The following is a 56,070-nucleotide window of genomic DNA, read 5'->3' on the forward strand; positions in this document are numbered from 1 at the left end:
CCAGTTGCGACACGATGCGCACGTCGTCGGTCGAAGCCCCGCTTTCCGACGCCCGCGCCGGACTCGCAAGGTTTTCTGCGCCGGCGGATGCGCGTAGGGCCGGCAGTTCGCTGACAGCACGCTGTGCGCCGTGAAGGCGCCGTCGCGACTCATCAGCGAGTGCACGCATCGCTTGCACGCCCGTGAAGTCCGCCGCCATCCACGCGTTCGCGCCAGTCGCAAACGTCGCGATTGCAATCAGACTTGCGGGCAGAAACCGGAACAGCAACGGACTTCGCCCACGCCACCTGCGCAGCGATGCGCTCAGCGCAAAAGAACCCGCTGCCCGATGCTGTTGCGCTCTTGCCCGATCGATCGGGCCGAGGCGGCCCGTAAGCGTCGTACTCATTTCAAACCTCGCATGTGAGCGCCTCGTTCCGTACGCGCTGCGGCAGGCGCAACATTGCGCACCGTCGGTTCACGCGTACCTTCCCATTCGAGGCGCGCCGAAAATTCGATTGCGCCACTCGCGTTTTGTCCGGCGCCGTGCATCGCTGCCGTCGCGCGGCGCTGGTCCTTGACCTCGGCGTCCTTCACACCGCGTATCGCGGCTAGACGTTTTACCCACGACGCCGGTGCCGCATGATCGTGCGCACTCGCAAGCAGTTCCGTCTCGTGCTCGCGCTGGCGCAGCTGCCGCAAACTCACCTTGTCATCGGACTCGCTGCTTAATGCGTCAAGCAGCGATAGCAGATGAACGAGCGGTTTCGAGTGCATCGCCGCGTGCTCCGCGCGCATACGCGCTTGCTCGGCGGCGCGCGCGAGACGCTTATGCTCGGCGAGCGGCGCCGACAGTTGCGCGAGCGAGCGCTCGAACGATGCACGCCCGGCATCGAGCCGCACACGTTCGACAGTCTGCCAGGCCGCCAGTATCAGCACTGCCACGCATCCGGCGGCGATCCCCGCGAAGACTTCGACGATACGGCGCCGCCGTTCGCGGCGCGCGGCGAGCTGCCGATGCGGCAGCAGATTGAATCCGCCTGTCCGCACCGGCCGCACACGCTGCGACGGCACAACGCCGGCACGCAACGCGAGCCGCTTCATTCGTACACGCCGCGCACGGCGAGTCCGAACGCCACCGCGGATGCGGGATCGTGCAGCAGATCGGTTTCGAACGGGACGGCGACCTGGCCCAGCAGCGTGCATTCGAACGGGAACACCATGCAGCCGAGTACGTCGCCGATATCGGCAAGCGACATCGAGACACCGTCGAGCAGATCGACATCGCCCGCCACGAACACCGTCGAAAGCCGGGCACCCTCGGCGAGGTCGCGCAGTGCATCGGCAAGACAGCCGTGCTCGGGCGACGGATAGTGCATCCAGGCCACGACCGTGTCGTCGGCAAGGCGCCAGCCATAGACGCCGTCGCCGCCGATCCAGAGGGCTGCGTACGCGTCGCCCGGCTCCAGTTCCTGCGTCGCCGAATAGCGCATCGCGCGTAGCGCCGCATGCGGTTCGCCGTCGATCGCGGTCAGCGTGATGCCGGCAATCGCCGCGCATTCGATGCGCGCCTCGACATGCTGCCTCGCGGTGGCGGCAATCGTGACTTCGCCGCCTCGCAGCGCCGACCTGTCGACATACCAGTCAACTGCGAGCGCGTGCCGCTCGACGCCGGCGATGCGTTCGATCTCTATCAGCACAGCGGGCTCGAGTGCGCTCAGCATGTCGCCTTCCGCGTATTCGGCGACCGGCCTGCGCGAGCGCGTGCGCCGCGTGGCCGGCGCGAGCTGTTGAAGCTGCTCGAGCGGCACGCTCGCCGTCAGCGTGGCCGAACCCGGAATCGCCATTGCACATCGCAGCGAAAGCAGGATGTGTTCGGACGGCATGCAGTCGAACACATCGAAGAGCGCCTGTGCGACCGCCGGCCGATCGACGATCTCGGCGCCCGCCATCGCACCGGACCGCACCGGCATCGACGCGACACAATCGATACGCAGCGGCCCATTGCCGCATATGCCCCGACTCAGCACGACGAGCCGCACCGTTTGCGGCCCCAGGTCGATGCCAGCCGCGAACCGGCGCACCGCCATTTCCAACGAAGTTTTCAACGCCATCTTGCCTCCCTTTCACCAACCCGCGGACAACCCATTCGAACGCGGACAACGGAGAGGATTGTGTCGAGACTGTTTCGTCTGTGAAATTCGGCCGAATGGCTAACGCGCGCACAACGACTGCCCGGTCGTGCGCTGAGGGACTACAGTGATGTCATTCCGCGACGCCGTTCGCAACGCCGTTTTCAGCGTCGCAGCGATCGCCGGATGCTCCGATGGGCCTCGCCGATGGGCGCCGCAATGTAAGGCCACCGAAAGCTGACGGTGCGCGCGGCTATAATCGCGGGACTGGTTTCTGGTGGTCATATGCAACAAACGTCGAATCCGTCTTCTTCGCCTGCGGCGCCTCGCAAACGCAAGCGTCCGTTGTGGCTCACGCTCATCTTCGGTTTCGTAGGCCTTATCTTCGCCGGCATCCTGTGTGTCGCGCTCGTGCTCGGCTATGCGCTCGTCGTCGCGACGCCGAATCTGCCTTCGCTCGAGGCGCTCACCGACTATCAACCGAAAGTGCCGCTGCGCATCTATACGGCCGACCACGTGCTGATCGGCGAGTTCGGCGAGGAGCGGCGCGACATCGTGCACATCCGCGATGTGCCGGACAACCTCAAGAAGGCCGTGCTCGCGATCGAGGACGCGCGCTTCTACGATCACGGCGGCGTCGATCTGACCGGCATCGCGCGCGCGGGCTTCGTCGCGCTGACGAATGGGCACGCCACACAGGGCGCGAGCACGATCACGATGCAGGTCGCGCGCAACTTTTTTCTGTCGAGCGAGAAGACCTATACGCGCAAGGTTTACGAGATGCTGCTCGCGTACAAGATCGAGTCGAAGCTCTCGAAAGATCAGATTCTCGAGGTGTACATGAATCAGATCTATCTCGGGCAGCGCGCGTACGGCTTCGCGAGCGCCGCGCGCGTGTATTTCGGCAAGGACCTCAAGGACCTTACGCTTGCCGAATGCGCGATGCTGGCGGGACTGCCGAAGGCGCCTTCCGCGTATAACCCGGTCGTCAATCCGAAACGCGCGAAGGTGCGTCAGGAGTACATCCTGCAGCGCATGCTCGAGTTGCACTACATCACGCAGCAGCAGTTCGACGATGCGGCGCGCCAGCCTTTGGTCGTGAAGGGCGCGGGCAAGGAATTCAGCGTGCACGCGGAGTACGTGGCCGAAATGGTCCGCCAGATGATGTACGCGCAGTACCGCGAAGAGGCCTACACGCGCGGGCTCAATGTGGTCACGACGATCGACTCGGCCGATCAGGACGTCGCCTATCGTGCGCTGCGCAAGGGTTTGATGGACTACGAACGCCGGCATGGCTATCGCGGCCCGGAAGCGTTCATCGATCTGCCGGCCGACGCCGACGATCGCGAACAGGCCATCGACGACGCGCTGCTCGAACATCCGGACAACGGCGACATCTACGCGGCGGTCGTCACCGCGGCGAACCCGAAGCAGGTGCAAGCCACATTGATCGGCGGCAACTCGGTGACGATCACCGCGAGCGGGCTCCGATACGCGGCCTCCGCCCTGAGCGCGCGTGCGCAGCCGAACCAGCGGATCCGGCCCGGCGCGATCGTGCGCGTGGTCAAGAACGACGACGGCGACTGGTCGATCACGCAGTTGCCGCAGGTCGAAGGCGCGTTTATCTCGATCGTGCCGCAGGACGGAGCGATCCGCGCGCTGATCGGCGGCTTCGATTTCAACAAGAACAAGTTCAACCACGTCACCCAGGCGTGGCGGCAGCCGGGTTCGAGCTTCAAGCCGTTCATCTATTCGGCGTCGCTCGAAAAGGGCCTCGGGCCCGCGACGGTGATCAATGACGCGCCGCTCTTTTTCAGCGCCGCCGAAACGGGCGGCCAGGCGTGGGAGCCAAAAAACTACGGCGGCGGCTTCGACGGTCCGATGACGATGCGCACCGCGCTGCAGAAGTCGAAGAACCTCGTGTCGATCCGCATCCTCAATCAAATCGGCACGAAGTACGCGCAGCGCTACATCACGCAATTCGGCTTCGACGCCGATCGCCATCCGGCGTATCTGCCGATGGCGCTCGGGGCGGGCCTCGTCACGCCGCTGCAGATGGCAGCCGCCTACTCGGTGTTCGCAAACGGCGGCTATCGCGTCAATCCGTATCTGATCGCGGAAGTGACCGACCAGCGCGGCGTCGTGGTTGCCCATGCGCAGCCGCTCGTCGCCGGGCAAAGCGCGCCGCATGCGATCGAACCGGGCAACGCGTATGTGATGAACAGCCTGCTGCAAAGCGTCGCACAACGAGGCACGGGTGCGAAATCGAACGTGCTGAAGCGCACCGACCTCGGGGGCAAAACCGGCACGACCAACGATTCACGCGACGCGTGGTTCGCCGGCTACCAGCACACGCTGACCGCCATCGCATGGATCGGCTACGACAACCCGCGCAGCCTCGGCGACAAGGAGACCGGCGGCGGGCTCGCGCTGCCGGTATGGATCGAATACATGGCGCGCGCGCTCAAAGGCGTGCCCGAGTACAAGATGCCGATGCCCAGCGGCGTCACGACGATCGGCGACGAGTTGTATCTCGACGCATTTACGCCGGGCAATGGCTTTATCGCGTCGGTCGGCGTCCCGCAAGCGCCCGCCGACGAGGTCGCAAGCGGAACCGAGGGCGCCGCGCCGCAGCAGGTCGGGGAGCAGGAGAAGCAGGACATCATGAACCTGTTTCGCGGGCACTAGCGGCACACTAGCGGCACACTAGCGGCACACTAGCGGCACACTAAGGGCACGCTAAGGCCACCCTCACGCGCCCTTACACAACCCGGCGAGAGCAAGGGCACGTACCGCGTGCCACCTGCGAAGCAACGCATGGGCAGAAGCAGGTCACGCAATGCAAGTCAAGCGGGGCAGATCAAGGCGCGATTTGCACCGGTTCGCCGGCTTGCTGCGTCGCGTAGTCGGAAAGCGCCGTAAAGAATTCGGTGCCGTTGCGCGTATCGCGCCATGCCCCGTCGACGAAGCGGAAGTGGTAACCGCCTGACTTCGCCGCGATCCAGATTTCCTGCATCGGCGGCTGCAGGTTCACGATGATCTTCGTGCCGTTCTCGAATTCGAGCGTCAGAACATTGCCGCTGCGCTCGAACTCGATATCGGCGTCGGTGTAGTCGAGTGCGCGCTCGACGGCGGCCAGCACAGCTTCTGCACGAGCCAGGTAATCACTATCGGACATGCTAAACTCCAGCGGATTCGTTACACAGGGACAGTCATGCGAGCCGTTTTCCGGATGAGCGCGATTGTAGCGGCTTTGTCCATTCTCGCAGCCGTCGTGCTTTCCGGCTGCGGGCAACGCGGCGCGCTCTATCTGCCTACCGTACCGCCGTTGCCGCCAAAGCCGCAGGAACAGACGCAACCGCCATCGCCAGACGAGGTGAAGCCGACGCCGGAAACGGCGTCGACGGACATGCCGGACACCACCGGCGAACCGTTGTCGCTGTCGCCTGACGAAGCAATGCAGATGCCCGCGAGCGGCACCACGGCGCCGCAGCCGCAGCGTCCCGCATCGGGTGCTGCGCAGGCGCAATAAGCCCCTCGCTTGCCGAGACTTCAAGACCTCACCAAGACCTTCGCATGACTCGATCAGCCTTCGCCTATGTCGACGGCGTGCTGCACGCCGAAGGCGTGTCGGCCGTGTCGCTTGCCGAGCGGTTCGGCACACCGCTCTATGTCTACTCGCGCGCGGCGCTGACCGCCGCATGGCAAGCGTATGCAGGCGCATGCGCGGGCCGCCGGGCAAGCGTGCATGTCGCCGTGAAAGCGAACAGCAATCTCGCGGTGCTCAACGTGTTCGCGCGCATGAACGCGGGCTTCGACATCGTGTCCGGGGGCGAGCTCGCGCGTGTGCTGGCTGCCGGCGGCAAGGCCGAAAATACCGTGTTTTCGGGCGTTGGAAAGACCGCTTCGGAAATGCGCGAGGCACTCGCGGCGGGCGTGAAGTGTTTCAACGTCGAGTCGATTTCCGAACTCGATCGCCTCAACGAAGTGGCGGGCGCGATGGGCAAGCGGGCGCCGGTGTCGCTGCGCGTGAATCCCGACGTCGACGCGAAAACGCATCCGTACATCTCGACGGGTCTGAAGGCGAACAAGTTCGGCGTCGCGTTCGACGACGCGCGCGAGACCTATCGTGCGGCCGCGGCGATGCGGCACCTCGAGGTGGTCGGCATCGATTGCCATATCGGTTCGCAGATCACGGAAGTCGCGCCGTATCTCGATGCGATCGACCGTCTGCTCGAGCTTGTCGAACAGATCGAAGCCGACGGTTCGACGATTCGCCATATCGACGTCGGCGGCGGCCTCGGCATCACCTACGACGATGAAACACCGCCCGATATCGGCGTGTTCGTCAGCACCGTGCTCGATCGCATCGACGCACGCGGGCACGGGCAACGCGAGGTGTATTTCGAGCCGGGGCGTTCGCTTGTCGGCAACGCCGGCATTCTGTTGACCCAGGTCGAATTCCTCAAGCCCGGCGTCGAAAAGAACTTTGTCATCGTCGACGCCGCGATGAACGACCTCGCGCGCCCCGCGATGTACGAGGCTTATCACGCGATCGAACCGGTCGTCGTACGTGATGCGCCCAAGCATGTTTACGACGTCGTGGGTCCGGTCTGCGAAAGCGGCGACTGGCTCGGCCGCGAACGCGAGCTGGCCGTGGAACCCGGCGATCTGCTCGCGATCCGCTCGGCAGGCGCGTACGGCTTCGTAATGAGCTCGAACTACAACACGCGCCCGCGCGCCGCTGAAGTGATGGTGGACGGCGACAAGGTGCACGTCGTTCGCGCGCGCGAAGAGGTCAGGCAATTGTTCGCGGGCGAATCGCTGCTGCCGGACTAACGTAGCAAGTTCTCGACAAGGCGCTGAACGCGGCAACACCGGCGATCAGCGCCGCACCGCATCTCACCGCACCGCATCTCGCTGCGCAGCATTTCGCCGCGCTACAAGGTCACGCACCCACACGATCAGCCGCCATCCAAGCAGCGCAATCACGATCGCGCCGTAGATTTTCGGCAAGATCAGATCGTGCTTGCCGGCCTTCATCCACCAGAAGTGCAGGATCGCGAGTGCAGCGATCACGTAGATCGCGCGATGCAGCACCTGCCAGCGGCGGCCGAGCCTGCGCACCATCGCTTTCGGCGACGTGACAGCAAGCGGAATCAGCAGCACGAACGCGGCAAATCCGACCGTGATGAACGGACGCTTGCCGATGTCCTTCAGAATCTCCGCGACGTCGAACCACTTATCGAACCAGAAGTACGTCGTAAAGTGCAGCGCGCCATAGAAGAACGCATAGAGCCCAAGCATGCGGCGAAACCGCAGCAACGGGTTGATGCCGGTCAGCTTGCGCAGCGGCGTGACGGCAAGCGTGATGCAGAGAAACACGAGCGTCCAGAGCCCGGTCGAGCGCGTGATGAACTCGATCGGATTCGCGCCCAGCTGACCGGTAAAGCCGAACAGCACGAGCCGTCCAAGCGGATAGAGACACGCGATAAATGCCGCGATCTTTGCCGGTACGACCCAGCGCGCGTTTCCCGCCGCGGCGCGCTTCTTTTTCGAGCCGGCTGCGCCGGCTTCGCTCGCGGCAGACATCGCTGCACGCGGCACATTGCGCCCGGACGATACCGTTTGCGTCTCGGTGACCATCTGCGTCTGCCTCCGCGCTCAAAAGTTCTTTTTCAGGTCCATGCCCTGATACATCGACGCGACGAATTCGCCGTAACCGTTGAACATCAGCGTCTTGCGCTTCGGCGTGAAGAAGCCGTCCTCGCCGATGCGGCGCTCGGTCGCCTGGCTCCAGCGCGGATGGTCGACGTTCGGGTTCACGTTCGAGTAAAAGCCATACTCGTTCGGCGCATAGGTGTTCCAGCTCGTCGGCGGCTGCTTGTCGACGAAGCGGATCTTGACCAGCGATTTGGCGCTCTTGAAGCCGTATTTCCACGGCACGACGATGCGCACCGGCGCGCCGTTCTGGTTCGGCAGCACCTGGCCGTACAGGCCCATGGTCAGCAGCGTGAGCGGATTCATCGCTTCGTCCATCCGCAGGCCTTCCGAATAAGGCCAATTGAGGATCGGGTCCGACAGTCCCGGCATCTGCGACGGATCGTCGAGCGTGATGAACTGCACGTACTTCGCGTTGCCGGTCGGCTGCGCGCGCTTGATCAGCTCCGCGAGCGGCACGCCGATCCACGGAATCACCATCGACCAGCCCTCGACGCAGCGATGCCGATACACGCGCTCTTCAAGCGGTGCGAGCTTCAGCAGTTCGTCGATGTCGTAGACCTTCGGGTTCTTGATCTCGCCTTCCACGCTGACCTTCCACGGCCGCGGCCGCAGCGTGCCGGCGTGATGCGCGGGGTCCGACTTGTCGGTGCCGAACTCGTAGAAATTGTTGTAAGTCGTGACGTCCTGAAACGGCGTCGGCTTGTCGACCACGACGAATTTCGGATTCGTGCGGGCCACGAGCTTCTGCGCGTTCGCATCGGGCGACGCGAACGCCGCATGCGCCTCCTCGTGAACGCCCGCGCCGATCAGTCCGCCCAACGCTGCGGCGCCCGCTGCCTGCAGCACGCGCCGCCTGTTCTCGAAGATCCGCTGCGGCGTGATCTCGCTGCGCGGAATGTCGTCGCCAGCCAGTCGCGACGTGTCGGTACGCTTGATCCACATATTGCTGCTCCTCGCGCGCCGCGTCGGGCGTGCCATTTCATCATCCGGTATACGGCGGAGGTTTCAGTCCAAAGTTTCGTCCGGAATTCCGCCATCTACTACTCCTGTTGTAGCAAACGAAAGGAATTCGGAAATCATCCCTCGCCACCATAAAAAAACCGCCGGTGCATCGCACGCGGCGGTTATTAGTCGGTTCGTGGGCACGGATATTACAGTTTTCCGTAACTATGCAGCCCGGAAAGGAACATATTGACGCCGAGGAACGCGAAGGTCGTGACGAGCAGGCCCGTCAGCGCCCACCAGGCGGCAACTGCGCCGCGCAGGCCTTTCATCAGGCGCATATGCAGCCACGCGGCGTAATTGAGCCAGACGATCAGCGCCCACGTCTCCTTCGGATCCCAGCTCCAGTAGCCGCCCCACGCTTGCGCGGCCCACAGCGCACCGAGAATCGTCGCGACCGTAAAGAACGCGAAGCCGACCGCGATCGACTTGTACATCACGTCGTCGAGCACATCGAGCGTGGGCAGGCGGTCGGAGAGCACGCCGCGCTCCTTCATCAGATAGGCGACGCCGACCATCGCCGACAGCGCAAAGCTGCCGTAACCGATAAAGTTCGCCGGCACGTGGATTTTCATCCACCAGCTCTGCAGTGCGGGCACGAGCGGCTGGATCTGCTGCGCATCGCGCGCGATTGAATACCACATGAGAAAGCCGACCGCCGCGCTGATCACGAGCAGCACGAACGCGCCGAGCGCACGCGTGTTGTAGTGCATTTCGTAATACAGATAGAAGAGCGCCGTAATCAGGCTGAACAGCACGAACACTTCATAGAGGTTCGAGATCGGAATATGGCCGACGTCGGCGCCGATCAGATACGACTCGTACCAGCGCACCATGAGGCCGGTGAAGCCCATCAGCACGGCCGCCCAGGTCATTTTGGAGCCGATCGCGGCACCCGAGGCGGAGCGCGACAGCAGGCCGATCCAGTAGAACAGCGTGGCGAACACGAAGAGCGCGCTCATCCAGAGGATGGCCGACTGGCTCGACAGGAAATACTTGAGGAAGAACGCGTGATCGGCGCGCGACAGGTCGCCGTGGTAAATGCCGATGGCCGCCAGCGAGAGCGCCGCGATGGCGATCATGAGCGGCCGCACGGGCTTCCAGCGCCAGCCGAGCACGACGAACACCGGCACCGCGCAGACCAGCACCAGTTTGTCGTAGTAGTTCATGAACGCGTGGTAGCGCGAGAGCGCAAACCCCGCGCCGCCCATGAGCGCCAGCGCGAACAGCCAGTCGAATGGCGTCAGCCGCTTCAGGAAGGGACGATCGTCGAGCAGGCCGGAATGCGATGCGATTGCGCCAGCACGCCGCTGCTTGAGTGTGGAAGAGGAAACTTGGGTCAAGTCCATGATCTTACCGGGTCGAATCTTGTGGGCCGGGTTGTAAGCCACGCTCCGTTTAAGCCGGGTGGCTGCCACCGCCGGACGCAGCGGACGCTACCGATTCGTCGACCAGCCTGGCGCCAAGCGCCGTGCCGACCGCGTCGCGCGTCTCTTTGAACTCCTTGTCGAAGTCGAATGTCTTGCGAGCACTCGACATCGCCATCACGACGTTGACGCCATGATCCGAGTCTTTGAGCCAGAACCACAGCCGCCGTTCACGCACGTAGAACATCGAGAAGATGCCGAGCACGAGAAGCAGGCTGCCAAGATACACGACTTTTTTACCCGGCGCGCGCGTCAACTGAAATACCGAAGCTTGCACCTGCTTGAAGGAATCGAGCTGCAGAAAAACCGGCGATCCGTACAAAAAGCTGTCGGAAATTGCGTTGATGGAGTTCTGCACGAAACGGCTCGACGCGTCGCCGGGCTGTACCGGCGCCTCGCCCGCCTGCGCGCGCGCGATTTGCCAAACGTCCCACATCGAGCCCTCGAGCATGCGCAGCAACAAACCTGCCGCCTTTTCCTGCTCCGCTTTCGGCACTGAATGATCGATGAACATCGCGATGGCCTGGAAACCGCCGGGGCCGTGCGGCTGTGCGTTCGGCTGGGCGCTCGCCGGAGCGGCGAGACTGCTGTCGGCGCCTGCAAAGAGGGTCAGGACACGTGCTGCGCTTTCTTCGAGATGCTGCTGCAACTCCGGCTCCGCATTCGGCACCGAGCGCTGCGCAAAACGACGCGCGGCTTCAGCGCGCGTCGCCGGATTTTCGAGCGCCGCGCGCAGGTTCATCCATTCCTTGACCGTGCCGCCTTCGTCGGCCGGGATGCGCAGATAACGGAACGGATCGTCCGGATTCGTGCGCATGCCGGCGAGAAACACACGGTCGCCGCCGACCTCGACGGGCAGCATGTAGTTGTTGTACTCGCGCGCCTGACCGTTCTTGTCGCGCACCTTGTACTGCACCGACGGGCCGACGTTGTGGAGATCGACCGGCTTCGACGTCTTGGCGCCGGAACCGAGGCGCTCGTCGAAGGCCTGCTTCAGCGTTTCGTGCTGCGCGACGCCGCGCGCGTCCGTCTGGCCGTTGCCGTTCGTGATGTTTTCGACGTTGATCGCGCGGAAATCGGCGAATTCGACCGTTTGACCATCCGAGCCCGGAATCGCGTCCGTCAGCGGTGTCGAGTTGCCGATCGTGCCGTCGAACGGAACCGGTTTCGCGCTTGCGCCCGTCATCGGGAAGGCGGTCATCTTCATCTCGGAGCCGCCGTCCTGGAAGCTCGACTGATAGATCGACACGCCGTCGTACTCGAATGGCTTGTTCACTTCGACACGCGCGGGAATCTGCTTGCCGGTCTTGTGATCGATAACAACGATGTCGCTTGCGAAGAGCTTGGGCATCCCCGTCGAGTAGTAGTCGACGATGAACTTGTTCAGCTGGATCGAGAACGGCAGGTCCTGAATCAGCGAGCCGTTCGGCTGGTTCAGGATCGCGGTCGACACATGCTGCCCTTCGGGCACCCATGCATAACCGCGGAACGTCGGATTCGATTGCGACAGCCGATGCTCGGGCGGAATCTCGTTGATCACCGTGTTGCTGTTGATCGGCGTCTTGTCGAAAAGCCACATTTGCAGCCTGATCGGCAGATTGCTGTCGAGCAGGCCACCAATGCAGATGATGACGATCGCAAGGTGTGCCGAGATGTAGCCGAGCTTCGTCAGCGCGCCGCGCTTCGCGGCGATCAGCGTCGCCCCTTCGGACTCGCGCGTGACGAACCGGTAGCCGAGCCTGACGGACAGTTGCGTGAGCGTCGTAACGGCTTGCGCGCGCGTCTGCGTCACGGCGAACTCGCCTTTGTGGTGAAACGCGCGCAGGCTCGCTTCGCGTACCTTGTCCTTCCAGCTCTTCGTGTCGGCGAGCATCTTCGGCGCGTTGCGGATCACGCACAACGACACCGACGCGATCAGAAAGCCGAGGATCAGCATGAACCACCACGCGCTGTACACGGTGTAGAGGCTCAATGACCGGAAGATGTCCGCCCAGAACGGGCCGAACTGATTGACGTAATTCGGATACGGGTCGTCCTGTGTGAGGACCGTGCCGATGATGCTCGCGATCGCGAGAATCACCAGCATCGCGATTGCAAAGCGCATCGAACTGAGCAACTCGATGGCTTCGCGCGCGACTCGCTGGCGCGATTTCGACTGCAGACCCGATGTGGTAACGCTCATTCAAACTCCAACTGAACAGCAAAAAAGGGTGCAGGGCCATCGCATCGTGGCGACGCCCTCACCCTTTTCTTGTTTTTTTGCCGGCTGATGCGGCGTGTCGCCGCGGCTTCATGTACCGCTTCATTTACCGGTTCAAGTACCGTTTCGCTACACAACTGCAGCGCACCGCAAAACGGCCACGAGTTTCGGCTCGCCCCGCGGCTCGCCGCGCAACGCGACTTGCGCGCGGACGCTAGCTTAATGCAAACCGGCCATGTAATCAGCGACGGCCTTGATCTCGCTATCGGACAGACGCTGCGCAATCTGATGCATTGCCTCGTTGTTGTTGCGCGCGCCAGGCCCTTGCTGGAACGCCGTCAACTGCGCAACAAGGTAGTCGGACCACTGCCCCGATACGCGCGGATACTGCGACGGAATGCCCTGGCCTGTCGGCCCATGGCAGCTTGCGCAAGCCGGCACGCCCTTGTCCGCAATGCCGGCCCGATAAATCTTCTGCCCGAGCGGCACCGTGTTCTTGTTGTGCGCGTAACCGGGCTTCGGCGCTTGCGTCGCGAAATACGCCGCGACGTTCACCATGTCCTGATCCGACAACGCGCCTGCAATGCCTGCCATGATCGGATTGTTACGCGCGGGCTGTTTCGCGCCCGGTTGCGTTTTGAAATCCTTGAGCTGTTTGACGAGGTACTCGGGATGCTGCCCGGCGAGCTTCGGATACGCGCCGCCCGCGCTGTTGCCATCCGCACCGTGACACGAAGCGCAAACCTGCGCTGCGATTGCCTGCCCCCGATTCAAATCCGGCTTCGACTGATCCGCTGCTTTTGCCTGTACCGCCAAACCTGAAAGACCTGCTGCTGTGTGAAGCACCACCAGAATCCTGCCCAGTCGATTCATTCGCACACCCTGTTTCGTCTTGTGGGAATTAGAGGTTCTGCAAAATACGACGGCGACCGAATTACCTGATTGAATTACCTCGCAACCCCAGTCACGTATTGAGCGCGCGCCTGATAACACTTTGATCCACGCGACACTCCACAGGTTTTCAGTAAACCATCGTATTGTACAATAACTCGCTAATCGCCAAGACGCCAGTCGGGCTTGCCCCGGCGGCTATCGCGCCTGCTTCTGTAGCGCGTTTTGCGGTCTGCATTTGCATCCCGCTTCTGCGCGCAGTTTGTACGCCCAGTTTCTTCGCCCCTTTGCTGCGTCCCGTTCCCGGTCTCCTCCATGCCCTTTCTGCTCCACCAGGCTCGCTTTTTCACCACTGTCAATCATTTGCGCGATCTGCCGCCCTCCGCGCAGCCTGAGATCGCGTTTGCCGGGAGATCGAACGCGGGCAAATCCACGGCGATCAATGTGCTATGCAATCAGAAGAGGCTCGCGTTCGCGAGTAAAACGCCGGGACGCACGCAGCACATCAATTACTTTTCGGTGGGGCCGGCCGAGGAACCCGTTGCGCATCTGGTCGACCTGCCGGGCTATGGCTACGCCGAGGTGCCGGGTGCGGCAAAAGCCCATTGGGAAGCGTTGCTGTCGACTTACTTGCAAACGCGCGCGCAACTACGCGGGATGATCCTGATGATGGATTCCCGGCGACCGCTCACCGAACTCGACCGGCGGATGATCGAGTGGTTTGCCCCGACCGGCAAGCCCATTCATACGTTGCTGACCAAATGCGACAAATTGACGCGTCAGGAAAGCACCAACGCGTTACGCACGACAAAGAAGGGGTTCGCAGAGTATCGCGCGGCCGGCTATCAGGGCGAACTCTCGGCACAACTCTTTTCGGCGCTCAAGCGAACGGGTCTCGAGGAGGCCCATGAACTGATCGAAAGCTGGATTGCGCCTGATGCCGTGGACGATCCCGCAGCGAATCCGACGGGCGAAGCATGACGTAGCAGGCTTGAGCGACGGCGCTGCAGCGCGGGGCCGTGCCGTAATAGCGTGGTCGCCTGTCGATCACTGCGCTGCAGCGTTCTGCACACACTTTGGGAACCACGGCGCACAGCGCGCGAGTTCGGTCGAGCATAAAAAAACCCGCCGCATGTAGACGGCGGGCTAAACAGCCTAATCGAATAACGACAGGCACCCGCTCAGGGAGGAGAAGCGGGGAGGTTGGCGCAGCGCGCCTCGCTCGATCGGTATGATATACCATTGTCTCAAAAAGTTTCTGGCAGCCAGACGCCCTCCGTTTCACATTCGCACGAGTTTCGATATGAGTTTTTACCCGCATCACCGTCCGCGCCGCATGCGCCGCGACGAATTCTCGCGCCGCATGATGCGCGAGAACGTTCTCACCACTAATGACCTGATATATCCCGTGTTCGTCATCGAGGGCAACAATGTGCGGCAAGCGGTGCCGTCGATGCCCGGCGTCGAGCGCGTATCGGTCGATCTGTTGATGGGTGTGGCCGAGCAATGCGTCGAACTGGGCGTGCCCGTGTTGTCGCTGTTCCCGGTCATCGAACCGTCGCTGAAGACGCCGGATGGCCGCGAGGCCACGAATCCCGCCGGTCTGATTCCGCGTGCGGTGCGCGAGCTGAAGAAGCGCTTCCCCGAGCTCGGCGTGCTAACCGACGTTGCACTCGATCCTTACACGAGCCACGGCCAGGACGGCGTACTCGACGAGTCCGGTTACGTGATCAACGATGCGACGGTCGAGATCCTGAGCGAGCAGGCGAAGGCGCAGGCTGAAGCCGGCGTCGACATCGTCGCGCCATCGGACATGATGGACGGCCGCATCGGCGCGATTCGCGAGATGCTCGAGAGCGAAGAGCATATTCATACGCGGATCATGGCGTACTCGGCAAAATTCGCGTCGGCCTTTTATGGTCCGTTTCGCGATGCAGTCGGTTCCGCGGCGAATCTCGGCAAGAGCAACAAGATGACGTATCAGCTCGATCCGTCCAATTCAGACGAGGCGATGCGAGAGATCCGTGCCGACATCGACGAAGGCGCGGACATGGTGATGGTCAAGCCCGGCATGCCCTACCTCGATATCGTGCGCCGCGTACGCGACGAGTTTCATTTCCCGACGTACGTGTACCAGGTAAGCGGCGAGTATGCGATGTTGAAGGCAGCCGCGCAAAACGGCTGGCTCGACCATGACAAGGTGATGATGGAGTCGCTGCTCGCATTCAAGCGCGCCGGTGCGAACGGCGTGTTGACGTACTTCGCGCTCGATGCTGCGAGATTGCTTCGCGCTCGGAAGTGAGCGGCGATTGTTGAGGCTTTGTCGCGGATCGCGCGCGGCTGCCGAGGGCGGGCGCGCGTTGTCGATGCGATCGTGATGCGATCGGCGAAACATCACGGTTCGACCTGTCTCAGGTCAATGACGCGATGAAAGGCAGGACATTCTCGAGGATGCCCTGCCTTTTCTTTCGACATGGCGCACCGCGTTCTGGCGAAGGGGATTCGCCCGCAAGCCGCAACTGACGACGGCGACGGCGCCGCGTGGGACTCAAGACTGCGGCAATTGTTTCCCGGCTGCGACGCGGTCGAGGCTACGCAGAAACGTATCCGCCGATTCGTAGCCGACCACGCGCAACACTTCCTTCCCATCCCGATTGAAGAAGATGATGCCTGGCGGCCCGAAGAGATTAAAACGCTTCAACAGTGCCTGATCGTCGGCATCGTTTGCGGTGACGTCGGCACGCAGCAGCGTCAACTGCTTCAAGCGCGCACTGACGCGCGGGTCGCTGAACGTGAACTTCTCCATCTCCTTGCAGCTCACGCACCAATCCGCGTAGAAATCGAGCATCGCGGGCTGTGCGGCGGTCTTCACCATCTGGTCCAGCTGACCGGACGAACTGACTGGCGCGAACGCGAGGTCGCTTGGTGCCCTTGCGGCGTCACCCACTCCTTGCGCGCCCGCGCCCCCGGACGCACGGCTCGCAAGCAACGCGAGAGGCCGCAGCGGATCGGTCGAACCAGTCGCGATGCCAACCAGCAGCACTGCCGCCCAGATCGCGCACGCAGCGCCGATGCCGCGTCCGAGACCGCGCCAGAGTGCTTTGCCATTGCCCGAATGCCGCGGCGGCGAGAATAGCCCCAACGCCGCCGCTGCGATCAGTAGCCACAACACGCTCAACAGCATCTGTGCAGTACCGCCGAGCACGGGCCACACGATCCACAGTGCAGCCGCCAGCAGAACGACGCCGAAGAACACTTTCACACTGTCCATCCATGAGCCAGCGCGCGGCAAAATCGTGCCCGCGCCCAGACCGATGATAAGCAGCGGCACGCCGAGCCCGATTCCCATCGCGAACAGCGCGGCACCGCCGAGCGCGGCGTTGCCCGTGTGCGCGATAAACGCGAGCACCGCAAAGAGCGGTGCCGTCATGCAGGCGCCGACGACGAGCGCTGACAGCGCGCCCATCGCCGCGACGGCCGCAAACTTGCCGCCCGATCGCCGCTCCGACGCTTTCGACACCCCGCTTTGCCAACGCTGCGGCAACGCGATATCGACGCCGGCGATCAAGGTCAGCGCAAACGCCGTTAGCAGGACCGCGAACGCGCCGAGTACCCACGGGTTTTGCAGCCACGCGCCGAGGCTCTGCCCAACAAGGGCCGCCGCAATGCCGAGCGCCGTATAGACGAGCGCCATACCGATCACGTACGACACCGACAGGCCGAAGCCGCGCGCGCGCGTCACGCGCGCGCCCTCACCGATGATGATTGCGGAAAGAATCGGAATCATCGGGTAAGAACACGGCAGGAGGCTCAGCACCATACCGGCGACGAAGTACAAGCCGACGATGGCGAAGAACCCACCGCCTTGCAGCAACGATTGCGCGTAGTCCGCGCTCGTCGCGCGTTCGTACCAGCTCGTCGAGGCGGATGTGTCTATCGCGGATCTGGTCGCCTGCATGGCGCTCGTCGTCGCGCCGGCGCCTGCCGCCTGGAGCGCCGCGCCACTCACGTGATACACGCGCTCCATCGGTGGGTAGCAGATGCCCGCGTCGGCACAACCCTGTGACGTGACCGCGAGATCGAACGCTCCGTTTGCCTGCTTCACCGGAATGCGAATGGTCAGTTCGCCACGATAGGTTTCGACGTTCTTCTGGAAGGTCTCGTCGAACTTGACGTGACCGGCCGGCAGTTGCGGAGCACCGATCGTCGACGTGCCGTTACGAACCGCAAACGAAAAACGCTCGCGGTACATGTAGTACCCGTCCGCGATCTTGTAGTGGACGTCGACTTCGCCGGGCTGTTCAGTCGCGCTGAATTTGAATGCGACGGCAGGGTCGAGGAAATCGTCAGCGGCACGAGCCGCGCCGACCGAGAACAGCGTGATCAGCAGACACGTGAAAAGCAGTCTGGCAACACGTATGACACCGAGCAAAGGCGAATTGAGGCCGTTAAACATGGATGGGACGTTGAGTTTCCGCGTTGACCCACTGCCCATACGCGGCCGACGCGATCGCTTGCCACGAGAGGATTTCCGGGGTGTCGTAAGGATGATGCGACAGGATGAACTGCTCGAGTTCCTGCGCCCGGGCGATGCTGGTCTTGAACAGCAACTGGATTTCGTCGGCTGATTCGATCTTGCTCTGCCAGTGAAAGCTCGAACGCGTGGCGCCGAGTTGCGTTGCGCATGCGGCAAGCCGCGCGGCGAGGATCTCCGTCGTCAGCTTTTCGGCGATGGTCGTGTCGGGCACCGTGGTCATCATCAGGATCACGTTCATGATTTCCGACGCCTCCTTCACCGGACAAAACAGCGGTACAAAATTCGCTTCCGCTATCGTATCACCTTGCTCCATCGAGCTTTCGCGGCGAACCAGCGGGTAGACTCTTGCCGGTCACTTGTCAGTCGACCGGCAGGCAAAGCAAAGCGCCTGAGGCACAGAGGCCGAAGCCGAGAGTGGGAGCCGAAAGCAAAAAACCAGGCGCAAGGCCTGGTTTTCGTGTTTCTTCGTATCAGCCGACGACAGCGAGCTTATTCAGCTTCCGCGACGTTCTCGGCTTCAACCGGCTCCGGACGGTCGAGCAGTTCGACGAGCGCCATCGGTGCGTTATCGCCGACGCGGAAACCGAACTTCAGGATACGCAGATAGCCGCCCGGACGGTTCGCGAAGCGCGGACCGAGTACATCGAACAGCTTCGTGACCGAGTCACGATCGCGCAGACGGTTGAACGCCAGACGGCGGTTAGCCAGCGACGGCTTCTTGCCGAGCGTGATCAGCGGCTCGACGACTTTACGGAGTTCCTTCGCCTTCGGCAGCGTGGTCTTGATGACTTCGTGCTCGATCAGCGAATTGGACATGTTACGGAGCATTGCCAGACGGTGGCTGCTCGTGCGGTTCAGTTTCCGCAGGCCATGACGGTGACGCATTTCAATTTCCTTGATTCGAAGTTTTGATCCAGCTCTTCTATCGCACGTCGCTTCTCATGCCGATGAGAATGCGGTGTGCACGGGCCGGTAGAGAAAAACAGCAAGACGCGGATTTTAAAGGAAAATCCGCGTCTTCGCCAGTTGCGGTACTGCTGTCGTGCGCGCTGCTTGACCGCGCGCCACGACGAACTTGCCGATTTACTTGTCGAGACCAGCCGGCGGCCAGTTTTCGAGCTTCATACCGAGCGTCAAACCGCGCGAAGCGAGCACTTCCTTGATCTCGTTCAGCGACTTGCGACCGAGGTTCGGCGTCTTCAGCAGCTCGTTTTCGGTGCGCTGGATCAGATCGCCGATGTAGTAGATGTTCTCGGCCTTCAGGCAGTTTGCCGAACGAACGGTGAGCTCGAGATCATCGACCGGACGCAGCAGGATCGGATCGATCTGCGGTGCGCGCGACGGCGCTTCCGCCGCGGCTTCCGTACCTTCCAGTGCGGCAAACACCGACAGCTGGTCGACCAGAATACGCGCCGACTGACGAATCGCTTCCTCCGGCGAAATCACACCGTTGGTTTCGATGTTCATCACGAGCTTGTCGAGATCGGTACGCTGCTCGACGCGCGCGCTTTCGACTGCGTAGCTCACCCGGCGAACCGGCGAGAACGATGCGTCGAGCACGATACGGCCGATGATCTTCGCCGACTCTTCGCCGTAGCGACGCACGTTGCCCGGCACATAACCGCGGCCCTTCTCAACCTTGATCTGAACGTCGAGCTTGCCGCCCTTCGACAGATGCGCGATCACGTGATCAGGGTTGATCACTTCACAGTCGTGCGCGAGCTCGATATCGCCCGCGGTGACGACGCCTTCGCCTTCCTTGCGCAGCGTAACCGTCACTTCGTCACGGTTATGCAGCTTGAACACCACGCCCTTGAGGTTCAGCAACAGGTTGACCACGTCCTCCTGCACACCGTCCAGCGTCGAATACTCATGCACGACGCCTGCGATCGTCACTTCGGTCGGCGCATAGCCGATCATCGACGACAGCAATACGCGCCGAAGCGCGTTACCCAAGGTGTGGCCATAGCCGCGTTCGAACGGCTCCATGACCACCTTCGCGTGGCTTTCGCCCAACGATTCAACGGCGATAATCTTGGGTTTCAACAAACTGGTTTGCATAGGTTTTCCTTTTCAATACCCTCGGCTCGTTACACCGATAAGGCTGACCGGTAACAACCTGAAAATAAACAGCCGAGACACCCCCTTGCACAACGCAATCAGGGTACCCCGGCCGTTAATCCGATTAGCGCGAATACAATTCGACGATCAGGCTTTCGTTGATATCGCCAGCGATGTCGCTGCGTTCCGGCATCTGCTTGAACGTGCCCTCGAACTTTTTCGTGTCGACAGCGACCCAGCTCGGCAGACCACCTTGCTCAGCCAGCGACAGCGCTTCGAGAATGCGCGCCTGCTTCTTCGCCTGCTCACGCACCGCGACGACGTCGCCTGCCTTCACTTGCAGAGACGGGATGTTCGCGACCGTACCGTTGACGGTAATCGCCTTGTGGCCCACAAGCTGACGCGCTTCAGCGCGCGTCGAGCCGAAGCCCATACGATAGACGACGTTGTCCAGACGCGACTCGAGCAGTTGCAGCAGGTTCTCACCGGTGTTGCCCTTGCGACGGTCGGCTTCCGCGAAGTAACGGCGGAATTGGCGCTCGAGAATGCCGTAGATGCGCTTCACTTTTTGTTTTTCGCGCAGCTGCGTGCCGTAATCGGACGTGCGCGCACCCGATGTGCGGCCATGCTGGCCCGGCTTGCTGTCGAGCTTGCATTTGTCGGCGAGCGAACGGCGGGCGCTCTTCAGGAAGAGATCAGTGCCTTCACGGCGGGACAGCTTGGCTTTAGGGCCGATATAGCGTGCCACTTTGCGTTCCTTCTATGTTTGATCACGTGAACTCTCGTTCACGCTAGTCCGACCCCCTTGGGTCGAACGGTGGGCTTAGTCGATTCAATAAAACAAGTCGCCCGTCGCCACCGGTTCAACACCCGGCGGAAACAGGCGCAAGCAAAAAGTACGTCTTAGATACGACGACGCTTCGGCGGACGGCAACCGTTGTGCGGAACCGGGGTAACGTCCGAGATCGCCGTGATCTTGATGCCAAGGCCATGCAGCGCACGGACCGCCGACTCACGACCAGGACCCGGGCCCTTGATTCGCACTTCGAGGTTCTTGACGCCGTATTCCATCGCCACACGGCCCGCCGATTCCGCTGCAACCTGGGCTGCGAACGGGGTCGACTTACGCGAACCCTTGAAGCCCTGGCCACCCGACGTCGCCCAGGCAAGCGCGTTGCCCTGACGATCGGTGATCGTGATGATGGTGTTGTTGAACGACGCGTGAACGTGAACCACGCCCTCGGCGACGTTCTTCTTGACCTTCTTGCGAACGCGTTGCGCCGCGGTGTTGTTCGAAGCCTTAGCCATACGTTTTCCTGTAACTGTCAGTCTCGCTTACTTCTTCAGCGATTGCGCTGCGCGACGCGGACCCTTACGCGTGCGCGCATTGGTACGCGTACGCTGGCCGCGCAGGGGCAGGCCCTTGCGATGACGCACGCCGCGGTAGCAGCCGAGGTCCATCAGACGCTTGATGTTCATCGTCGTTTCGCGACGCAAATCGCCTTCGACGATGTACTTGCCGACTTCTTCACGCAGCTTTTCGAGGTCTGCGTCGTTCAGGTCCTTGACCTTCTTCGAAAATGCCACACCAGCGGCTTCGCAGATGATGCGCGAGCGCGTGCGGCCGATACCGTAGATAGCCGTCAGGCCAATTTCGGTATGCTGGTGGTTCGGGATATTCACCCCTGCGATACGAGCCATTGTTTTTCCTCAAACAAAAAGCGCAAGCAAAAGCGCGGCGTTCAGCCTTGACGCTGTTTGTGGCGCGGATCAGAGCTGCAAATCACGCGGACAACGCCCTTGCGCTTGATGATCTTGCAGTTGCGGCAGATGCGCTTAACCGATGCCATCACTTTCATGATATTACCCTTTTTTCAAATCACTTCGCCCGGAACACGATCCGCGCACGCGACAGATCGTAAGGCGTCAACTCAACTGTCACCTTGTCGCCCGGCAGGATCCGGATGTAGTGCATCCGCATCTTGCCGGAGATATGTCCCAATACGACATGGCCGTTCTCCAGCTTTACCCTGAAGGTAGCATTAGGCAGGTTCTCAATCACTTCGCCCTGCATCTGGATGACATCGTCTTTGGCCATAAGTCCTTTAGCGCATTGGGACGCCGCCGCCTTTGAAATTGGCTTTCTTCAGCAGCGATTCATACTGTTGCGACATTACGTACGACTGCACCTGCGCCATGAAATCCATGGTGACCACCACGATGATCAGTAGCGACGTTCCACCAAAATAAAACGGCACGTTCCAGCGCAGCACCAAAAATTCGGGCAGCAGGCAAACGAACACGATATAGATCGCTCCGGCCAACGTCAGACGCGTAAGAATCCGGTCGATATAGCGTGCCGTCTGGTCGCCCGGACGGATACCCGGGACGAATGCGCCACTCTTCTTCAGGTTGTCGGCCGTTTCCCTGCTGTTGAACACCAGCGCGGTGTAAAAGAAGCAGAAAAACACGATCGCCAACGCATACAGCAACACGTACACGGGCTGGCCTGGCTTCAGCGCTTCGGCAATGTTGTGCAGGGTGTCTGCAAACCAGCCGCCGTTGTTCGCGCCGGAACTGAACCAGCTCAGAATCGTCGCCGGAAACAGGATGATCGACGATGCAAAGATCGGCGGAATCACGCCCGACATATTCAACTTCAGCGGCAGATGCGACGACTGGCCACCGTAGATCTTGTTGCCAACCTGACGCTTCGCGTAGTTCACAAGGATCTTGCGCTGGCCGCGTTCGATGAACACCACCAGATACGTCACTGCTGCAATTAGCGCGACCACGATGATTGCCGAAATGATCGACATCGACCCGGTACGCACGAGCTCGAAGAGACCACCGATCGCATTCGGGAAACCCGCCGCGATGCCACCAAAAATGATGATCGAGATACCGTTGCCCAGACCACGCTCCGTGATCTGCTCGCCAAGCCACATCAGGAACATCGTTCCCGTTACCAGCGTCACAACTGTCGTTAACCGAAACACCATGCCCGGATCGAGCACGAGGCCTGGCTGATTCTCAAGCGCAACCGCGATGCCAAAGGCCTGGAACGTCGCAAGCAGAACGGTGAAGACTCGTGTGTACTGAGTGATCTTCCGCTGCCCGGCTTGACCTTCCTTCTTCAGCGCCTCCAGCTGCGGCGACACGATTGCCAGCAACTGCATGATGATCGACGCCGAGATGTACGGCATGATCCCCAGCGCAAACACCGTGAATCGCGACAACGCGCCACCCGAGAACATGTTGAACATGCCCAGGATGCCGCCTGCCTGGCTTTGAAACAGCTTCGCCAGTTGATCCGGGTCGATACCCGGCACCGGAATATGCGCGCCGATACGATAGACGACCAGCGCCAGCAGCAGGAACACTGCACGCCGACGGAGGTCGCCGAACTTCGCCGCGCCGCGACCGGGTTTTGCGAGACTCGGACTGTTAGCCAAGTACCTTCTCCGATGCAAATGCTAGTGACGGCAATCCGCTTGCTCGTTACTCGGCAAAAGAGCCACCCGCTGCTTCAATCGCAGCACGTGCACCCTTCGTCGCACCCAGACCCTTCACGACGATCTTGCGCTTCAACTCGCCCGTCGCAATGATCTTCGCGCTCTTCATAAGCTCGCCAACCAGACCGGCCTGCTTCAGTGCGAGCAGATCGATTTCGTCGACCGGCAACTTTTCCAGATCGCCCAGCCGCACTTCACCGACGAATTCCTTCGTCAGCGACTTGAAGCCGCGCTTCGGCAGACGACGCTGCAGAGGCATCTGACCGCCTTCGAAGCCGACCTTGTGGAAGCCGCCCGAACGCGATTTCTGACCCTTGTGACCACGACCTGCGGTCTTGCCGAGGCCGGAGCCGATACCGCGGCCGACGCGACGCTTTGCGTGCTTCGCGCCTTCTGCCGGTTTCAGGTTATTCAATTCCATTATCAACTCCTTGAGTACCCGATCAGCCGCTTAAGCGATGACCTTAACAAGGTACGAGACCTTGTTGATCATGCCGCGCACAGCCGGCGTGTCTTGCAGTTCGCTGACCGAGTTGAGTCGGCGCAGGCCCAAGCCGCGCACCGTTGCACGGTGCGATTCGCGGGTGCCGATCAGGCTCTTGACGAGCTGAACCTTCACAGTTTTTTCAGACATCGTGCCCACCTTTAGCCCAGAATTTCTTCGACGGACTTACCACGCTTCGCCGCGATATCCGCCGGCGTGGACTGCTTGCGCAGGCCGTCGAGCGTCGCACGAACGAGGTTGTACGGGTTCGTCGAACCGTGGCTCTTCGCCACGACGTTCTGCACACCCATCACGTCGAACACTGCACGCATCGGACCGCCGGCGATCACACCGGTACCGTCCTTCGCCGGAGCGAGCAGGACCGTCGATGCGCCGTGTTTTCCGTGTACTTCATGTTGCAGCGTGCCGTTCTTGAGCGGCACCTTGAACATGTTGCGGCGCGCCTGTTCCATCGCCTTCTGGACGGCAACCGGCACTTCCTTCGCCTTGCCTTTGCCCATACCGACGCGGCCATCACCATCGCCAACCACGGTCAGTGCGGCGAAGCCTAGAATCCGGCCACCCTTCACCACCTTGGTCACGCGATTGACCGAGATCATTTTTTCGCGAAGGCCGTCGTCGCGTTCGTCAGCCTGAACTTTCGCTTGCATCTTTGCCATGACGAATTCTTCCCTTAGAACTTGAGCCCGGCTTCGCGCGCGGCATCAGCCAGCGCTTTCACGCGGCCGTGGTAGCGGAAACCCGAGCGGTCGAAGGCGACGGATTCGATGCCGGCAGCCTTGGCCTTTTCAGCGATACGCTTGCCGATCAGGGTCGCAGCGGCAACGTTGCCGCCCTTACCCGACTGGTCGGCGAGCTGCGCACGCACTTCGGCTTCGAGCGTCGACGCGCTGGCGAGCACCTTGGTGCCGCACGGCGAGAACACTTGAGCATAGATATGCGTGTTCGTGCGGTGAACGGCCAGGCGCGCGACCTGCAGCTCAGCGATCTTGATACGCGTCTGACGAGCGCGGCGCAGGCGAGATTGAGTCTTATCCATGATTGCGCACCCTTACTTCTTCTTCGTTTCTTTGAGGATCACGACCTCGTCGGCATAGCGCACACCCTTGCCCTTATAGGGCTCGGGTGGACGGTAACCGCGCACTTCCGCGGCAACCTGGCCGACCTTCTGCTTGTCGATCCCCTTGATCACGATTTCGGTTTGCGACGGGGTTTCAGCCTTGATACCTTCCGGCATCTGGTGCACCACCGGGTGCGAGAAACCCAGCGACAGATTCAACTTGTCGCCTTGTGCTTGCGCACGATAACCAACGCCAACCAGCGTCAGCTTGCGCTCGAAACCCTTGGTCACGCCGTTCACCATGTTCGCCACCAGTGCGCGCATCGTGCCCGACATTGCGTTTGCCTCGCGGCTGTCGTCAATCGGCTCGAACTTCACCGTGCCGTTGTCGTTGACCACCTTCACGAGGCGATTCGCGTTTTGCGAGATTGTGCCCAGCGGACCCTTGACGGTAATACGCTCGCCGCTGATCGCCACTTCTGCGCCCTGCAGCGCAACCGGGCTTTTACCTACTCGAGACATGTTTCTCTCTCCTTTCGGCCTTAAGCGACGTAGCAGATGACTTCGCCGCCCACGCCCGTGGCGCGCGCCTTGCGATCCGTCATCACACCCTTGGGCGTCGACACGATTGCAACGCCGAGGCCGTTCATGACCTGCGGAATCTCATTGCGGCCGCGGTACACGCGCAGGCCAGGCTTCGACACGCGCTCGAGGCGTTCGATGACCGGACGGCCGGCGTAGTACTTCAGAGCAATATTCAGCTCCGTCTTCGCGCCCTCGGACTTCACTGCGAAGTCGTCGATATAGCCTTCGTCCTTCAGGACCTGCGCGATCGCAATCTTGACCTTCGACGAGGGCATCGTCACCGAAACTTTCTCGACCATCTGCGCATTGCGGATGCGAGTCAGCATATCGGCGATAGGATCACTCATGCTCATCTTATGTTTCTCCTATTACCAGCTCGCCTTGGTCAGGCCAGGGATCTCGCCACGGAACGCGATTTCACGAATCTTGTTACGAGCCAGCCCGAATTTACGGAACGTGCCACGCGGACGACCCGTGATCGCGCAACGGTTACGTTGACGCGTCGGGTTTGCATTGCGAGGCAGTTGTTGCAGATCCAGACGAGCGGCATAGCGCTCTTCGTCCGACTTGCTCGCGTCGTCGATGATCGCCTTTAGTTCTGCACGCTTCGCCGCGTACTTTGCTACGAGGCGAGCACGCTTCTTTTCACGTTCGATCAGTGCCAGTTTAGCCACGGTAACCTCAGTTTCTGAACGGGAACTTGAAGCTGGCGAGCAGTGCCTTTGCTTCGTCGTCGGTCTTCGCGGTGGTGGTGATGCTGATGTTCAGCCCACGCAGCGCGTCGATTTTGTCGTAGTCGATTTCGGGGAAAATGATCTGCTCTTTCACACCGATGTTGTAGTTGCCACGACCGTCGAATGCACGGCCCGACACGCCACGGAAGTCACGCACACGCGGGAGCGCAACCGTCACAAAACGGTCGAGAAATTCGTACATCGCCTGGCCACGCAACGTGACCATCGCACCAATCGGATAGCCCTGGCGAATCTTGAAGCCCGCGATTGCCTTGCGCGCTTTCGTGATCACCGGCTTCTGACCCGCGATCTTCGTCAGATCGCCGACGGCGTTCTCGATGATCTTCTTGTCAGCGACGGCTTCGCCAAGACCCATATTCAGCGTGATCTTGGTGATGCGCGGCACTTCCATGACGGACTTGTAGCCGAACTTCTCGATCAGGCCGGGGACAACCTTCTCTTTATAGAATTCTTGCAAACGTGCCATTTTTTACTCCGCAGCGTCAGGCGCCCAGCACAGCACCAGTCGTCTTCAGGAAACGGACCTTCTTGTCTCCCTCGACCTTGATGCCGACACGCGACGGCTTACCATTCGCGTCGACCAGAGCGACGTTCGAGACGTGGAGCGGCATTGCCTTCGCTTCCACACCACCCGTCGTACCCTTCATCGGGTTCGGCTTCACATGCTTCTTGGCGATATTGATACCCTCGACCGTCACACGCTCGTCTCCAACGGCCAGCACGACTCCGCGCTTGCCTTTGTCCTTACCGGTCGTGACGATGACTTCGTCGCCTTTGCGAATCTTGTTCATCTCGGCTCCTTACAGCACTTCCGGCGCGAGCGAAACGATCTTCATGAAACGTTCGCTACGCAGCTCACGCGTGACCGGCCCGAAAATACGGGTACCGATAGGCTCAAGCTTGGTATTCAAAAGCACGGCGGCGTTGCCGTCGAACTTGATCAGCGAGCCGTCTTGACGGCGAACGCCCTTGGCGGTGCGGACCACCACAGCGTTGTAGATTTCGCCTTTCTTCACGCGCCCGCGCGGCGTTGCCTCTTTGACGCTCACCTTGATGATGTCGCCGATGTTGGCATAACGACGCTTCGAGCCGCCGAGCACCTTGATGCACATGACTTCACGCGCACCCGTGTTGTCGGCCACTTCAAGCCGAGTTTCGGTCTGGATCATGATTTACTTTTCCCAACTTAATCCGATTGCACCACCATGGCACAGCCGGTCAGTCTTGGTCCCGTCAGCCGCGTGGCTGCTTGGGTTAGAACAGGCAGCGACGGCTAACGAAACCCGCCATCGCAAATCCGGTGAGTCATTTAGCGCAGGCTGCCGCCCGAACCATCTTCCCACCAGGGTTACCACTTACGATTTGCCCGCCAATCTGCTATTGCAATTGCCAACTGCAGGCAACAGCTGGGCTCCCACGAAGAGGGAAGACCGAGATTATATCAAATAATCTCGGTCTCGCAAGTACAACCTGCTGCGATTTCAACTACTTCAACGACCCGTTATGAGCCGCAGTTGCATCAGATGATGCGAGCAGCCTCGACGAGACGCGATACCGTCCAGGCTTTCGTCTTCGAAATCGGACGAGTTTCCTGGATTTCAACGAGGTCGCCCTCGTTATAGTTGTTCGCTTCGTCGTGAGCGTGATACTTCTTTGACCGTACGACGTACTTGCCGTAGATCGGGTGCTTGACGCGGTGCTCAACCAGCACGGTGACCGTCTTGTCCATCTTGTTGCTGACGACCTTGCCGACCAGCGTCCGCTTAAGCGAGGTTTTTACGCTATCGTTCATTTCTGGTTCGCCTTCTCAGTCAGGACGGTCCGCACACGTGCGATGTCGCGACGAACCTTCTTCAGCTGGCTCGTATTCGTGAGCTGCTGGGTCGCGAGCTGCATGCGCAGGCCGAATTGCGCCTTCAACAGGTCCGACAGCTCCTTGTTGAGCGCGGCCTTATCTTTCTGGTGAAGTTCGGATGCCTTCATCATCACTCCTTAGGCGCCAAGCTGGCGAACGATGAAGGTCGTCTTCAGCGGCAGCTTTGCTGCAGCCAGACGGAACGCTTCGCGTGCCAGTTCTTCGGTTACGCCGTCCATTTCATACAGCATCTTGCCCGGTTGAATCTCGGCGACGTAGTACTCCGGGTTACCCTTACCGTTACCCATACGTACTTCAGCCGGCTTTTGCGAGATCGGCTTGTCCGGGAAAATGCGGATCCAGATGCGGCCGCCGCGCTTGATGTGACGCGTCATTGCACGACGCGCCGCTTCGATCTGACGCGCGGTCAGGCGGCCGCGACCGATAGCTTTCAGGCCATACTCACCGAACGACACCGCGTTGCCGCGCGTCGCCACACCGGTGTTACGACCCTTCTGCTCTTTGCGATACTTCCTGCGTTTCGGTTGCAGCATGGTTATTCTCCAGTCTTGCCATCGCCGCCGGCAGCACCGCCAGCGCCGCCGGCGCCACCACGACGCGGGCCGCCACGGCGAGCACCTGCCGGACCACCGCCTTCACCGTCACGACGCGGACGGCGATCGCCACCCGGACGTGCGTTGCGGCGCGGACGCTTTTCCTCGGCGACTTCTTCCACCACCGGTGCATCGTTGCGGCCGAGCGTATCGCCCTTGTAGACCCACACCTTGACGCCGATGATGCCGTACGTCGTCTTCGCTTCCGACGTCGCGTAGTCGATGTCCGCACGCAGCGTATGCAGCGGCACGCGGCCTTCGCGATACCACTCCGTACGAGCGATTTCGATGCCGTTCAAACGGCCGGCGCTCATGATCTTGATGCCCTGGGCGCCAAGACGCATCGCGTTTTGCATCGCACGCTTCATCGCGCGACGGAACATGATCCGCCGCTCGAGCTGTTGTGTGATGGAATCGGCAATCAGTTGCGCGTCGGTTTCCGGCTTGCGAATTTCTTCGATGTTGACGTGAACCGGAACGCCCATGCGCTTCTGCAGTTCCGACTTCAACAGTTCGATGTCTTCGCCCTTCTTGCCGATCACGACACCCGGACGCGAGCTGTAAATGGTGATGCGCGCGTTCTTTGCAGGACGCTCGATCACGACGCGGCCGACGGACGCGTTCTTCAGCTTTTTCTTCAGGTATTCACGAACACCGATGTCTTCCTGCAACATCGCCGCGAAATTGTTGTTGTTCGCGTACCAACGCGACGCCCAATTGCGGCTGACGGCCAAACGGAAGCCAGTCGGATGAATTTTCTGTCCCATCGTATGACCCCTTAATTCCCGACCGTCACAGTGATGTGACAGGATTGCTTCTCAATGCGGTTGCCGCGGCCTTTCGCGCGCGCGGTGAAACGCTTGAGCGACGCAGCCTTGTCGACATAGATGCTCTTGATCTTGAGCTCGTCGATATCGGCGCCTTCGTTGTGCTCCGCATTCGCGATCGCCGACAGCACGACCTTCTTCACGATGCCAGCCGCCTTCTTCGGCGAGAACGTCAGAACGTTCAGCGCCTTGTCGACCGGCAAACCGCGGATCTGGTCAGCCACAAGGCGCGTTTTCTGCGCCGAGATGCGGGCACCGCGATGAATTGCTTTCACTTCCATCTTGATTGCCCCTTATTTCTTGGCCTTCTTGTCGGCCGCGTGACCCTTGAACGTACGGGTCAATGCGAACTCGCCAAGCTTGTGGCCGACCATGTTTTCCGTGACATACACCGGAACGTGTTGACGGCCGTTGTGAACAGCGATCGTCAGACCGATGAAGTCCGGCAGAATCGTCGAGCGACGCGACCAGGTTTTGATCGGCTTCTTGTCACGCGTAGCTGCAGCCGCCTCAACTTTCTTCAGCAAATGGGCGTCGCAGAACGGACCTTTTTTGATTGAACGTGCCATTGCCTACTCCTTAACGCTTGTGACGGCGCTGGACGATCATGCTCGTCGTGCGCTTGTTGCTGCGGGTGCGATAGCCCTTCGTCGGCGTACCCCACGGGCTCACCGGATGGCGACCTGCTGCCGTCTTGCCCTCGCCACCACCGTGCGGGTGATCGACCGGATTCATGGCAACGCCGCGCACCGTCGGACGGATACCGCGCCAGCGGTTCGCGCCGGCCTTACCGATTTGACGGAGGCTGTGCTCTTCATTGCCCACTTCACCGATCGTCGCGCGGCACTCGACGTGCACGCGGCGAATTTCACCCGAACGCAGACGGACCTGTGCGTAGACGCTCTCACGAGCCAGCAACATCGCCGACGTGCCAGCCGAACGCGCCATTTGCGCGCCCTTGCCCGGCAGCATTTCGATGCAGTGAATCGTCGTACCGACCGGAATGTTGCGGATCGGCAGCGTGTTGCCTGCGCGGATCGGCGCTTCGGAACCGGACATCAGCTGCTGGCCGACCGTCACGCCCTTCGGCGCAATGATGTAGCGGCGCTCGCCGTCTGCGTACAGCACCAACGCGATGTTCGCGCTGCGGTTCGGGTCGTACTCGATACGCTCGACCTTCGCCGGAATGCCGTCCTTCGTGCGACGGAAGTCGATGACACGGTAGTGATGCTTGTGGCCACCGCCTTGATGGCGCGTGGTGATGTGACCGTTGTTGTTACGGCCTGCCTTCGACTTTTGCACGTCGAGCAGCGGTGCGTAAGGCTTGCCTTTGTGCAATTCCTTGTTCACCACCTTGACCATCGCGCGGCGACCCGGCGAAGTCGGCTTAACTTTCACGATTGCCATGATTACTTGGCCTCCGCTTCAAAGTTGATTTCCTGGCCGGGCTTCAGGCAGACGTACGCTTTCTTCACGTCCTTGCGCTTGCCCATGAAGCGGCCAAAGCGCTTTGCCTTGCCCTTCTGAACCAGCACGTTGACGGAATCGACTTCCACCTTGAACAGCAGCTCGACAGCAGCCTTCACTTCCTGCTTCGTGGCATCCGGCGCAACTTCGAACACGACTTGCTCGTTCTTGTCGGCCACCAGCGTCGCCTTTTCGGAGATCACCGGCGCGAGCAGGACCTGCATCAAACGATGATCGTTTTTGCGAATCTCGCTCATGACAGCAACTCCTCGATCTGGGCGACCGCAGCCTTCGTGATCAGCACTTTCTTAAAGTAGATCAGCGACAGCGGGTCGGCATAGCGCGGCTCGACAACCGCCACGTGGGCGAGATTGCGCGACGCGAGGTACAGGTTCTCATCAACCGTGTCGGTAATAACGAGCACGGAATCGAGACCCATCGCCTTGAATTTCTGGGCCAACAGCTTGGTCTTCGGTGCTTCGAGCGTCAGCTCGTCGACCACCGAGATGCGGCCTTCGCGGGCCAACTGCGAGAAGATCGAGCAGAGACCTGCGCGATGCATCTTCTTGTTGACCTTGTGCGAGAAGTTTTCTTCCGGCGAATTCGGGAAGATACGACCACCGCCGCGCCACAACGGGCTCGACGTCATACCGGAACGAGCACGGCCCGTACCCTTTTGACGCCACGGCTTTTTCGTCGAGTGATGAACCTGTTCACGGTCCTTCTGCGCACGATTGCCGCTGCGAGCATTGGCCTGGTACGCAACCACGATCTGGTGGATCAGCGCTTCGTTGTAGTCACGGCCGAACACGACGTCCGACGCGGTAACTGCCGCACCTTCCTGACCATCGGCATTCAGGAGCTTAAGTTCCATTATTTCGCTCCTTTCTTCGCAGGCGTTTTCACAGCCGGCGTCACAAAGACCTTGCCGCCCTTCGCGCCCGGAACGGCGCCCTTGACGAGCAACAGCTTGCGGTCAGCGTCGATACGAGCGATTTCGAGGTTCTGCACCGTGACCGTTTCGTCACCGAGGTGACCGGTCATGCGCTTACCCGGGAACACGCGACCCGGGTCCTGCGCCATACCGATCGAGCCCGGCACATTGTGCGAACGCGAGTTACCGTGCGAAGCGCGGCCCGAAGCGAAGTTATAACGCTTGATGGTGCCGGCGTAGCCCTTACCGATCGACACGCCTTGCACGTCGACCTTCTGGCCCACTTCGAACAGATCCGGGCCAACGATCGCGCCGTTCGACAGCTCAGCTGCCTTGGCTGCATCGATGCGGAATTCTTTGAGGATTTCACCGGCTTGAACGCCGGCTTTGGCGAGATGACCTGCGAGCGGCTTCGTCACACGCGATGCACGGCGCGCGCCAAAAGCAACCTGAACAGCCGTGTAGCCGTCGGTTTCAACAGTCTTGATCTGCGTCACGCGGTTGTCGGACACGTCCAGCACGGTGACGGGAATTGAATCCCCTTCAGCCGTGAAGATACGGGTCATGCCAACCTTGCGACCTACGAGTCCAAGGCTCATCGTTTTCTCCATTCCCGACTGCGATTGGTCGGGGCTAATTTACAAAATGCCGCGTTTCTCAGCGCTTTACAGAGTGATCTGCCGGGCGCGAACCACCACGACTTTTTTGCGCAAATGCGCGAAAAGCCTTGCATTATAGCGAGGCCTTTCGTTTTCCGCAAGCAATCAAAGACTTAGCGGCACCCCTCGAACTGGGTGCCTTGCGAGGCTTATTGCAGCTTGATCTCGACGTCCACGCCAGCGGGCAGGTCGAGCTTCATCAGCGCGTCGACCGTCTTGTCCGTCGGGTCGACGATGTCCATCAGGCGCAAGTGCGTGCGAATCTCGAGCTGATCGCGCGACGTCTTGTTGACGTGCGGCGAGCGCAGGATGTCGAAACGCTGGATGCGGGTCGGCAGCGGCACCGGACCACGAACGATTGCGCCAGTCCGCTTCGCGGTATCGACGATTTCGGCCGCCGACTGGTCGATCAGGCGATAGTCGAAAGCTTTCAGACGAATGCGGATTTTCTGGTTCTGCATGACGATTCCTTAAAAAGAGCGAGGCGATGTTGCACCGCCAAATGGGTAAAAGAACGAGGGGCGAGGATTTCCGCGGGAGCGGGCGCCCTCACCCCGGGCACCATCTACTGCTTGCAGCAAGCCAGCGATTTTACTCGATGATCTTGGCGACGACACCTGCGCCGACGGTACGACCACCTTCACGGATCGCGAAGCGCAGACCTTCTTCCATCGCGATCGGCGCAATCAGCTTCACCGTGATCGACACGTTGTCGCCCGGCATCACCATTTCCTTGTCCTTCGGCAGCTCGATCGAGCCCGTCACGTCCGTCGTACGGAAGTAGAACTGCGGACGGTAGTTGTTGAAGAACGGCGTATGACGGCCGCCTTCGTCCTTGCTCAGCACATACACCTCAGCCGTGAAGTGCGTGTGCGGCGTGATCGAACCCGGCTTGGCCAGCACCTGACCACGCTCCACGTCTTCACGCTTCGTGCCGCGCAGCAGGATACCCACGTTGTCACCCGCCTGGCCCTGATCCAGCAGCTTGCGGAACATTTCCACGCCCGTGCACGTCGTCTTCGCCGTCGCCTTGATCCCGACGATCTCGATTTCCTCGCCGACCTTGATCACGCCACGCTCGACACGACCCGTCACCACCGTACCGCGGCCCGAGATCGAGAACACGTCTTCCACCGGCATCAGGAACGAACCATCCACCGCGCGCTCCGGCGTCGGGATGTACGTGTCCAGCGCGTCGGCCAGGTTCATGATCGCCACTTCGCCCAGCTCGCCCTTGTCGCCCTCGAGCGCCAGTTTCGCCGAACCCTTGATGATCGGCGTGTCGTCGCCCGGGAAGTCGTACTTCGAGAGCAGCTCGCGCACTTCCATTTCCACCAGCTCGAGCAACTCCGCGTCGTCCACCATGTCGCACTTGTTCAGGAACACGATGATGTACGGCACACCCACCTGACGCGCCAGCAGGATGTGCTCACGCGTTTGCGGCATCGGGCCGTCCGCCGCCGAGCACACCAGGATCGCGCCGTCCATCTGCGCCGCGCCCGTGATCATGTTCTTCACATAGTCCGCGTGACCCGGGCAGTCAACGTGGGCGTAGTGGCGGTTCGCCGTCTCGTACTCCACGTGCGCCGTGTTGATCGTGATGCCGCGCGCCTTTTCTTCCGGCGCTGCGTCGATCTGGTCGTACGCCTTCGCTTCTCCGCCGAACTTCGCGGTCAGCACCGTCGTGATCGCCGCCGTCAGCGTGGTCTTGCCGTGGTCAACGTGACCGATCGTGCCCACGTTCACGTGCGGCTTGGTCCGTTCGAATTTACCTTTAGCCATGTTTCTCTTCTTTCAAAAAAGTTGATCGGCGCTTGCGTTGCCGAATGATTACTTCGCCTTCGCGTTGATGATCGCTTCGGAGACGTTGCGCGGCGCTTCGGCGTAGTGCTTGAACTCCATCGTATACGTTGCGCGGCCCTGCGTGAGGGAGCGCAGCGACGTCGAGTAACCGAACATTTCCGACAGCGGCACTTCTGCGCGGACGATCTTGCCGCCGCCCACCATGTCTTCCATGCCCTGCACGATGCCGCGACGGCCCGACAGATCGCCCATCACGTTGCCCATGTAGTCTTCCGGCGTTTCCACTTCGACGGCCATCATCGGCTCGAGGATCACCGGGCTGGCTTTACGCATCGCTTCCTTGAACGCCATCGAGCCGGCCATGCGGAACGCGTTTTCGTTCGAGTCAACGTCGTGGTACGAACCGAACGTCAGGTGGACCTTCACGTCGACGACCGGGAAGCCAGCCAGAACACCGGCCTTCAGCGTTTCCTGAATGCCCTTGTCGACAGCCGGAATGTATTCGCGAGGAATCACGCCGCCCTTGATCTCGTCGAGGAATGTATAGCCCTTGCCCTGCTCGTTCGGCTCGAGCGTGATGACCGCGTGGCCGTACTGGCCGCGGCCGCCCGACTGCTTGACGAACTTGCCTTCGACGTCCGCCGCCGTGCTGCGGATCGTCTCGCGGTACGCCACCTGCGGCTTGCCGACGGTCGCTTCCACGCCGAATTCACGCCTCATCCGGTCAACCAGAATTTCGAGGTGCAGTTCGCCCATGCCCGAAATAATGGTCTGGCCCGACTCTTCGTCCGTTTGCACGCGGAACGACGGGTCTTCCTGCGCGAGGCGGTTCAGCGCCATGCCCATCTTTTCCTGGTCAGGCTTCGTCTTCGGCTCGACAGCCTGCGAAATCACCGGCTCCGGGAAAATCATGCGCTCGAGCACGATCGGGTTAGCCGGATCGCAGAGCGTGTCGCCCGTCGTCGCTTCCTTCAGGCCGACCGCAGCAGCGATATCGCCAGCGCGAACTTCCTTGATTTCTTCACGCTGGTTAGCGTGCATCTGCAGAATACGGCCGAGGCGCTCCTTCTTGCCTTTGGTCGAATTCAGCACGGTATCGCCCGAATTCACGACGCCCGAATAGACCCGGAAGAAGATCAGTTGACCAACGAACGGGTCGGTCATGATCTTGAACGCGAGCGACGAGAACTTCTCTTCGTCGGATGCCTTGCGCTCCGCGGCTTCGCCGCTTTCAAGCTCGCCCTTCACCGGCGGAATATCGACCGGCGACGGCAGGAAGTCGATCACGGCGTCGAGCATACGCTGCACGCCCTTGTTCTTGAACGCAGTACCGCACAGCATCGGCTGGATTTCGCACGCAATCGTGCGATCGCGCAGCGCCTTGACGATCTCGGCCTCACTCAGCTCTTCACCGCCGAGATACTTTTCCATCAGCTCTTCACTGGCTTCGGCAGCCGATTCGATCATCTTCTCGCGCCACTCGTTGCAGGTGTCGACGAGTTCAGCCGGGATATCGATGTAGTCGAACTTCGTACCTTGCGACGCTTCGTCCCAAATGATCGCTTTCATCTTCAGCAGATCGACGACGCCCTTGAAGCTTTCTTCCGAGCCGATTGGCACCACGACCGGGACCGGGTTGGCCTTCAGACGCGTCTTCAACTGGTCATAGACCTTGAAGAAGTTCGCGCCGGTACGGTCCATCTTGTTGACGAACGCGAGACGCGGCACCTTGTACTTGTTTGCCTGGCGCCACACCGTTTCCGACTGCGGCTGCACACCACCGACCGCGCAATAAACCATACATGCGCCGTCGAGCACGCGCATCGAGCGCTCGACTTCGATCGTGAAGTCGACGTGACCCGGGGTGTCGATGATGTTGATCCGGTGCTCCGGATAGTTGCCGCCCATGCCCTTCCAGAAAGCGGTCGTAGCAGCGGAGGTAATGGTGATGCCGCGCTCCTGCTCCTGCTCCATCCAGTCCATGGTGGCAGCGCCGTCGTGCACTTCACCAATTTTGTGGTTCACGCCGGTGTAGAACAGGATGCGCTCGGTCGTCGTCGTTTTGCCGGCGTCGATGTGAGCGCTAATACCGATGTTGCGGTAGCGCTCGATAGGTGTCTTGCGAGCCACTTTGATCCTCTATGGGAATGACGCGGCAGGGAGTGAAATACCCGCGCGCCCTAACACAAACGGGCGAGGCGCCTGTTTAGCGCACCCGCCCGGAATTTCTTTCCGTTATTGACTGCTAACCCGGGGTCGGGATGCTTAGAAACGGAAATGCGAGAACGCCTTGTTGGCTTCCGCCATCCGGTGCACTTCGTCGCGCTTCTTCATCGCGCCGCCGCGACCTTCAGCGGCTTCCGACAGTTCACCGGCCAGACGCAACGCCATCGATTTCTCGCTGCGCTTCTTCGCGGCCTCACGCAACCAGCGCATCGCCAATGCCATACGACGCGACGGACGCACTTCGACCGGAACCTGATAGTTCGCACCACCAACGCGCCGGCTCTTCACTTCAACCACCGGTTTCACGTTGTTGAGCGCTACCGTGAACACTTCCAGCGGGTCCTTGCCACCCTTGGTCTGGATCTGTTCAAAAGCGCCATACACGATGCGCTCGGCCACAGACTTCTTGCCCGAGAGCATCAGCACGTTCATGAATTTTGCAACATCAACGTTACCGAATTTCGGATCCGGCAACACTTCCCGCTTGGGGACTTCGCGACGACGCGGCATGTTTCTTCCTTTACCTTTTCAGTTGGAGCGACGCTTGTTGCGCCCGACTCCGCGGCCACCAACTAACCCGATTCATCTTTTACGACTTACCAGCCTGGTCGGGTGACCACTTACTCGACAGCACCGGCAATCCGGCACCACCGCCTATAACGCCTTTGCAGGCGACCTGAAACGACTCAACGACTGACCGGGGACTCTTGCTGCCTTACTTGCCGGCCTTGGCGCGCTTCGCACCGTACTTCGAACGAGCCTGCTTACGATCCTTGACGCCCTGGGTATCGAGCGAGCCACGAACCATGTGATAACGAACACCCGGCAAGTCCTTCACACGACCACCGCGGATCAGCACAACCGAGTGCTCCTGCAGGTTGTGACCTTCGCCGCCGATGTACGAGATGACTTCGAAACCGTTCGTCAGGCGCACCTTTGCGACCTTACGCAGTGCCGAGTTCGGCTTCTTCGGCGTCGTGGTGTACACACGGGTGCACACGCCGCGACGCTGGGGGCAGTCCTGCAAGGCCGGGCTCTTGCTTTTCGTCGTTTCCGACGTGCGGCCTTTGCGAACCAGTTGATTGATGGTTGGCATTGTTTATTCCTGAAATTGGACAAAATCGACGCATCTGTTTCCGGGCAAAGCGAAAACGACTGCGCATCGAACTCCGGTTCGGTGACAAACGTGGCGACATCGACACGCACTCAAATAATGCAAGTGCTCGCACCGACACCCCAAGAACCGGAACCTAGCATAATATTCCGAAAATACTAAGAGAGTCAACAAGTTGCGCATTATTGTGCCTGTCCTGCCGACGGCGAAGCACCACGCTCAGTCGGCGGCCACGACTTCCAGAAGGTCGGGCCCAAATCGATCCAGCTTGCGCGCCCCCATGCCGGGAATCTGGCGTAAATCCTCGAGCGATTCCGGCTCGCTGCGGGCGATTTCGGCCAACGTTGCATCGTGAAAAATGACGTACGCGGGCACGCCGTCGCTTTTTGCCGTCTCGGAACGCCACGCGCGCAGCCGGTCCCAACGAGCGCGCTCACGTGCGCTCATGCCGACGGTTGGGTCCGCGCGTTCGCTCGTGCGCCCCGATGCCTGCCGCGAGCGCGTTGGCTTCACGTAGCGCCGCATTGTCACTTTCTGCTCGCCCTTGAGCACGGCCTTGCTTGCTTCGGTTAGCACGAGCGCTCCGAAGCCGTCGTGATCGACCGTCAAGAATCCGAATGCGACAAGCTGCCGGAACACGGCGCGCCATTCGTGCTCGGACAGCTCCGAACCAATTCCGAAGGTACTCAGCCTGTCGTGGCCGCGCTGCAGGATCTTTTCATTGCGGTTGCCGCGCAGGACATCGATCAGATGCCCCGCACCGAAATTGAAACCGCTTGCGCGCTGCGCGCGAAACGCGCACGACAGCGCCATTTGCGACTCGCGCGTCGCGTCCCACGATGCCGGCGGCTCGAGACAGGTGTCGCAATTTCCGCACGGCTCGCTCGACTCGCCGAAATAGGCGAGCAGTCGCACCCGTCGGCACGTTGCTGTTTCGCACAGGCCAAGCAGCGCGTCGAGCTTTCCGGTCTGAACTCGCTTATGCGCATCGTCGGCGTCCGACTCGTCGATCATCTTGCGCTGCTGGACGACGTCGCCGAGGCCGTAGACCATCCACGCATTCGCCGGCATCCCATCGCGGCCTGCGCGGCCCGTTTCCTGATAGTAGCCTTCAACGCTTTTCGGCAAATCGAGGTGCGCGACAAATCGAACGTCGGGCTTGTCGATGCCCATACCGAACGCGATCGTCGCGCAGATCACGACACCCTCCTCGCGCTGGAAAATTTCCTGATGCCGCTGCCGGATCTCGAACTCCATTCCGGCGTGATATGGCAGCGCGCGCACGCCCTGCCCTTGGAGCCATTCCGCGGTTTCCTCGACCTTGCGCCGCGACAGGCAATAGACAACGCCGGCGTCAGTCGTGCCATCGGGCCTCGTGTGCTCGGCACGAATAAAGTCGAGCAGCTGCGCGCGAGCATTGTCCTTTTCGACGATCCGATATCGGATATTTGGCCTGTCGAAACTCGAAACGAAGACGCGTGCGTCGTCGAGGGCAAGCCGATGAATGATCTCGTCACGCGTGATTGCATCCGCAGTCGCAGTCAGCGCGATGCGCGGCACCGACGGGAATCGCTCGTGCAGCACCGACAACTGGATGTACTCCGGGCGGAAATCGTGCCCCCATTGCGACACGCAGTGCGCTTCGTCGATTGCGAACAGTCCGATGTGCGCGCGCTCGAGCAACTCGAGAAAGCGCGGCGTCATCAATCGTTCGGGCGCGACATAGAGCAGGTCGATGTCCCCTTGCCGCAGCGCGCGCTCGATCGCGGCTGCCTCCGCACCAGACAAGGTCGAATTCAGATAGGCAGCCCGCACGCCGACCTCGGTTAGCGCGGCGACCTGATCCTGCATCAGCGCAATCAGCGGCGATACGACGATGCCCGCACCGAGACCCTTTTCTCGGCGCACGAGCGATGGAATCTGATAGCACAGCGACTTGCCCCCGCCGGTTGGCATCAGCACGAGGCAGTCTCCGCCATCCGCCACATGCTCGACTATTTCGGCCTGTTGCCCCCTGAACGCGGGGTAGCCGAAGACATCATTAAGAATTTCGAGCGAACGGGACATGAACGATTGAGGATGACGGTAAGAAGCAGCAGACAAAAAAGACAACGAGGAACCCCAGCGACGAATTTTACCAACGCATTGGCGCCGTGCCCGCGTTTTGAGTGCCGCGTTAGCCACATGGCCAAGGTGTGAGAGGCGCGCCTGCGCGATACACTCGTGATCAGGCTCACATCTGTCTGGAGAGTGCATGCAAGTGGCACGAAGCGCGACCCGGAAGTCGCCGCAAATTTATCTGGCCGGCTTCGACGTGTTTCGGCCCGATGCGGCCGCGCACGGAGAGCAGCTCAAAGCGCTGTGTATCGAGCGAGGCCTCACCGGCCTCTATCCAAGCGACGGCGGCCTGCCCGCCGGCCTCGACGCGCAGGTCGCCGCTCGATGGATATGCGACGCCAATCTTGCCTTGATCCGCGCTGCAGATGCAGTGATGGCGAATCTGAACGACTTTCGCGGTGCGGGAGAGCCCGATGCGGGTACGGCGTTCGAGGTGGGCTTCGCGATTGCGCTGGGCAAGCGCGTCTGGGGCTATCGATCGGACGGGCGGCCGCTCGTTGCGCGCGCAGCCGTCCGCATGGACGCCGAGACTGCATTTTGCTCGCGCGGCTTTGTTGTCGAGGACTTCGGTCTTCCGCTCAACCTGATGCTCGCTTGCACGGTCGAACTGGTAATCGGCGACGCGGCCGGCTGTCTCGATGCGATAAGCGAAGCATTGGGAACCGCTCCGAGGTAGTGGAAATCGGCCAACTCCGGATCAGGGCGGGTTCCGTTCGACCACCTCGACGACCGGGCGCCGGCCGTTGATCGTGAGACTCGAAAACGCCTGTCTTGTGCGCTCGATTTGATATTCCCCGATGCCAATTCCATCTGGGTCCTTTACCTCATTTAGCTTCTGGTACAAGGGCCCGTTGACCGTCACAAGCACCTTCCCTCGTTTAACGTCGACGCTTTCGATCGCTTCGCAGCCGCCGAAATGCCGGATCGATTCTCCGTTTAGCCGGTATCCCGTTTCACGCAGGCTGGCACGCTCCGGATCAGAAAGCCCCTCAGCGATCGGGCTACTCAATATGCTGTCGACGGTCGCCTTGATTAGTCTCTGACGGGCCGCGCCAGCATTGAGATTGCGGATTGAATCAGGGCTGAATTGTCGAGCGACATTCGACAGAATGGACGTATCAATATCGCCTGGCTCGTGCGCCGTTCCGGCTTCTCGCAGGCCGGACAAAATCGTACGCACATCAGAAACATTTTTAGTATCGAGCTTGCCGAGTGCACCGAGCGCGCTGCCGATCGGACCGTGGTCGCCGAGCTTCCAGTACATGGCCCGGAATGCCGGAGATCGCTGGAGCGGGCTCAAACGGTCCGCAGCCATATCGAGGTTGTCCGCGAAACGAATAATGGCGAACGGGTTTTTGGTGAGCTCCTGGTCGGTGTAGCGTAGTCCCACTTTAACTTCGTTACCTTTATCGAGCGACGCTGGTCGCCCTGTGTACTCCGGCCTAGTTTTATCTGCGGTCACACTGGCTGATTGACCGGGCGGCTGACTCTTAAGAACGCTCTCGATCTGTTTCTTCAAATCGTCAGCGTGGTCACCGCGAACTTCTATTGCTGAGACCCGATGAGGACGACGCGATGCAACGGAATAGTGATGCAACAGCTTCTTCAAAGCGTCGACATCGGAAACCAGCAACGACCCCCTGTCGGTTTTGACATTGATGGGATAAGGCCCGGCATCAACGTCCGCGGAGTGCAGTTGAATCGCTTTTCTCATATCCGAAAGCACTTCGTTTGCATGGCCCTTTTCGCGCACGATCAGACGGTTCAATTCATCCGCCACACTGTCGAACCTCGACGCACCGGACAGTCCATGCGTCGCCTTCGGCCGGCCATCGAGATCCGGATAGCCGACGTCATGCCAATGCGCCAGAACCTGGAATAGGAGCCGTGCCGTTGCTGGAGGGACGTTGTATTTGCTCGCAGCTTTGTCCGCTATTTCCGGATATGCCTTCACGATCTTATCGGTATACGCAGCCACTCGCTCCGAGTGATCGAACCCGTGCGAAACATACTGCTGCGGATTGCCCATCTGCTGATCGAGCGCAGGCTTGCCCAGCCGCTTCACCATGCCGCGCAAGATGCCGGCTACATGCTGATCCGACAGTTGCCCCGTGTTTTGCAGGTGGCTCACATAAGGTTCGACCAGGCGCTGCCCGACGAGGTGCGATCGTTCGGGCGGCAAGCCTGAACCCGTTCGCGAGAACGTATGCATGTTTTCGCGGCCGACCTCATTTCGCAATTCGCTAAACATTTCAGTCTTGCGAACTGCCGCCAGATTGCCTTGCGTGGGACGGGTAAGGTTGTCGTCCATCGGTCGAGAGCGATACGGCTCCGGATCAGGTACGCGGTGAAATGTCGACATGAAACTGCCAGGCATAGAATCGGCCCTCCAATGCGAGTGACGTGAGCGGACATATTCGTTGAATGTCCTCGTGGAACCTCTGCAGGCTCCGGCGGCATCAACGCTTGCAGATTGCGCGCTCGACGCTCGCGCCCCGAAATACCTGAGCTAACTTCAGAAGGTGATTTGCAGCTTTCTTGACGCTGCGCAAATAGCACGAGAAATGTTGGAACTCGCGTTCGCATGCGCGAAAAAAAAGCCGCTCAGTCGCGATGACTGAGCGGCTTTTGCCAACTCAAGTACGAAGCTCAGGGCAGAGCGGCTTGCGCCGCCCGCCGTCACCCGCAGCTTACTCGTTGGTGTGCGGCGCCTGCTGCTCGGCAGCCGGCGTTTCCGGCGTACCGAACTCGAAGGCCTCTTCGGCTGCGATCTGGTCGAAACGTTCGCGGTCCGACATCTCCTTGCTCTTGCGTGCCTTGTGGAACGCGAGACCCGTACCAGCCGGAATCAGACGGCCGACGATCACGTTTTCCTTCAGGCCGCGCAGATCGTCGCGCTTGCCCATAATCGCCGCCTCGGTCAGCACGCGAGTCGTTTCCTGGAACGACGCCGCGGAGATAAACGAGTCGGTCGAGAGCGACGCCTTCGTGATACCGAGCAGCACGTTCTCGTACGTTGCCGGACGCTTGTCTTCCGCGTTCATACGGTCGTTTTCGTCGAGCATGTCCGACCGCTCGACCTGTTCGCCCGGGATGAAACGCGTATCGCCGTTGTCGGAGATCTGCACGCGGCGCAGCATCTGACGCACGATTACTTCGATGTGCTTGTCGTTGATCTTCACGCCCTGCAGACGGTACACGTCCTGCACTTCGTCCACGATGTAACGCGACAGCGCCTCGACGCCCTGCAGACGCAGGATGTCGTGCGGATCCGCCGGCCCGTCGACGATCATTTCGCCCTTGTTGACGACCTGACCATCGTGCACCAGAACCTGCTTTTCCTTCGCGATCAGGAACTCGTGCTGGTTGCCTTCGAGGTCCGTAATCACGAGACGCTGCTTGCCCTTCGTATCCTTACCGAACGACACCGTACCGGTGACTTCGGCGAGGATACCGGCGTCCTTCGGCGAACGTGCTTCGAAGAGCTCGGCCACACGCGGCAGACCACCGGTAATGTCGCGCGTCTTCTGCGATTCGGTCGGGATACGTGCAAGCACTTCACCGACCTGAACCTGCTGACCGTCCTTCACGGTAATCAGCGCGCCGACCTGGAAGCCGATCTGCACCGCATGCTCGGTACCCGGGATCTTCACTTCGTCGCCGGTTGCATCGAGCAGCTTCACCTGCGGACGCACGCTCTTCGACGCTTGCGAGCCGCGACGCTTCACGTCGATCACGACGAGCGTCGACAGACCCGTCACGTCGTCGATCTGCTTGGCGACCGTCACGCCTTCCTCGACGTTCTCGAACTTCACCGTACCGCCGTACTCGGTGATGATCGGACGCGTCATCGGATCCCACGTGGCCAGTTGCGTGCCCGCCTTGATCTGCGCACCGTCGAGCTGCAGCAGCGTGGCGCCGTACGGCACCTTATGACGCTCGCGCTCGCGGCCGTGATCGTCGGTGATCATCGCTTCACCCGAACGCGAGATGACGATCTGCTCGCCCTTCGCGTTGGTGACGTAACGCATCGTCGACGTGAAACGCACAGTACCGTTCGACTTCGCTTCGACCGACGAAGCAACCGCCGCGCGCGACGCCGCACCACCGATGTGGAACGTACGCATCGTGAGCTGCGTGCCCGGTTCGCCGATCGACTGCGCCGCGATCACGCCGACCGCTTCGCCGACGTTCACGAGCGAGCCGCGGCCGAGGTCGCGACCGTAGCACGATGCGCACAGGCCATAACGCGTTTCGCACGTAAGCGGCGTGCGCACACGCACTTCGTCGATGCCGAGACGCTCGATCTCTTCGACCGCCGTTTCGTCGAGCAGCGTGCCCGATTCGTACAGCGTTTCCTGCGTTTCCGGATTGACGACGTCCGCCACCGCGACGCGCCCGAGAATCCGGTCGCGCAGCGCTTCGACGACTTCACCGCCTTCGACGAGCGCCTTCATCGCCACGCCTTGCGACGTGCCGCAATCGTCTTCGACGACGACCAGATCCTGCGTCACGTCGACCAGACGCCGCGTCAGGTAACCCGAGTTCGCGGTCTTCAGTGCCGTATCCGCCAGACCCTTACGTGCGCCGTGCGTCGAGATGAAGTACTGCAGCACGTTCAAGCCTTCGCGGAAGTTCGCGGTGATCGGCGTCTCGATGATCGAGCCGTCCGGCTTCGCCATCAAGCCGCGCATACCCGCCAGCTGACGAATCTGCACCGCGGAACCACGCGCGCCCGAGTCCGCCATCATGTAGATCGAGTTGAACGATTCCTGACGCGTTTCGTTGCCGTCGCGGTCCGTCACCGGTTCCGTCGACAACTGCTCCATCATCGCCTTGCCGACTGATTCCGACGTTGCCGACCAGATGTCGACCACGTTGTTGTAACGTTCCTGCGCCGTGACGAGACCCGACATGTACTGGCGGTCGTACTCCTTCACCTTCTTCGCAGCGTCGCCGACGATCGTTTCCTTCTGCGGCGGCACGAGCATGTCGTCGACGCAGATCGAAATACCGGCGCGCGTTGCAAGGCGGAAGCCCGACTGCATCAGTTGATCGGCGAAGATCACGGTTTCGCGCAGACCGCAACGGCGGAACGCCGTGTTGATCAGACGCGAAATTTCCTTCTTCTTGAGCGGCTTGTTCAGCACCGAGAACGGCAGTCCCGGCGGCAGAATCTCCGACAGGATCGCGCGGCCGACCGTGGTTGCGTACAGCGAGATCTTCGGCACGAACGCCGGCGCGCCTTCGGATTTGTCTTCGTTGTGGACCATTTCGGTGATCCGCACGTTGACGCGCGAGGCGAGCTCGACTTCCTTGTTCTCGTACGCACGCAGCACTTCCGACACGCCGGTGAACGACATGCCTTCGCCCTTCGCATTCACGGCTTCGCGCGTCGCGTAGTACAAGCCGAGCACGATATCCTGCGACGGCACGATCGAGGGATCGCCGTTCGCCGGGAACAGCACGTTGTTCGACGCGAGCATGAGCGTGCGCGCTTCCATCTGCGCTTCGAGCGACAGCGGCACGTGAACAGCCATCTGGTCACCGTCGAAGTCGGCGTTGAACGCCGCGCAAACGAGCGGGTGCAGCTGGATTGCCTTGCCTTCGATCAGCACCGGCTCGAACGCCTGAATGCCAAGACGGTGCAGCGTCGGCGCACGGTTCAGCATGACCGGGTGTTCGCGGATCACCTCTTCGAGGATGTCCCACACCACCGGCGTCTGGTTCTCGACTTCCTTCTTCGCCGCCTTGATCGTCGTCGCCACGCCCATCACTTCGAGCTTGTTGAAGATGAACGGCTTGAACAGTTCGAGCGCCATCAGCTTCGGCAGACCGCACTGGTGCAGCTTCAGCGTCGGGCCGACCACGATGACCGAACGGCCCGAGTAGTCGACGCGCTTGCCGAGCAGGTTCTGACGGAAACGACCGCCCTTACCCTTGATCATGTCGGCGAGCGACTTCAGCGGACGCTTGTTCGCACCCGTCATCGCCTTGCCGCGGCGGCCGTTGTCGAGCAGCGAGTCGACGGCTTCCTGCAGCATCCGCTTTTCGTTGCGAACGATGATTTCAGGCGCCTTCAGCTCGAGCAGACGCTTCAACCGGTTGTTACGGTTGATCACGCGGCGATACAGGTCGTTCAGGTCCGACGTCGCGAAACGGCCGCCGTCGAGCGGCACGAGCGGACGCAGTTCCGGCGGCAGCACCGGCAGCACTTCGAGAATCATCCACTCGGGCTTGATGCCCGAACGCTGGAACGCCTCGAGCACCTTCAGGCGCTTCGCGTACTTCTTGATCTTCGCTTCCGAACCGGTGTTTTTCAGTTCGGTGCGCAGCATCTCGACCTGCTCGTCGATGTTGATCGCACGCAGCAGTTCACGCACGCCTTCCGCGCCCATTTCGGCACGGAATTCGTCACCGTACTCTTCGACCTTGTTGTAGTAATCCTCTTCGGTCATGATCTGCCGCGCTTTGAGCGGCGTCATGCCCGGATCGATCACCACGTATGCTTCGAAGTACAGCACGCGCTCAATGTCGCGCAGCGTCATGTCGAGCACCATGCCCAGACGCGACGGCAGCGACTTCAGGAACCAGATGTGCGCAACCGGCGAGGCCAGTTCGATGTGGCCCATCCGTTCGCGACGCACCTTCGCGAGCGTCACTTCGACGCCGCACTTCTCGCAGATCACGCCGCGATGCTTGAGGCGCTTGTACTTGCCGCACAGGCACTCGTAGTCCTTGATCGGACCAAAGATCTTCGCGCAGAACAGACCATCCCGCTCCGGCTTGAAGGTGCGGTAGTTGATCGTTTCCGGCTTCTTGACCTCACCGAACGACCATGACCGGATCTTGTCGGGCGAGGCCAGACCGATCTTGATCGCGTCGAAAACTTCTTCCTGTTGGACTTGCTTGAATAGATCGAGCAGAGCTTTCATTGCTTTCTCTCCGTAGTCCGATTAGTTGCGGTCCAGATCGATGTCGATACCGAGCGAGCGGATTTCCTTCACCAGCACGTTGAAGGATTCCGGCATGCCGGCATCGATCACGTGATCGCCCTTGACCAGGTTCTCATACACCTTGGTCCGGCCGGTCACGTCATCCGACTTGACCGTCAGCATTTCCTGCAGCACATACGATGCGCCGTACGCTTCGAGCGCCCACACTTCCATCTCACCGAAGCGCTGACCGCCGAACTGCGCCTTACCGCCGAGCGGCTGCTGCGTGACGAGCGAGTACGGGCCCGTCGAACGCGCGTGCATCTTGTCGTCGACGAGGTGGTGCAGCTTCAGGTAGTGCATGTAGCCGACCGTCACCGGACGTTCGAATGCCTCACCCGTGCGACCGTCGTACAGACGCACCTGGTTCTTCGACTTCGTCATGCCGAGCTGTTGCGCGATGTCGTCCGGGAACGCGAGGTCGAGCATCTTCGACATTTCGTCTTCGGTCGCACCGTCGAACACCGGCGTGGCGAACGGCACGCCTTCGCGCAGGTTCCTCGCCAGTTCGACGATTTCGTCGTCGTTGAAGCTCTCGATTTCCTCTGCACGACCCGACTCGTTGTAAATCTTCGTCAGGAACGCGCGCAGCTCTTCGACCTTCGTCTGACGCTGCAGCATTTCGCCGATACGCCAGCCGAGACCCTTCGCGGCCCAACCCAGATGCACTTCGAGCACCTGACCCACGTTCATCCGCGACGGCACGCCAAGCGGGTTCAGCACGACGTCGGCCGGACGCCCATCGGCCATGTACGGCATGTCTTCAATCGGCACGATCTTCGACACGACACCCTTGTTACCGTGACGGCCTGCCATCTTGTCGCCAGGCTGCAGACGGCGCTTGACCGCGAGATACACCTTGACCATCTTCAGCACGCCCGGCGGCAGTTCGTCGCCTTGCGTGAGCTTCTTGCGCTTCTCTTCGAACGCGAGATCGAACTGGTGACGCTTCTGTTCGATCGAGTCCTTGATCGCTTCGAGCTGCGCCGCTGCTTCTTCGTCCGCGAGGCGGATGTCGAACCAGTGGTAGTGGTCGAGATCTTCGAGGTAAGCGCGTTCGATCTTCGTGCCCTTCGCGAGCTTCTTCGGACCGCCGTTCGCGACCTTGCCCTCGAGCATGCGCGCGAGACGCTGGAACGCATCGCCTTCGACGATACGCAGCTGGTCGTTCAGGTCGAGGCGATAGCGCTTCAGCTCATCGTCGATGATCTGTTGCGCGCGCTTGTCGCGCTGGATGCCTTCACGCGTGAACACCTGCACGTCGATGACCGTGCCGCTCATGCCCGACGGCACGCGCAGCGACGTGTCCTTCACGTCGGACGCCTTCTCGCCGAAGATCGCGCGCAGCAGCTTTTCTTCCGGCGTCAGTTGGGTTTCGCCCTTCGGCGTGACCTTGCCGACCAGCACGTCGCCTGCTTCGACTTCCGCGCCGATGTACACAATGCCCGACTCGTCGAGACGGCCAAGCTGCACTTCCGCGAGGTTCGAAATATCGCGCGTGATTTCTTCCGGTCCGAGCTTCGTGTCGCGAGCAACAACGTTCAGTTCTTCGATGTGGATCGACGTATAACGGTCGTCGGCCACGACCTTCTCCGAGATCAGGATCGAGTCTTCGAAGTTGTAGCCGTTCCACGGCATGAACGCGACCAGCATGTTCTGGCCGAGCGCGAGCTCGCCGAGGTCCGTCGAGGCGCCGTCGGCCAGCACGTCGCCACGCGACACGATGTCGCCGACCTTCACGATCGGGCGCTGGTTGATGTTCGTGTTCTGGTTCGAACGCGTGTACTTGATCAGGTTGTAGATGTCCACGCCGACGTCGCCTGCAACCGCTTCGTCGTCGTTCACGCGAATCACCATACGGCCTGCGTCGACGTAATCGACCACGCCGCCACGGAACGCCTGCACCGTCGTACCCGAGTCGACCGCCACGGTACGCTCGATGCCCGTACCCACCACGGCCTTCTCAGGACGCAGACACGGCACAGCCTGACGTTGCATGTTCGAACCCATCAATGCGCGGTTCGCGTCGTCGTGCTCGAGGAACGGAATCAGCGAAGCCGCGACCGACACGATCTGCGACGGCGCCACGTCCATGTACTGGATGCGATCCGGCGTGACCATCATGGTTTCGCCGGCTTCACGCGACGACACGAGTTCGTCGGTCAGCGAACCATCGTCGGCCACTGCCGCGTTCGCCTGCGCGATTACGTAACGGCCTTCTTCGATCGCCGACAGGTAATCGATCTGGTCGGTCACCTTGCCGTCCGTCACCTTGCGATACGGCGTTTCGAGGAAGCCGTACTCGTTCAGGTGCGCGTACAGCGCGAGCGAGTTGATCAGACCGATGTTCGGACCTTCCGGCGTTTCGATCGGACACACGCGCCCATAGTGCGTCGGGTGCACGTCGCGCACTTCGAAGCCTGCGCGCTCGCGCGTCAAACCGCCCGGGCCCAGCGCGGACACACGGCGCTTGTGCGTGATCTCCGACAGCGGGTTCGTCTGGTCCATGAACTGCGACAGCTGCGACGAACCGAAGAACTCGCGAATCGCCGACGAAATCGGCTTCGAGTTGATCAGGTCGTGCGGCATCAGGTTTTCGCTTTCCGCCTGGCCAAGACGCTCCTTCACCGCGCGCTCGACACGCACGAGACCCGCGCGGAACTGGTTTTCCGCCAGTTCGCCGACGCAACGCACACGACGGTTGCCGAGGTGGTCGATGTCGTCCACTTCGCCCTTGCCGTTGCGCAACTCGACGAGGATCTTGATCGTCGCGAGGATGTCGTCGTCCTGCAGCGTCATCGGCCCGATGATTTCGTCGCGGCCGACACGGCGATTGAACTTCATACGGCCAACCTTGGACAGGTCGTATGCGTCTTCGCTGTAGAACAGACGGTTGAACAGCGCCTCGACCGCTTCTTCGGTCGGCGGCTCGCCCGGACGCATCATGCGGTAGATCGCGATACGCGCGGCCATACGGTCGGCCGTTTCATCGATACGCAGCGTCGACGAGATGTACGGACCCTGGTCCAGATCGTTCGTGTAGAGCGTCTGGATGTCCTTGATCTTCGCTTCGCGCAGCTTCTCGAGCACGGTCTCGGTGATCTCGTCGTTCGCGTTCGCGATGACTTCGCCGGTATCGCCGTCGATCACGTTCTTCGCGAGCACGCGGCCCAGCAGATAATCTTCGGGAACCGAAATAAATTTCGTCTTCGCGTTATCGAGGTCGCGGATGTGCTTCGCGTTGATCCGCTTGTCCTTCGTGACGATCACGTTGCCGTCGCGGTCTGTGATGTCAAAGCGCGCGACTTCACCACGCAGACGCTCCGGCACGAACTCCATCTGCGCGCCTTCCGGCATCAGCGCAAAATTATCGAATACGAAGAAGTTCGCGAGGATCTGCTCCGGCGTGAGGCCGATTGCCTTCAGCAGGATCGTGACCGGCATCTTGCGGCGACGGTCGACGCGGAAGTACAGCACGTCCTTCGGATCGAATTCGAAGTCGAGCCACGAACCGCGGTAGGGAATGATACGAGCCGAGAACAGCAGCTTGCCCGAGCTGTGCGTCTTGCCCTTATCGTGTTCAAAGAATACGCCAGGCGAACGGTGCAGCTGCGATACGATCACGCGCTCGGTGCCGTTGATGACGAACGAGCCGGTCGGCGTCATGAGCGGAATTTCGCCCATGTACACTTCCTGCTCCTTGACTTCCTTGACGACGGGCTTGCTCGGCGATTCCTTGTCGAGGAGCACGAGCCGCACCTTCGCGCGCAGCGCCGAGCAATACGTGAGGCCGCGTTGCTGACATTCCTTGATGTTGAACGCCGGCGGCGACAGCATGTAGCTGACAAACTCTAGACGCGCGAAGCCGTTATGGGAAACAATTGGGAACACCGACGTAAACGCTGCCTGCAGACCCTCAGGCTTACGTTGCGTGGCCGGCACTTCTGCTTGCAGAAAGGTGCTGAATGATTCAAGCTGGGTAGCCAGCAGGAAAGGTACTTGGTGAACGATGGGGCGCTTCGCGAAACTCTTGCGAATACGCTTCTTCTCGGTGAAGGAATATTGCATACGATCTCCGAATCACGGCGGGCATTGTTGTCGAGGCGAGATACCTTGATGTGACAACCCGAGTGTTCACCGACTGAGACCCGTTGGCCGTCCGATGGCTTGAACGAGCCGAGAAGCTTGGTGGTTGGCCGCTACCAACCGCTGGCTGACGGCAGCGGATGCCTGTGTTGCCCGCTACCCGACCAAACTTGCCTTCTGCAGTCGCTTCAGAAGACAAAGAGAAACGTCACCGATGTTACGAAGTGGCGATTTTCTTTGGCTTCTTGGGACACATCGCTGCCAAAAACGATGTTGGAAAACGTCGTCCCCACAAAGCACAAAAAGGCCGGCGGTGCAAAAACCGCCAGCCTCCGCAGAGCGCGCCGAAAATTACTTGATTTCAGCTTTCGCGCCTGCGTCTTCCAGCTTCTTCTTGGCTTCTTCAGCAGCAGCCTTGGGCACAGCTTCCTTAACGGGCTTCGGTGCGCCATCGACCAGATCCTTCGCTTCCTTCAGGCCCAGACCCGTCAGTTCGCGAACGGCCTTAATGACGGAAACCTTGTTGCCACCGGCTTCAGTCAGGATAACCGTGAACTCGGTTTGCTCTTCAACTGCAGCAGCACCGCCGCCGCCGCCAGCCGGGCCAGCAACTGCCACAGCAGCAGCCGACACGCCAAACTTCTCTTCGAACGCCTTGACCAGTTCGTTCAGTTCCAGAACCGACATCGAGCCTACGGCTTCGAGGATGTCTTCTTTTGCGATTGCCATTTGAAATACTCCTAGATTGAATTCGGATACAGCCAGCGATCTTGTGCGCTCAACCAAAGCGCCGAAGTCACGTTAAGCAGCTTCGCCCTGCTTCTTCTCAGCCAGCGCAGCCAACGCGCGCGCAAAGCCGGAAACAGGCGCTTGCATAACGAACAACAGCTTGGAGAGCAGTTCCTCGCGGCTCGGGATGTTGGCCAACGCTTGCACGCCTGCCTTGTCCATCACCTTGCCTTCGTAGGAACCGGCCTTGATGATCAACTTGTCATTGCTTTTGCTAAATTCGTTGACGACTTTAGCAGCAGCAATTGCATCTTCAGAGATGCCGTAGATCAGAGGACCGGTCATCTGCTCAGCCAGCGGAGCAAACGGGGTACCCTCGACGGCGCGACGCGCCAGCGTGTTCTTCAACACTCGCAGGTACACCTGTTGCTCGCGCGCCTTCGCACGAAGCTTGGTCAGATCGCCAACCGTGATCCCACGATACTCGGCCAGAACGATGGTTTGAGCTTTCCCGACTTGCGCGGAAACCTCAGCCACGACGGCCTGCTTACCTTCTTTGTTCAGTGGCACGGTTAACCTCCAGATTCGATGCACTCGACTTACGTTTCATGCATCGCGTTCAACAACGGCGTCCGACCAGTCCAGGAGTATCTCGACCGCTTCACATTCGCGTCGCCGCGAAGTGAGAAACGGCTTCAATCACCACAAAACCTTTTCGGGTTCGCCATCTGCGTTGGCTTGCATTAAGGGCACGCCTGACTGCTGCGCTTCCGCCAACGGTCTTTGACAACCGGTCGCTTGCTGCTTAATGCCCGGCTAGCGACCGCCCAAAGCCCTTTATATCGCTCCGCCCATTGATGCGGCGAAGCGGTAAATCTTATTATTACTGTGCAGCCAGCGACGTCTGATCGACGCGCACGCCGACACCCATCGTGCTCGACAGAGCGATCTTACGCAGATACACGCCCTTGCTCGTGGCCGGCTTCGCCTTTTGCAAAGCGTCGACGAGTGCGTCGAGATTGCTGCGCAGCGCCGTCGACTCGAACGATGCACGGCCGATGGTTGCATGGATGATCCCCGCCTTATCGACGCGGAATTGCACCTGACCGGCCTTGGCGTTTTTCACAGCCGTGGCCACGTCCGGCGTCACCGTGCCGACCTTCGGGTTCGGCATCAGACCGCGCGGGCCGAGAATCTGACCCAGCGTGCCGACGACACGCATCGTGTCCGGCGAAGCGATGACGACGTCGAAATTCAGGTTGCCCGCCTTCACCTGCTCGGCGAGGTCTTCCATACCGACGATATCGGCGCCAGCGGCACGAGCCTGTTCAGCCTTTTCACCCTGCGCGAACACAGCGACGCGCACCGACTTGCCGGTACCTGCCGGCAGTACGACCGAACCGCGAACCACCTGATCCGACTTCTTCGCATCGATACCGAGTTGCACCGCGACATCGATCGACTCATCGAACTTCGCGCTTGCGCATTCCTTCACGATCGACAATGCATCGTCGATCGGGTAAAGCTTCTGGCGGTCGACCTTATTTGCGAATGATTGCAGACGCTTCGAAAGCTTGGCCATTTACACGCCCTCCACGGTGATGCCCATCGAGCGGGCGCTGCCAGCGATCGTACGGACCGCTGCATCGATATCGGCTGCCGTGAGATCCGGCATCTTCGTCTTGGCGATCTCTTCAGCTTGTGCGCGCGTGATCTTGCCGACCTTGTCGGTGTGCGGCTTGCTCGAACCCTTGTCGACCTTCGCTGCCTTCTTGATCAGAACGGTAGCCGGCGGGGTCTTGAGGACGAACGTAAAGCTCTTGTCTGCGAAAGCGGTGATAACGACAGGAATCGGCAGACCCGGTTCCATCGCTTGAGTCTGCGCGTTAAACGCCTTGCAGAACTCCATAATGTTCAGGCCGCGCTGACCCAGTGCCGGGCCGACTGGGGGCGACGGATTGGCTTTACCTGCAGGAATCTGCAGCTTGATAAAGCCGACAATTTTCTTTGCCATAACTGAAAACCTCGTTGGAACGCGTGGGCGTTCGGTGAGTAGTAACGCGCGTTCGCACAAACTTCGGCTACTGACGCTCCTCAACGGTCATTACGCGGACCGTAAGCGCGAAACGCAGATCGCGCCAGCGGGCGCGATCTGCGGAAATCGATCACAACTTTTCAACCTGCCCGAATTCAAGCTCGACCGGTGTAGCTCGACCGAAAATCGTGACAGAAACGCGAACTCGCGACTTCTCGTAGTTGACTTCTTCGACGCTTCCGTTGAAGTCCGTAAATGGACCGTCCTTTACGCGAACCATCTCGCCGACCTCGAACAGGGTCTTCGGACGCGGCTTCTCCACGCCCTCCTGCATCTGCGACATGATTTTTTCAACTTCGCGCGGCGAAATCGGGCTCGGGCGGTTGCGCGCCCCGCCGACGAATCCGGTGACCTTCGCCGTGTTCTTGACGAGATGCCAGGTTTCGTCGGTCATCTCCATTTCGACCAGCACGTAACCAGGGAAGAAGCGACGTTCCGTCACCGATTTGTGACCGCCCTTCACCTCGACCACTTCTTCGGTCGGCACAAGAATCTGGCCAAATTTGTCCTGCATGCCAGCACGTTCAATGCGCTCCTGAAGCGCACGCTGCACGCTCTTCTCCATGCCGGAGTAGGCGTGCACGACGTACCAACGTTTTCCACTCGGGGAGGCCGGCGTATCACTCATATCATTTCCAACCCAGAATCGCCGAGAAAATCGCCCATTCAATGGATTTGTCACAAATCCAGAGAAACAGCGCCATGACTAACACGAACCCGAAGACCACGAGGGTCGTTTGACTTGCCTCTTTGCGAGTCGGCCATACGACCTTGCGAACTTCCTTATACGAGTCCTTGGCGAACGCGATAAAACCCTTGCCGGGCGCGGAAAGAAGACCGACAGCGACGCCCGCGATCAACCCGACGGCCAAAGCCGCACCGCGGACGTACCATTCCTGACCGTTGAGCCAGAAGAACCCCACGAACCCGGCCACGACCAACAATACGCCAACGACCAGCATCAGCTTGTCACCAGACGCATTTACAGTTTCGACGGATGGATTCGCCATAACACCTTAACGAGCGCCAGATCGACGCAAGAATTGGCAGGGGCAGAGGGAATCGAACCCCCAACCTTCGGTTTTGGAGACCGACGCTCTGCCAGTTGAGCTATACCCCTAAACCATTTGGGGCTGACGACACCGCCAACCCCGAAAACAACCGATCAACGAGAACTAGCTGGCTTACTCGATGATCTTGGCGACGACACCTGCGCCGACGGTACGACCACCTTCACGGATCGCGAAGCGCAGACCTTCTTCCATCGCGATCGGCGCAATCAGCTTCACCGTGATCGACACGTTGTCGCCCGGCATCACCATTTCCTTGTCCTTCGGCAGCTCGATCGAGCCCGTCACGTCCGTCGTACGGAAGTAGAACTGCGGACGGTAGTTGTTGAAGAACGGCGTATGACGGCCGCCTTCGTCCTTGCTCAGCACATACACCTCAGCCGTGAAGTGCGTGTGCGGCGTGATCGAACCCGGCTTGGCCAGCACCTGACCACGCTCCACGTCTTCACGCTTCGTGCCGCGCAGCAGGATACCCACGTTGTCACCCGCCTGGCCCTGATCCAGCAGCTTGCGGAACATTTCCACGCCCGTGCACGTCGTCTTCGCCGTCGCCTTGATCCCGACGATCTCGATTTCCTCGCCGACCTTGATCACGCCACGCTCGACACGACCCGTCACCACCGTACCGCGGCCCGAGATCGAGAACACGTCTTCCACCGGCATCAGGAACGAACCATCCACCGCGCGCTCCGGCGTCGGGATGTACGTGTCCAGCGCGTCGGCCAGGTTCATGATCGCCACTTCGCCCAGCTCGCCCTTGTCGCCCTCGAGCGCCAGTTTCGCCGAACCCTTGATGATCGGCGTGTCGTCGCCCGGGAAGTCGTACTTCGAGAGCAGCTCGCGCACTTCCATTTCCACCAGCTCGAGCAACTCCGCGTCGTCCACCATGTCGCACTTGTTCAGGAACACGATGATGTACGGCACACCCACCTGACGCGCCAGCAGGATGTGCTCACGCGTTTGCGGCATCGGGCCGTCCGCCGCCGAGCACACCAGGATCGCGCCGTCCATCTGCGCCGCGCCCGTGATCATGTTCTTCACATAGTCCGCGTGACCCGGGCAGTCAACGTGGGCGTAGTGGCGGTTCGCCGTCTCGTACTCCACG

General features: G+C 60.7%; 61 protein-coding genes and 1 tRNA gene (2 of these 62 only partly in view). 6 read left to right on the forward strand and 56 right to left on the reverse strand.

Annotated elements, in window-relative coordinates:
* The 3 genes in view from BTO02_RS18925 to BTO02_RS18935 are tightly spaced (each overlapping or abutting the next) and all read right to left on the reverse strand, a layout consistent with a single transcriptional unit that may run on beyond the window.
* Positions 1 to 388, reverse strand: the 5' portion of a protein-coding gene (locus tag BTO02_RS18925) for a hypothetical protein (RefSeq protein WP_075158324.1). The gene continues 572 nt to the left of window position 1, outside the view; only the first 388 of its 960 coding nucleotides appear in the window; it begins with the start codon at positions 386 to 388; the stop codon falls past the left edge of the window.
* Positions 385 to 1,083: a fimbrial assembly protein gene (locus tag BTO02_RS18930; protein ID WP_198039161.1), complete on the reverse strand. Its 699-nt coding sequence runs from the start codon at positions 1,081 to 1,083 to the stop codon at positions 385 to 387. The genes BTO02_RS18925 and BTO02_RS18930 overlap by 4 nt, the downstream gene beginning before the upstream one ends.
* The gene (locus BTO02_RS18935) at positions 1,080 to 2,093 is read right to left on the reverse strand and encodes a pilus assembly protein PilM (protein ID WP_075158325.1); all 1,014 of its coding nucleotides are present in this window, start codon (positions 2,091 to 2,093) and stop codon (positions 1,080 to 1,082) included. The genes BTO02_RS18930 and BTO02_RS18935 overlap by 4 nt, the downstream gene beginning before the upstream one ends.
* Before the next feature lie 303 nt (positions 2,094 to 2,396).
* On the opposite strand from BTO02_RS18935, the gene BTO02_RS18940 reads away from it, so the two are divergent.
* A complete protein-coding gene (locus BTO02_RS18940) occupies positions 2,397 to 4,799 on the forward strand; it encodes a penicillin-binding protein 1A (protein WP_075158326.1) in 2,403 nt (800 codons plus the stop codon).
* Between the two features lie 172 nt (positions 4,800 to 4,971).
* On the opposite strand, the gene cyaY is transcribed toward BTO02_RS18940, so the two are convergent.
* The gene (gene cyaY / locus BTO02_RS18945) at positions 4,972 to 5,289 is read right to left on the reverse strand and encodes an iron donor protein CyaY (RefSeq protein ID WP_075158327.1); all 318 of its coding nucleotides are present in this window, start codon (positions 5,287 to 5,289) and stop codon (positions 4,972 to 4,974) included.
* 36 nt (positions 5,290 to 5,325) lie between these two features.
* On the opposite strand from cyaY, the gene lptM reads away from it, so the two are divergent.
* Together lptM and lysA are read left to right on the forward strand one after the other, a co-directional pair.
* Positions 5,326 to 5,643, forward strand: coding sequence for an LPS translocon maturation chaperone LptM (lptM, locus tag BTO02_RS18950; protein ID WP_075158328.1), 318 nt, complete (start codon positions 5,326 to 5,328; stop codon positions 5,641 to 5,643).
* Between the two features lie 44 nt (positions 5,644 to 5,687).
* Positions 5,688 to 6,950, forward strand: a complete 1,263-nt coding sequence (gene lysA / locus BTO02_RS18955) for a diaminopimelate decarboxylase (protein ID WP_075158329.1) — start codon at positions 5,688 to 5,690, stop codon at positions 6,948 to 6,950.
* Between the two features lie 63 nt (positions 6,951 to 7,013).
* Here the strand turns inward: lysA and msrQ are convergent, their stop codons facing one another.
* The 5 genes from msrQ to BTO02_RS18980 form a co-directional block, all read right to left on the reverse strand.
* Entirely contained in the window at positions 7,014 to 7,757 is a 744-nt protein-coding gene (gene msrQ / locus BTO02_RS18960; RefSeq protein WP_075158330.1) for a protein-methionine-sulfoxide reductase heme-binding subunit MsrQ, read from the reverse strand.
* Between the two features lie 18 nt (positions 7,758 to 7,775).
* Positions 7,776 to 8,777, reverse strand: a complete 1,002-nt coding sequence (gene msrP / locus BTO02_RS18965; RefSeq protein ID WP_075159012.1) for a protein-methionine-sulfoxide reductase catalytic subunit MsrP — start codon at positions 8,775 to 8,777, stop codon at positions 7,776 to 7,778.
* 209 nt (positions 8,778 to 8,986) lie between these two features.
* Positions 8,987 to 10,186, reverse strand: a complete 1,200-nt coding sequence (gene ccsB / locus BTO02_RS18970) for a c-type cytochrome biogenesis protein CcsB (RefSeq protein ID WP_075158331.1) — start codon at positions 10,184 to 10,186, stop codon at positions 8,987 to 8,989.
* A gap of 49 nt (positions 10,187 to 10,235) precedes the next feature.
* A complete protein-coding gene (locus BTO02_RS18975; RefSeq protein WP_075158332.1) occupies positions 10,236 to 12,446 on the reverse strand; it encodes a cytochrome c biogenesis protein ResB in 2,211 nt (736 codons plus the stop codon).
* A 237-nt stretch (positions 12,447 to 12,683) separates the two neighbouring features.
* Positions 12,684 to 13,337 (reverse strand): c-type cytochrome, encoded by a 654-nt coding sequence (locus BTO02_RS18980; RefSeq protein ID WP_075158333.1) that lies wholly within the window; start codon positions 13,335 to 13,337, stop codon positions 12,684 to 12,686.
* 333 nt (positions 13,338 to 13,670) lie between these two features.
* Between BTO02_RS18980 and yihA the strand changes: the two genes are divergently transcribed.
* Together yihA and hemB are read left to right on the forward strand one after the other, a co-directional pair.
* The gene (gene yihA / locus BTO02_RS18985; RefSeq protein ID WP_075158334.1) at positions 13,671 to 14,336 is read left to right on the forward strand and encodes a ribosome biogenesis GTP-binding protein YihA/YsxC; all 666 of its coding nucleotides are present in this window, start codon (positions 13,671 to 13,673) and stop codon (positions 14,334 to 14,336) included.
* Between the two features lie 322 nt (positions 14,337 to 14,658).
* A complete protein-coding gene (gene hemB / locus BTO02_RS18990) occupies positions 14,659 to 15,657 on the forward strand; it encodes a porphobilinogen synthase (protein ID WP_075158335.1) in 999 nt (332 codons plus the stop codon).
* 246 nt (positions 15,658 to 15,903) lie between these two features.
* Here hemB and dsbD read toward each other — a convergent pair whose 3' ends face one another.
* The 36 genes from dsbD to recQ all read right to left on the reverse strand — a co-directional run bounded on the left by dsbD (position 15,904) and on the right by recQ (position 39,939).
* Positions 15,904 to 17,811, reverse strand: a complete 1,908-nt coding sequence (gene dsbD / locus BTO02_RS18995) for a protein-disulfide reductase DsbD (RefSeq protein WP_075158336.1) — start codon at positions 17,809 to 17,811, stop codon at positions 15,904 to 15,906.
* Positions 17,804 to 18,130, reverse strand: a complete 327-nt coding sequence (gene cutA, locus BTO02_RS19000) for a divalent-cation tolerance protein CutA (RefSeq protein WP_075159013.1) — start codon at positions 18,128 to 18,130, stop codon at positions 17,804 to 17,806. The genes dsbD and cutA overlap by 8 nt, the downstream gene beginning before the upstream one ends.
* 251 nt (positions 18,131 to 18,381) lie before the next feature.
* Complete coding sequence (rplQ, locus tag BTO02_RS19005; RefSeq protein WP_075158337.1) at positions 18,382 to 18,777, reverse strand: 50S ribosomal protein L17; 396 nt, start codon at positions 18,775 to 18,777, stop codon at positions 18,382 to 18,384.
* Between the two features lie 198 nt (positions 18,778 to 18,975).
* Positions 18,976 to 19,953 (reverse strand): DNA-directed RNA polymerase subunit alpha, encoded by a 978-nt coding sequence (locus BTO02_RS19010; protein ID WP_027199071.1) that lies wholly within the window; start codon positions 19,951 to 19,953, stop codon positions 18,976 to 18,978.
* 124 nt (positions 19,954 to 20,077) lie between these two features.
* Complete coding sequence (rpsD, locus tag BTO02_RS19015; RefSeq protein ID WP_075158338.1) at positions 20,078 to 20,701, reverse strand: 30S ribosomal protein S4; 624 nt, start codon at positions 20,699 to 20,701, stop codon at positions 20,078 to 20,080.
* Positions 20,702 to 20,856: 155 nt separating this feature from the next.
* Positions 20,857 to 21,261, reverse strand: a complete 405-nt coding sequence (rpsK, locus tag BTO02_RS19020; RefSeq protein ID WP_017777173.1) for a 30S ribosomal protein S11 — start codon at positions 21,259 to 21,261, stop codon at positions 20,857 to 20,859.
* A 27-nt stretch (positions 21,262 to 21,288) separates the two neighbouring features.
* A complete protein-coding gene (gene rpsM / locus BTO02_RS19025) occupies positions 21,289 to 21,654 on the reverse strand; it encodes a 30S ribosomal protein S13 (protein ID WP_075158339.1) in 366 nt (121 codons plus the stop codon).
* 41 nt (positions 21,655 to 21,695) lie between these two features.
* A complete protein-coding gene (gene rpmJ, locus BTO02_RS19030; RefSeq protein WP_004199844.1) occupies positions 21,696 to 21,812 on the reverse strand; it encodes a 50S ribosomal protein L36 in 117 nt (38 codons plus the stop codon).
* Between the two features lie 20 nt (positions 21,813 to 21,832).
* Positions 21,833 to 22,051, reverse strand: coding sequence for a translation initiation factor IF-1 (infA, locus tag BTO02_RS19035; protein WP_004521905.1), 219 nt, complete (start codon positions 22,049 to 22,051; stop codon positions 21,833 to 21,835).
* A 7-nt stretch (positions 22,052 to 22,058) separates the two neighbouring features.
* Complete coding sequence (gene secY, locus BTO02_RS19040; protein WP_075158340.1) at positions 22,059 to 23,408, reverse strand: preprotein translocase subunit SecY; 1,350 nt, start codon at positions 23,406 to 23,408, stop codon at positions 22,059 to 22,061.
* Positions 23,409 to 23,454: 46 nt separating this feature from the next.
* A complete protein-coding gene (gene rplO / locus BTO02_RS19045; protein WP_075158341.1) occupies positions 23,455 to 23,889 on the reverse strand; it encodes a 50S ribosomal protein L15 in 435 nt (144 codons plus the stop codon).
* A 30-nt stretch (positions 23,890 to 23,919) separates the two neighbouring features.
* Positions 23,920 to 24,102, reverse strand: a complete 183-nt coding sequence (rpmD, locus tag BTO02_RS19050) for a 50S ribosomal protein L30 (RefSeq protein WP_006400644.1) — start codon at positions 24,100 to 24,102, stop codon at positions 23,920 to 23,922.
* A gap of 11 nt (positions 24,103 to 24,113) precedes the next feature.
* Entirely contained in the window at positions 24,114 to 24,632 is a 519-nt protein-coding gene (gene rpsE / locus BTO02_RS19055; RefSeq protein WP_004197945.1) for a 30S ribosomal protein S5, read from the reverse strand.
* A 14-nt stretch (positions 24,633 to 24,646) separates the two neighbouring features.
* The gene (gene rplR / locus BTO02_RS19060; RefSeq protein WP_008923336.1) at positions 24,647 to 25,012 is read right to left on the reverse strand and encodes a 50S ribosomal protein L18; all 366 of its coding nucleotides are present in this window, start codon (positions 25,010 to 25,012) and stop codon (positions 24,647 to 24,649) included.
* A gap of 12 nt (positions 25,013 to 25,024) precedes the next feature.
* Entirely contained in the window at positions 25,025 to 25,555 is a 531-nt protein-coding gene (gene rplF, locus BTO02_RS19065; RefSeq protein WP_075158342.1) for a 50S ribosomal protein L6, read from the reverse strand.
* Positions 25,556 to 25,575: 20 nt separating this feature from the next.
* Positions 25,576 to 25,971 (reverse strand): 30S ribosomal protein S8, encoded by a 396-nt coding sequence (gene rpsH, locus BTO02_RS19070; RefSeq protein ID WP_075158343.1) that lies wholly within the window; start codon positions 25,969 to 25,971, stop codon positions 25,576 to 25,578.
* A gap of 15 nt (positions 25,972 to 25,986) precedes the next feature.
* Complete coding sequence (gene rpsN / locus BTO02_RS19075; protein WP_075158344.1) at positions 25,987 to 26,292, reverse strand: 30S ribosomal protein S14; 306 nt, start codon at positions 26,290 to 26,292, stop codon at positions 25,987 to 25,989.
* Between the two features lie 7 nt (positions 26,293 to 26,299).
* A complete protein-coding gene (rplE, locus tag BTO02_RS19080; RefSeq protein ID WP_006052214.1) occupies positions 26,300 to 26,839 on the reverse strand; it encodes a 50S ribosomal protein L5 in 540 nt (179 codons plus the stop codon).
* A gap of 16 nt (positions 26,840 to 26,855) precedes the next feature.
* Positions 26,856 to 27,164, reverse strand: a complete 309-nt coding sequence (rplX, locus tag BTO02_RS19085; RefSeq protein WP_075158345.1) for a 50S ribosomal protein L24 — start codon at positions 27,162 to 27,164, stop codon at positions 26,856 to 26,858.
* Between the two features lie 9 nt (positions 27,165 to 27,173).
* Positions 27,174 to 27,542: a 50S ribosomal protein L14 gene (rplN, locus tag BTO02_RS19090; RefSeq protein WP_012402188.1), complete on the reverse strand. Its 369-nt coding sequence runs from the start codon at positions 27,540 to 27,542 to the stop codon at positions 27,174 to 27,176.
* Positions 27,543 to 27,892: 350 nt separating this feature from the next.
* Positions 27,893 to 28,165 (reverse strand): 30S ribosomal protein S17, encoded by a 273-nt coding sequence (rpsQ, locus tag BTO02_RS19095; protein WP_075158346.1) that lies wholly within the window; start codon positions 28,163 to 28,165, stop codon positions 27,893 to 27,895.
* Complete coding sequence (gene rpmC, locus BTO02_RS19100; protein WP_075159014.1) at positions 28,162 to 28,356, reverse strand: 50S ribosomal protein L29; 195 nt, start codon at positions 28,354 to 28,356, stop codon at positions 28,162 to 28,164. The genes rpsQ and rpmC overlap by 4 nt, the downstream gene beginning before the upstream one ends.
* 9 nt (positions 28,357 to 28,365) lie before the next feature.
* Complete coding sequence (gene rplP / locus BTO02_RS19105; protein WP_075158347.1) at positions 28,366 to 28,782, reverse strand: 50S ribosomal protein L16; 417 nt, start codon at positions 28,780 to 28,782, stop codon at positions 28,366 to 28,368.
* A gap of 2 nt (positions 28,783 to 28,784) precedes the next feature.
* Entirely contained in the window at positions 28,785 to 29,609 is an 825-nt protein-coding gene (rpsC, locus tag BTO02_RS19110) for a 30S ribosomal protein S3 (RefSeq protein ID WP_075158348.1), read from the reverse strand.
* An 11-nt stretch (positions 29,610 to 29,620) separates the two neighbouring features.
* A complete protein-coding gene (gene rplV, locus BTO02_RS19115) occupies positions 29,621 to 29,950 on the reverse strand; it encodes a 50S ribosomal protein L22 (protein WP_004199272.1) in 330 nt (109 codons plus the stop codon).
* A gap of 12 nt (positions 29,951 to 29,962) precedes the next feature.
* Positions 29,963 to 30,238 carry a 30S ribosomal protein S19 gene (gene rpsS, locus BTO02_RS19120; RefSeq protein WP_027797286.1) on the reverse strand — a complete coding sequence of 92 codons (276 nt, stop codon included), beginning with the start codon at positions 30,236 to 30,238 and terminating at the stop codon, positions 29,963 to 29,965.
* A gap of 10 nt (positions 30,239 to 30,248) precedes the next feature.
* Positions 30,249 to 31,076: a 50S ribosomal protein L2 gene (rplB, locus tag BTO02_RS19125; RefSeq protein WP_075158349.1), complete on the reverse strand. Its 828-nt coding sequence runs from the start codon at positions 31,074 to 31,076 to the stop codon at positions 30,249 to 30,251.
* Between the two features lie 2 nt (positions 31,077 to 31,078).
* Complete coding sequence (gene rplW, locus BTO02_RS19130; protein ID WP_075158350.1) at positions 31,079 to 31,393, reverse strand: 50S ribosomal protein L23; 315 nt, start codon at positions 31,391 to 31,393, stop codon at positions 31,079 to 31,081.
* Positions 31,390 to 32,010 (reverse strand): 50S ribosomal protein L4, encoded by a 621-nt coding sequence (rplD, locus tag BTO02_RS19135; protein ID WP_075158351.1) that lies wholly within the window; start codon positions 32,008 to 32,010, stop codon positions 31,390 to 31,392. The genes rplW and rplD overlap by 4 nt, the downstream gene beginning before the upstream one ends.
* Complete coding sequence (gene rplC, locus BTO02_RS19140) at positions 32,010 to 32,669, reverse strand: 50S ribosomal protein L3 (protein WP_075159015.1); 660 nt, start codon at positions 32,667 to 32,669, stop codon at positions 32,010 to 32,012. Before rplC ends, rplD begins: the two co-directional genes overlap by 1 nt.
* A gap of 209 nt (positions 32,670 to 32,878) precedes the next feature.
* A complete protein-coding gene (rpsJ, locus tag BTO02_RS19145) occupies positions 32,879 to 33,190 on the reverse strand; it encodes a 30S ribosomal protein S10 (protein WP_017777154.1) in 312 nt (103 codons plus the stop codon).
* A 130-nt stretch (positions 33,191 to 33,320) separates the two neighbouring features.
* Entirely contained in the window at positions 33,321 to 34,511 is a 1,191-nt protein-coding gene (gene tuf / locus BTO02_RS19150) for an elongation factor Tu (protein WP_075158352.1), read from the reverse strand.
* 48 nt (positions 34,512 to 34,559) lie between these two features.
* Positions 34,560 to 36,662, reverse strand: coding sequence for an elongation factor G (gene fusA / locus BTO02_RS19155; RefSeq protein ID WP_075158353.1), 2,103 nt, complete (start codon positions 36,660 to 36,662; stop codon positions 34,560 to 34,562).
* A gap of 135 nt (positions 36,663 to 36,797) precedes the next feature.
* Positions 36,798 to 37,268, reverse strand: coding sequence for a 30S ribosomal protein S7 (gene rpsG / locus BTO02_RS19160; protein WP_006053291.1), 471 nt, complete (start codon positions 37,266 to 37,268; stop codon positions 36,798 to 36,800).
* 205 nt (positions 37,269 to 37,473) lie between these two features.
* Entirely contained in the window at positions 37,474 to 37,854 is a 381-nt protein-coding gene (rpsL, locus tag BTO02_RS19165) for a 30S ribosomal protein S12 (protein WP_006053290.1), read from the reverse strand.
* Positions 37,855 to 38,091: 237 nt separating this feature from the next.
* Positions 38,092 to 39,939, reverse strand: coding sequence for a DNA helicase RecQ (gene recQ / locus BTO02_RS19175; protein ID WP_075158354.1), 1,848 nt, complete (start codon positions 39,937 to 39,939; stop codon positions 38,092 to 38,094).
* Between the two features lie 187 nt (positions 39,940 to 40,126).
* On the opposite strand from recQ, the gene BTO02_RS19180 reads away from it, so the two are divergent.
* A complete protein-coding gene (locus BTO02_RS19180) occupies positions 40,127 to 40,666 on the forward strand; it encodes a nucleoside 2-deoxyribosyltransferase (RefSeq protein WP_075158355.1) in 540 nt (179 codons plus the stop codon).
* Positions 40,667 to 40,687: 21 nt separating this feature from the next.
* Here BTO02_RS19180 and BTO02_RS19185 read toward each other — a convergent pair whose 3' ends face one another.
* The 11 genes from BTO02_RS19185 to tuf (BTO02_RS19235) form a co-directional block, all read right to left on the reverse strand.
* Positions 40,688 to 42,301: a hypothetical protein gene (locus BTO02_RS19185; protein WP_075158356.1), complete on the reverse strand. Its 1,614-nt coding sequence runs from the start codon at positions 42,299 to 42,301 to the stop codon at positions 40,688 to 40,690.
* A 379-nt stretch (positions 42,302 to 42,680) separates the two neighbouring features.
* Positions 42,681 to 46,925 carry a DNA-directed RNA polymerase subunit beta' gene (rpoC, locus tag BTO02_RS19190; RefSeq protein ID WP_075158357.1) on the reverse strand — a complete coding sequence of 1,415 codons (4,245 nt, stop codon included), beginning with the start codon at positions 46,923 to 46,925 and terminating at the stop codon, positions 42,681 to 42,683.
* 21 nt (positions 46,926 to 46,946) lie between these two features.
* Positions 46,947 to 51,053 carry a DNA-directed RNA polymerase subunit beta gene (rpoB, locus tag BTO02_RS19195; protein ID WP_075158358.1) on the reverse strand — a complete coding sequence of 1,369 codons (4,107 nt, stop codon included), beginning with the start codon at positions 51,051 to 51,053 and terminating at the stop codon, positions 46,947 to 46,949.
* 369 nt (positions 51,054 to 51,422) lie between these two features.
* Positions 51,423 to 51,800 carry a 50S ribosomal protein L7/L12 gene (gene rplL / locus BTO02_RS19200; protein ID WP_075158359.1) on the reverse strand — a complete coding sequence of 126 codons (378 nt, stop codon included), beginning with the start codon at positions 51,798 to 51,800 and terminating at the stop codon, positions 51,423 to 51,425.
* Positions 51,801 to 51,872: 72 nt separating this feature from the next.
* On the reverse strand, positions 51,873 to 52,370 hold the full coding sequence (gene rplJ / locus BTO02_RS19205; RefSeq protein WP_075158360.1) for a 50S ribosomal protein L10: 498 nt from the start codon (positions 52,368 to 52,370) through the stop codon (positions 51,873 to 51,875).
* Between the two features lie 313 nt (positions 52,371 to 52,683).
* Positions 52,684 to 53,382: a 50S ribosomal protein L1 gene (gene rplA / locus BTO02_RS19210; RefSeq protein ID WP_075158361.1), complete on the reverse strand. Its 699-nt coding sequence runs from the start codon at positions 53,380 to 53,382 to the stop codon at positions 52,684 to 52,686.
* Positions 53,383 to 53,814 (reverse strand): 50S ribosomal protein L11, encoded by a 432-nt coding sequence (rplK, locus tag BTO02_RS19215; RefSeq protein ID WP_075158362.1) that lies wholly within the window; start codon positions 53,812 to 53,814, stop codon positions 53,383 to 53,385. It lies immediately after the preceding gene.
* Positions 53,815 to 53,965: 151 nt separating this feature from the next.
* Positions 53,966 to 54,523 carry a transcription termination/antitermination protein NusG gene (nusG, locus tag BTO02_RS19220; RefSeq protein ID WP_026121916.1) on the reverse strand — a complete coding sequence of 186 codons (558 nt, stop codon included), beginning with the start codon at positions 54,521 to 54,523 and terminating at the stop codon, positions 53,966 to 53,968.
* Between the two features lies 1 nt (position 54,524).
* On the reverse strand, positions 54,525 to 54,905 hold the full coding sequence (gene secE / locus BTO02_RS19225) for a preprotein translocase subunit SecE (RefSeq protein WP_075158363.1): 381 nt from the start codon (positions 54,903 to 54,905) through the stop codon (positions 54,525 to 54,527).
* Between the two features lie 34 nt (positions 54,906 to 54,939).
* Positions 54,940 to 55,015: transfer RNA gene (locus BTO02_RS19230), tRNA-Trp, on the reverse strand.
* A 64-nt stretch (positions 55,016 to 55,079) separates the two neighbouring features.
* Positions 55,080 to 56,070: the 3' portion of an elongation factor Tu gene (gene tuf / locus BTO02_RS19235; protein WP_075158352.1), read on the reverse strand. It continues 200 nt past the right edge of the window; only the last 991 of its 1,191 coding nucleotides appear in the window; the start codon falls outside the window, past its right edge; it ends in the stop codon at positions 55,080 to 55,082.

This window comes from Paraburkholderia sp. SOS3 (genome assembly GCF_001922345.1).
In the GTDB taxonomy this organism is placed as follows: Bacteria; Pseudomonadota; Gammaproteobacteria; order Burkholderiales; family Burkholderiaceae; genus Paraburkholderia.

Coding starts and splice junctions, on each gene's coding strand:
- rpsG (WP_006053291.1), bottom strand. CDS start 37,268: ATGCCGCGTCGTCGCGAAGTCCCCAAGCGGGAAGTGTTGCCGGATCCG.
- rplQ (WP_075158337.1), bottom strand. CDS start 18,777: ATGCGTCACCGTCATGGCCTGCGGAAACTGAACCGCACGAGCAGCCAC.
- rpsE (WP_004197945.1), bottom strand. CDS start 24,632: ATGGCAAAGATGCAAGCGAAAGTTCAGGCTGACGAACGCGACGACGGC.
- BTO02_RS18980 (WP_075158333.1), bottom strand. CDS start 13,337: ATGAATCGACTGGGCAGGATTCTGGTGGTGCTTCACACAGCAGCAGGT.
- dsbD (WP_075158336.1), bottom strand. CDS start 17,811: ATGTTTAACGGCCTCAATTCGCCTTTGCTCGGTGTCATACGTGTTGCC.
- rplV (WP_004199272.1), bottom strand. CDS start 29,950: ATGGAAGTGAAAGCAATTCATCGCGGTGCCCGCATCTCGGCGCAGAAA.
- rpsC (WP_075158348.1), bottom strand. CDS start 29,609: ATGGGACAGAAAATTCATCCGACTGGCTTCCGTTTGGCCGTCAGCCGC.
- rplR (WP_008923336.1), bottom strand. CDS start 25,012: ATGGATAAGACTCAATCTCGCCTGCGCCGCGCTCGTCAGACGCGTATC.
- rplA (WP_075158361.1), bottom strand. CDS start 53,382: ATGGCCAAGCTTTCGAAGCGTCTGCAATCATTCGCAAATAAGGTCGAC.
- rplB (WP_075158349.1), bottom strand. CDS start 31,076: ATGGCAATCGTGAAAGTTAAGCCGACTTCGCCGGGTCGCCGCGCGATG.
- rpoC (WP_075158357.1), bottom strand. CDS start 46,925: ATGAAAGCTCTGCTCGATCTATTCAAGCAAGTCCAACAGGAAGAAGTT.
- tuf (WP_075158352.1), bottom strand. CDS start 34,511: ATGGCTAAAGGTAAATTCGAACGGACCAAGCCGCACGTGAACGTGGGC.
- hemB (WP_075158335.1), top strand. CDS start 14,659: ATGAGTTTTTACCCGCATCACCGTCCGCGCCGCATGCGCCGCGACGAA.
- rplF (WP_075158342.1), bottom strand. CDS start 25,555: ATGTCTCGAGTAGGTAAAAGCCCGGTTGCGCTGCAGGGCGCAGAAGTG.
- yihA (WP_075158334.1), top strand. CDS start 13,671: ATGCCCTTTCTGCTCCACCAGGCTCGCTTTTTCACCACTGTCAATCAT.
- msrP (WP_075159012.1), bottom strand. CDS start 8,777: ATGTGGATCAAGCGTACCGACACGTCGCGACTGGCTGGCGACGACATT.
- BTO02_RS19010 (WP_027199071.1), bottom strand. CDS start 19,953: ATGCAAACCAGTTTGTTGAAACCCAAGATTATCGCCGTTGAATCGTTG.
- rpmC (WP_075159014.1), bottom strand. CDS start 28,356: ATGAAGGCATCCGAACTTCACCAGAAAGATAAGGCCGCGCTCAACAAG.
- rplX (WP_075158345.1), bottom strand. CDS start 27,164: ATGAACAAGATTCGCAAAGGCGACGAAGTCATCGTCACGACCGGTAAG.
- infA (WP_004521905.1), bottom strand. CDS start 22,051: ATGGCCAAAGACGATGTCATCCAGATGCAGGGCGAAGTGATTGAGAAC.
- BTO02_RS19185 (WP_075158356.1), bottom strand. CDS start 42,301: ATGGACGACAACCTTACCCGTCCCACGCAAGGCAATCTGGCGGCAGTT.
- rpmD (WP_006400644.1), bottom strand. CDS start 24,102: ATGTCTGAAAAAACTGTGAAGGTTCAGCTCGTCAAGAGCCTGATCGGC.
- recQ (WP_075158354.1), bottom strand. CDS start 39,939: ATGTCCCGTTCGCTCGAAATTCTTAATGATGTCTTCGGCTACCCCGCG.
- rpsK (WP_017777173.1), bottom strand. CDS start 21,261: ATGGCTAAGGCTTCGAACAACACCGCGGCGCAACGCGTTCGCAAGAAG.
- BTO02_RS18930 (WP_198039161.1), bottom strand. CDS start 1,083: ATGAAGCGGCTCGCGTTGCGTGCCGGCGTTGTGCCGTCGCAGCGTGTG.
- rpmJ (WP_004199844.1), bottom strand. CDS start 21,812: ATGAAAGTGATGGCATCGGTTAAGCGCATCTGCCGCAACTGCAAGATC.
- rplO (WP_075158341.1), bottom strand. CDS start 23,889: ATGGAATTGAATAACCTGAAACCGGCAGAAGGCGCGAAGCACGCAAAG.
- rplN (WP_012402188.1), bottom strand. CDS start 27,542: ATGATCCAGACCGAAACTCGGCTTGAAGTGGCCGACAACACGGGTGCG.
- rpsL (WP_006053290.1), bottom strand. CDS start 37,854: ATGCCAACCATCAATCAACTGGTTCGCAAAGGCCGCACGTCGGAAACG.
- lptM (WP_075158328.1), top strand. CDS start 5,326: ATGCGAGCCGTTTTCCGGATGAGCGCGATTGTAGCGGCTTTGTCCATT.
- cutA (WP_075159013.1), bottom strand. CDS start 18,130: ATGAACGTGATCCTGATGATGACCACGGTGCCCGACACGACCATCGCC.
- rpsS (WP_027797286.1), bottom strand. CDS start 30,238: ATGGCACGTTCAATCAAAAAAGGTCCGTTCTGCGACGCCCATTTGCTG.
- BTO02_RS18975 (WP_075158332.1), bottom strand. CDS start 12,446: ATGAGCGTTACCACATCGGGTCTGCAGTCGAAATCGCGCCAGCGAGTC.
- ccsB (WP_075158331.1), bottom strand. CDS start 10,186: ATGGACTTGACCCAAGTTTCCTCTTCCACACTCAAGCAGCGGCGTGCT.
- BTO02_RS18940 (WP_075158326.1), top strand. CDS start 2,397: ATGCAACAAACGTCGAATCCGTCTTCTTCGCCTGCGGCGCCTCGCAAA.
- nusG (WP_026121916.1), bottom strand. CDS start 54,523: ATGAGTGATACGCCGGCCTCCCCGAGTGGAAAACGTTGGTACGTCGTG.
- rpsH (WP_075158343.1), bottom strand. CDS start 25,971: ATGAGCATGAGTGATCCTATCGCCGATATGCTGACTCGCATCCGCAAT.
- rplL (WP_075158359.1), bottom strand. CDS start 51,800: ATGGCAATCGCAAAAGAAGACATCCTCGAAGCCGTAGGCTCGATGTCG.
- secE (WP_075158363.1), bottom strand. CDS start 54,905: ATGGCGAATCCATCCGTCGAAACTGTAAATGCGTCTGGTGACAAGCTG.
- BTO02_RS18935 (WP_075158325.1), bottom strand. CDS start 2,093: ATGGCGTTGAAAACTTCGTTGGAAATGGCGGTGCGCCGGTTCGCGGCT.
- rplC (WP_075159015.1), bottom strand. CDS start 32,669: ATGAGCCTTGGACTCGTAGGTCGCAAGGTTGGCATGACCCGTATCTTC.
- rplK (WP_075158362.1), bottom strand. CDS start 53,814: ATGGCAAAGAAAATTGTCGGCTTTATCAAGCTGCAGATTCCTGCAGGT.
- rplD (WP_075158351.1), bottom strand. CDS start 32,010: ATGGAACTTAAGCTCCTGAATGCCGATGGTCAGGAAGGTGCGGCAGTT.
- rpoB (WP_075158358.1), bottom strand. CDS start 51,053: ATGCAATATTCCTTCACCGAGAAGAAGCGTATTCGCAAGAGTTTCGCG.
- cyaY (WP_075158327.1), bottom strand. CDS start 5,289: ATGTCCGATAGTGATTACCTGGCTCGTGCAGAAGCTGTGCTGGCCGCC.
- rpsQ (WP_075158346.1), bottom strand. CDS start 28,165: ATGAACGATAGCGTAAAAACCTCGCTTAAGCGGACGCTGGTCGGCAAG.
- rpsM (WP_075158339.1), bottom strand. CDS start 21,654: ATGGCTCGTATCGCAGGGGTGAATATCCCGAACCACCAGCATACCGAA.
- rplW (WP_075158350.1), bottom strand. CDS start 31,393: ATGAGCGAGATTCGCAAAAACGATCATCGTTTGATGCAGGTCCTGCTC.
- BTO02_RS19180 (WP_075158355.1), top strand. CDS start 40,127: ATGCAAGTGGCACGAAGCGCGACCCGGAAGTCGCCGCAAATTTATCTG.
- rplE (WP_006052214.1), bottom strand. CDS start 26,839: ATGGCACGTTTGCAAGAATTCTATAAAGAGAAGGTTGTCCCCGGCCTG.
- msrQ (WP_075158330.1), bottom strand. CDS start 7,757: ATGGTCACCGAGACGCAAACGGTATCGTCCGGGCGCAATGTGCCGCGT.
- rplP (WP_075158347.1), bottom strand. CDS start 28,782: ATGCTGCAACCGAAACGCAGGAAGTATCGCAAAGAGCAGAAGGGTCGT.
- rpsJ (WP_017777154.1), bottom strand. CDS start 33,190: ATGCAGAACCAGAAAATCCGCATTCGTCTGAAAGCTTTCGACTATCGC.
- lysA (WP_075158329.1), top strand. CDS start 5,688: ATGACTCGATCAGCCTTCGCCTATGTCGACGGCGTGCTGCACGCCGAA.